This window comes from Acidovorax sp. Root568 (genome assembly GCF_001427445.1).
Taxonomy (GTDB): Bacteria; Pseudomonadota; Gammaproteobacteria; order Burkholderiales; family Burkholderiaceae_C; genus Acidovorax; species Acidovorax delafieldii.
The window spans coordinates 1-57201 of record NZ_LMGP01000014.1 but is presented as its reverse complement, the minus strand read 5'-3'; the positions used below and the strand labels follow the sequence as shown (position 1 = coordinate 57201).

48 protein-coding genes, 1 pseudogene and 1 riboswitch (1 of these 50 only partly in view) are annotated in these 57201 nt (G+C 65.7%); of the genes and pseudogenes, 33 read left to right on the top strand and 16 right to left on the bottom strand.

The window, feature by feature from the left end:
- The 8 genes from murD to ftsZ all read left to right on the top strand — a co-directional run.
- A protein-coding gene (gene murD, locus ASD75_RS09845; protein WP_369817477.1) for a UDP-N-acetylmuramoyl-L-alanine--D-glutamate ligase crosses the window boundary here: on the top strand, positions 1-1898 show its 3' portion. The gene continues 79 nt to the left of window position 1, outside the view; 1898 of the gene's 1977 nt are visible here — the last part of the coding sequence; the start codon falls outside the window, past its left edge; the stop codon is at positions 1896-1898.
- A complete protein-coding gene (gene ftsW, locus ASD75_RS09840; RefSeq protein WP_056059212.1) occupies positions 1895-3163 on the top strand; it encodes a putative lipid II flippase FtsW in 1269 nt (422 codons plus the stop codon). The genes murD and ftsW overlap by 4 nt, the downstream gene beginning before the upstream one ends.
- 79 nt (positions 3164-3242) lie before the next feature.
- Positions 3243-4313: an undecaprenyldiphospho-muramoylpentapeptide beta-N-acetylglucosaminyltransferase gene (murG, locus tag ASD75_RS09835; RefSeq protein ID WP_056745266.1), complete on the top strand. Its 1071-nt coding sequence runs from the start codon at positions 3243-3245 to the stop codon at positions 4311-4313.
- Positions 4310-5743, top strand: a complete 1434-nt coding sequence (murC, locus tag ASD75_RS09830) for a UDP-N-acetylmuramate--L-alanine ligase (RefSeq protein WP_056745264.1) — start codon at positions 4310-4312, stop codon at positions 5741-5743. The genes murG and murC overlap by 4 nt, the downstream gene beginning before the upstream one ends.
- Complete coding sequence (locus ASD75_RS09825; RefSeq protein ID WP_056745262.1) at positions 5740-6729, top strand: D-alanine--D-alanine ligase; 990 nt, start codon at positions 5740-5742, stop codon at positions 6727-6729. The genes murC and ASD75_RS09825 overlap by 4 nt, the downstream gene beginning before the upstream one ends.
- Entirely contained in the window at positions 6729-7532 is an 804-nt protein-coding gene (locus ASD75_RS09820) for a cell division protein FtsQ/DivIB (RefSeq protein ID WP_056745260.1), read from the top strand. Before ASD75_RS09825 ends, ASD75_RS09820 begins: the two co-directional genes overlap by 1 nt.
- 125 nt (positions 7533-7657) lie before the next feature.
- Positions 7658-8887 carry a cell division protein FtsA gene (ftsA, locus tag ASD75_RS09815; protein ID WP_015012559.1) on the top strand — a complete coding sequence of 410 codons (1230 nt, stop codon included), beginning with the start codon at positions 7658-7660 and terminating at the stop codon, positions 8885-8887.
- A gap of 151 nt (positions 8888-9038) precedes the next feature.
- Positions 9039-10280, top strand: coding sequence for a cell division protein FtsZ (gene ftsZ, locus ASD75_RS09810; protein WP_056059196.1), 1242 nt, complete (start codon positions 9039-9041; stop codon positions 10278-10280).
- Between the two features lie 140 nt (positions 10281-10420).
- Here the strand turns inward: ftsZ and ASD75_RS09805 are convergent, their stop codons facing one another.
- Positions 10421-12202, bottom strand: coding sequence for a methyl-accepting chemotaxis protein (locus tag ASD75_RS09805; RefSeq protein ID WP_056745258.1), 1782 nt, complete (start codon positions 12200-12202; stop codon positions 10421-10423).
- 193 nt (positions 12203-12395) lie between these two features.
- Here ASD75_RS09805 and lpxC point away from each other — a divergent pair, with 193 nt between their 5' ends.
- The 4 genes from lpxC to ASD75_RS09790 all read left to right on the top strand — a co-directional run bounded on the left by lpxC (position 12396) and on the right by ASD75_RS09790 (position 17564).
- The gene (gene lpxC, locus ASD75_RS09800; protein WP_015012562.1) at positions 12396-13319 is read left to right on the top strand and encodes a UDP-3-O-acyl-N-acetylglucosamine deacetylase; all 924 of its coding nucleotides are present in this window, start codon (positions 12396-12398) and stop codon (positions 13317-13319) included.
- Positions 13320-13331: 12 nt separating this feature from the next.
- Positions 13332-13508 carry a hypothetical protein gene (locus tag ASD75_RS23910; protein WP_015012563.1) on the top strand — a complete coding sequence of 59 codons (177 nt, stop codon included), beginning with the start codon at positions 13332-13334 and terminating at the stop codon, positions 13506-13508.
- Between the two features lie 54 nt (positions 13509-13562).
- A riboswitch (TPP riboswitch) is annotated at positions 13563-13686 on the top strand.
- Between the two features lie 148 nt (positions 13687-13834).
- On the top strand, positions 13835-15712 hold the full coding sequence (thiC, locus tag ASD75_RS09795) for a phosphomethylpyrimidine synthase ThiC (RefSeq protein ID WP_056745852.1): 1878 nt from the start codon (positions 13835-13837) through the stop codon (positions 15710-15712).
- A gap of 193 nt (positions 15713-15905) precedes the next feature.
- Positions 15906-17564, top strand: coding sequence for a methyl-accepting chemotaxis protein (locus ASD75_RS09790; RefSeq protein WP_056059188.1), 1659 nt, complete (start codon positions 15906-15908; stop codon positions 17562-17564).
- 66 nt (positions 17565-17630) lie between these two features.
- Here the strand turns inward: ASD75_RS09790 and ASD75_RS09785 are convergent, their stop codons facing one another.
- The 10 genes from ASD75_RS09785 to gspG all read right to left on the bottom strand — a co-directional run bounded on the left by ASD75_RS09785 (position 17631) and on the right by gspG (position 27332).
- Positions 17631-19019: a GspE/PulE family protein gene (locus ASD75_RS09785; RefSeq protein WP_056059185.1), complete on the bottom strand. Its 1389-nt coding sequence runs from the start codon at positions 19017-19019 to the stop codon at positions 17631-17633.
- Positions 19020-19032: 13 nt separating this feature from the next.
- Complete coding sequence (gene gspD / locus ASD75_RS09780; RefSeq protein WP_056745257.1) at positions 19033-21315, bottom strand: type II secretion system secretin GspD; 2283 nt, start codon at positions 21313-21315, stop codon at positions 19033-19035.
- A gap of 4 nt (positions 21316-21319) precedes the next feature.
- Entirely contained in the window at positions 21320-22132 is an 813-nt protein-coding gene (gene gspN, locus ASD75_RS09775; RefSeq protein WP_056745256.1) for a type II secretion system protein N, read from the bottom strand.
- Positions 22133-22165: 33 nt separating this feature from the next.
- On the bottom strand, positions 22166-22711 hold the full coding sequence (gene gspM, locus ASD75_RS09770) for a type II secretion system protein GspM (protein ID WP_056745254.1): 546 nt from the start codon (positions 22709-22711) through the stop codon (positions 22166-22168).
- On the bottom strand, positions 22708-23994 hold the full coding sequence (gene gspL, locus ASD75_RS09765) for a type II secretion system protein GspL (protein WP_056745252.1): 1287 nt from the start codon (positions 23992-23994) through the stop codon (positions 22708-22710). The genes gspM and gspL overlap by 4 nt, the downstream gene beginning before the upstream one ends.
- A gap of 83 nt (positions 23995-24077) precedes the next feature.
- Positions 24078-25055, bottom strand: coding sequence for a type II secretion system minor pseudopilin GspK (gene gspK, locus ASD75_RS09760; RefSeq protein WP_200947588.1), 978 nt, complete (start codon positions 25053-25055; stop codon positions 24078-24080).
- Between the two features lie 98 nt (positions 25056-25153).
- Positions 25154-25810 (bottom strand): type II secretion system protein J, encoded by a 657-nt coding sequence (locus tag ASD75_RS09755; RefSeq protein ID WP_056745248.1) that lies wholly within the window; start codon positions 25808-25810, stop codon positions 25154-25156.
- Positions 25811-25914: 104 nt separating this feature from the next.
- Complete coding sequence (gspI, locus tag ASD75_RS09750; RefSeq protein ID WP_056059169.1) at positions 25915-26283, bottom strand: type II secretion system minor pseudopilin GspI; 369 nt, start codon at positions 26281-26283, stop codon at positions 25915-25917.
- A 2-nt stretch (positions 26284-26285) separates the two neighbouring features.
- Positions 26286-26717 carry a prepilin-type N-terminal cleavage/methylation domain-containing protein gene (locus tag ASD75_RS09745; protein WP_056745247.1) on the bottom strand — a complete coding sequence of 144 codons (432 nt, stop codon included), beginning with the start codon at positions 26715-26717 and terminating at the stop codon, positions 26286-26288.
- A 174-nt stretch (positions 26718-26891) separates the two neighbouring features.
- Entirely contained in the window at positions 26892-27332 is a 441-nt protein-coding gene (gene gspG, locus ASD75_RS09740) for a type II secretion system major pseudopilin GspG (protein WP_099731210.1), read from the bottom strand.
- Positions 27333-27404: 72 nt separating this feature from the next.
- Here gspG and ASD75_RS09735 point away from each other — a divergent pair, with 72 nt between their 5' ends.
- Positions 27405-27854 (top strand): type II secretion system protein N, encoded by a 450-nt coding sequence (locus ASD75_RS09735; protein WP_056745245.1) that lies wholly within the window; start codon positions 27405-27407, stop codon positions 27852-27854.
- Positions 27855-27874: 20 nt separating this feature from the next.
- Here the strand turns inward: ASD75_RS09735 and ASD75_RS09730 are convergent, their stop codons facing one another.
- The 3 genes from ASD75_RS09730 to ilvA form a co-directional block, all read right to left on the bottom strand.
- A complete protein-coding gene (locus tag ASD75_RS09730) occupies positions 27875-28477 on the bottom strand; it encodes a histidine phosphatase family protein (protein ID WP_056745244.1) in 603 nt (200 codons plus the stop codon).
- Positions 28474-29280, bottom strand: a complete 807-nt coding sequence (locus ASD75_RS09725; RefSeq protein WP_056745243.1) for an adenosylcobinamide-GDP ribazoletransferase — start codon at positions 29278-29280, stop codon at positions 28474-28476. The genes ASD75_RS09730 and ASD75_RS09725 overlap by 4 nt, the downstream gene beginning before the upstream one ends.
- A gap of 80 nt (positions 29281-29360) precedes the next feature.
- Positions 29361-30920 carry a threonine ammonia-lyase, biosynthetic gene (ilvA, locus tag ASD75_RS09720; RefSeq protein WP_015012579.1) on the bottom strand — a complete coding sequence of 520 codons (1560 nt, stop codon included), beginning with the start codon at positions 30918-30920 and terminating at the stop codon, positions 29361-29363.
- A 377-nt stretch (positions 30921-31297) separates the two neighbouring features.
- Between ilvA and ASD75_RS09715 the strand changes: the two genes are divergently transcribed.
- Positions 31298-31747: an OsmC family protein gene (locus tag ASD75_RS09715; RefSeq protein WP_056745242.1), complete on the top strand. Its 450-nt coding sequence runs from the start codon at positions 31298-31300 to the stop codon at positions 31745-31747.
- Positions 31748-31841: 94 nt separating this feature from the next.
- Here ASD75_RS09715 and coq7 read toward each other — a convergent pair whose 3' ends face one another.
- Entirely contained in the window at positions 31842-32459 is a 618-nt protein-coding gene (gene coq7 / locus ASD75_RS09710; RefSeq protein ID WP_056646690.1) for a 2-polyprenyl-3-methyl-6-methoxy-1,4-benzoquinone monooxygenase, read from the bottom strand.
- Positions 32460-32775: 316 nt separating this feature from the next.
- Here coq7 and ASD75_RS09705 point away from each other — a divergent pair, with 316 nt between their 5' ends.
- From ASD75_RS09705 to ASD75_RS09670, 8 genes are all read left to right on the top strand, one after another.
- Positions 32776-33822 carry a porin gene (locus ASD75_RS09705; protein ID WP_056745241.1) on the top strand — a complete coding sequence of 349 codons (1047 nt, stop codon included), beginning with the start codon at positions 32776-32778 and terminating at the stop codon, positions 33820-33822.
- 516 nt (positions 33823-34338) lie between these two features.
- A complete protein-coding gene (locus ASD75_RS09700; protein WP_056745240.1) occupies positions 34339-35919 on the top strand; it encodes an ABC transporter substrate-binding protein in 1581 nt (526 codons plus the stop codon).
- A 137-nt stretch (positions 35920-36056) separates the two neighbouring features.
- Positions 36057-37037, top strand: a complete 981-nt coding sequence (locus tag ASD75_RS09695) for an ABC transporter permease (RefSeq protein ID WP_015012584.1) — start codon at positions 36057-36059, stop codon at positions 37035-37037.
- Positions 37037-38254 carry a M20 aminoacylase family protein gene (locus ASD75_RS09690; RefSeq protein ID WP_015012585.1) on the top strand — a complete coding sequence of 406 codons (1218 nt, stop codon included), beginning with the start codon at positions 37037-37039 and terminating at the stop codon, positions 38252-38254. Before ASD75_RS09695 ends, ASD75_RS09690 begins: the two co-directional genes overlap by 1 nt.
- A 97-nt stretch (positions 38255-38351) precedes the next feature.
- A complete protein-coding gene (locus tag ASD75_RS09685) occupies positions 38352-39935 on the top strand; it encodes an ABC transporter substrate-binding protein (RefSeq protein WP_056059145.1) in 1584 nt (527 codons plus the stop codon).
- 128 nt (positions 39936-40063) lie between these two features.
- The gene (locus ASD75_RS09680; RefSeq protein WP_056059141.1) at positions 40064-40975 is read left to right on the top strand and encodes an ABC transporter permease; all 912 of its coding nucleotides are present in this window, start codon (positions 40064-40066) and stop codon (positions 40973-40975) included.
- Between the two features lie 32 nt (positions 40976-41007).
- Positions 41008-41994, top strand: coding sequence for an ABC transporter ATP-binding protein (locus tag ASD75_RS09675; RefSeq protein ID WP_056059952.1), 987 nt, complete (start codon positions 41008-41010; stop codon positions 41992-41994).
- Positions 41991-43004 carry an ABC transporter ATP-binding protein gene (locus ASD75_RS09670; RefSeq protein ID WP_056745239.1) on the top strand — a complete coding sequence of 338 codons (1014 nt, stop codon included), beginning with the start codon at positions 41991-41993 and terminating at the stop codon, positions 43002-43004. The genes ASD75_RS09675 and ASD75_RS09670 overlap by 4 nt, the downstream gene beginning before the upstream one ends.
- 153 nt (positions 43005-43157) lie before the next feature.
- On the opposite strand, the gene ASD75_RS09665 is transcribed toward ASD75_RS09670, so the two are convergent.
- Entirely contained in the window at positions 43158-44078 is a 921-nt protein-coding gene (locus tag ASD75_RS09665; RefSeq protein WP_056745237.1) for a LysR family transcriptional regulator, read from the bottom strand.
- A gap of 161 nt (positions 44079-44239) precedes the next feature.
- Here ASD75_RS09665 and ASD75_RS09660 point away from each other — a divergent pair, with 161 nt between their 5' ends.
- From ASD75_RS09660 to ASD75_RS09610, 11 genes and pseudogenes are all read left to right on the top strand, one after another.
- The gene (locus ASD75_RS09660) at positions 44240-46360 is read left to right on the top strand and encodes a 3-hydroxyacyl-CoA dehydrogenase NAD-binding domain-containing protein (RefSeq protein ID WP_056745228.1); all 2121 of its coding nucleotides are present in this window, start codon (positions 44240-44242) and stop codon (positions 46358-46360) included.
- Positions 46361-46484: 124 nt separating this feature from the next.
- A complete protein-coding gene (locus tag ASD75_RS09655) occupies positions 46485-47660 on the top strand; it encodes an acetyl-CoA C-acyltransferase (protein ID WP_056745227.1) in 1176 nt (391 codons plus the stop codon).
- Between the two features lie 43 nt (positions 47661-47703).
- Positions 47704-48900: an acyl-CoA dehydrogenase family protein gene (locus ASD75_RS09650; protein ID WP_056745226.1), complete on the top strand. Its 1197-nt coding sequence runs from the start codon at positions 47704-47706 to the stop codon at positions 48898-48900.
- A gap of 10 nt (positions 48901-48910) precedes the next feature.
- Positions 48911-50035 carry an acyl-CoA dehydrogenase family protein gene (locus ASD75_RS09645; protein ID WP_056745224.1) on the top strand — a complete coding sequence of 375 codons (1125 nt, stop codon included), beginning with the start codon at positions 48911-48913 and terminating at the stop codon, positions 50033-50035.
- A gap of 4 nt (positions 50036-50039) precedes the next feature.
- Positions 50040-50876, top strand: a complete 837-nt coding sequence (locus tag ASD75_RS09640) for an oxepin-CoA hydrolase, alternative type (protein ID WP_056745849.1) — start codon at positions 50040-50042, stop codon at positions 50874-50876.
- Entirely contained in the window at positions 50873-52123 is a 1251-nt protein-coding gene (locus ASD75_RS09635) for a CaiB/BaiF CoA-transferase family protein (RefSeq protein ID WP_056745222.1), read from the top strand. Before ASD75_RS09640 ends, ASD75_RS09635 begins: the two co-directional genes overlap by 4 nt.
- A gap of 75 nt (positions 52124-52198) precedes the next feature.
- A complete protein-coding gene (locus ASD75_RS09630) occupies positions 52199-53206 on the top strand; it encodes a tripartite tricarboxylate transporter substrate binding protein (protein WP_056745220.1) in 1008 nt (335 codons plus the stop codon).
- 174 nt (positions 53207-53380) lie between these two features.
- Positions 53381-54394, top strand: coding sequence for a tripartite tricarboxylate transporter substrate binding protein (locus tag ASD75_RS09625; protein WP_056745218.1), 1014 nt, complete (start codon positions 53381-53383; stop codon positions 54392-54394).
- 8 nt (positions 54395-54402) lie between these two features.
- Positions 54403-55968: a class I adenylate-forming enzyme family protein gene (locus ASD75_RS09620; RefSeq protein WP_056745216.1), complete on the top strand. Its 1566-nt coding sequence runs from the start codon at positions 54403-54405 to the stop codon at positions 55966-55968.
- A 185-nt stretch (positions 55969-56153) separates the two neighbouring features.
- Positions 56154-56849: electron transfer flavoprotein subunit beta/FixA family protein (locus ASD75_RS09615; RefSeq protein ID WP_235511593.1), on the top strand; the 696-nt coding region annotated here is incomplete at its 5' end.
- Positions 56850-57201: pseudogene (locus ASD75_RS09610) on the top strand (electron transfer flavoprotein subunit alpha/FixB family protein); the annotation flags it as partial.

Below are 57201 nucleotides of genomic sequence, written 5' to 3'. Positions count from 1 at the left end.
ATGCTACCGGTGCTCCAGAGGTCGACCCTGGCAGGCAGGATGCTGCGCCCGCGGTACCCGATGTGAATCCAGGGCAGGACACTGCGGCATCGGGCAGCGAAGTGTCAGACGGCATGCCTCCCGCAGAGGTCACTGAGGCGGCCCCAGGTGCGCCGGCAGGAAAGAGCACCAGCACTGCCTGGAACCCCGAGGCCGTGCCTGCTGTCTCCGCCGCGAAAGCCGCAGCGGATTTTGTGGCGCAGATCTTTGCCGAGGTGGCGGCTCCTGAGTCGGTAGCCGCTGACAGTGCGGGCGCCGCAGACACCGCAGAGGTCGACGAGCCTGCGACGCCGGACGTGCCTGCAGGCCCGGCGCGCGAGGGCGTTGCGAACCTGCTGCAAGGCCAGCACATCCTGATCCTGGGCCTGGGCGCCTCGGGCATGGCGATGGCACGCTGGTGCGTGCGTTGCGGCGCGCAAGTCACTGTGGCCGACACGCGCGCCGCCCCGCCGCAACTGCCCGCACTGCAGCGAGAGCTGCCCCTGGTCCGCTTTGTGTCGGGCGCATTCGATGCCAGCTTGGTACAAGGGCAGAATCTGCACGCGGTCTATCGTTCGCCAGGGTTGAGCCCCGAGGCAGTTGCTCCTGTTTTCGAAGCGGCTCGTGCAAACAACATCAGCGCTGGCGGTGAGCTGAGTCTTTATGCCATGGCCCTGGCAGCGCTGCGCGAATCGCACGCGTATGCCCCGGCCGTGCTGGCTATCACCGGGACCAACGGCAAGACCACCGTGACCTCGCTCACCGGACAGTTGGTGGAGCGCTCTGGCAAACGCGTGGCCGTGGCCGGCAACATCGGTCCGACCCTGCTCGACACACTGGCAGAACACCTGGATGCAGACACCTTGCCCGACGTGTGGGTGCTGGAACTGTCGAGCTTTCAGCTGGATGGCGTGAATGGGGGTGAAGGGAGCTTCGAGCCCACGGCCGCCACGGTGCTCAACATCACGCAGGACCACCTGGACTGGCACGGCAGCATCGAGGCTTACGCTGCGGCCAAGGCGCGCATCTTTGGCCAGACGGGCTTGATGATCCTGAACCGCGAAGACGCTGTGGTGATGGCCATGCTGCCGCCACCCGTCAAGGCCAAGCTGCAAAAGCCGCAGGTGCGCGCGCACCTCACTTTTGGTGGCGACATGCCCCGGCGTCCGGGTGACTTTGGCATTGAGGTGGTGAGCGGCATGCCCTGGCTGGTGCGCGCCATGGACGCGGACGAAACCCGCAAGCGTGGCCGCAACGAGGTCGAAGAGGACCTGCACATCCAGCGGCTCATGCCGGCGGATGCACTGCGCATCCGGGGCCGCCACAACGCCACCAACGCATTGGCCGCGCTGGCGCTGGCCACGGCGGCGGGTTGCCCGCTGGCGCCCATGCTCTACGGCCTGCGCGAGTACCGGGGCGAGCCGCATCGTGTGGAACCCGTGGCCATCATCCACGGCGTGGAATATTTTGACGACAGCAAGGGCACCAACGTGGGCGCCACGGCGGCTGCGCTGGTGGGGCTGGGCACGGAGCGGCGTTTGGTGGTCATTCTGGGCGGAGAAGGCAAGGGGCAGGACTTTGCGCCCCTGGCAGCCCCCGTCGCACGTTATGCACGTGCGGTGGTGCTGATTGGCCGCGACGCACCGCTGATCCGCGCTGCGCTCCAGGACGCTGGCGTGCCGTTGCTCGATGCGGACACCTTGCCTGAGGCCGTTGCACTGGCCGCGCAGCGCGCCCATTCTGGCGATGCGGTGCTGATGTCGCCCGCCTGCGCCAGTTTCGACATGTTCAAGGACTACGAGCACCGCGCCCAGGTCTTTTGCGAGACCGTGCGGGCGATGGCCGACGATGCGGGCCAGTCGGCGGGGGGCATGCAATGACGGCACCCGCCAGCACCCTGTTGCAACGCGTGACCGGCTGGTTCGGTGGCCTGCCCGGCAAGGCGGCCGATGTGTTGCCCGTGCGCGTGGGCGGCACCGAGTACCGCCAGTCGTCCAGCACGCCCGCGAGCGTGCTGGGCTTTGACCAGGCCTTGCTCTGGGTGGTGGTGGCACTGCTGGCGTGGGGGTTGGTGATGGTGTATTCGGCGTCGATTGCCATGCCGGACAACCCGCGCTTTGCCAACTATGCGTCCACCCATTTCCTGACACGCCACATGATGTACCTGGTGGTGGGGTTTGTGGCGGCGCTGCTGGCGTTCCAGGTGCCCATGGCGCTGTGGGAGCGGGTGGCGCCCTGGTTGTTCATCGTGGCCTTGCTCATGCTGGTGGCGGTCCTGATTCCCGGCGTGGGCAAGGTGGTCAATGGCGCGCGCCGCTGGTTGTCCATCGGCCCCGTGGGCTTCCAGCCCTCCGAGGTGGCCAAGTTTGCGGTGCTGATCTACGCCGCCGACTACATGGTGCGCAAGATGGAGGTGAAGGAGCGCTTCTTCCGCGCCGTGCTGCCCATGGGCGCTGCGGTGGCCATCGTCGGCGTGCTGCTGCTGGCCGAGCCCGACATGGGGGCCTTCATGGTGGTGGCCGTGATTGCCATGGGCATCCTGTTCCTCGGCGGTGTGAATGCCCGCATGTTCTTCCTGATCGCAGGAGTGCTGGTGGGTGCCTTTGCACTGATGATTGCCAGCTCGCCCTGGCGCCGCGAGCGCGTGTTTGCGTACCTGGATCCCTTCAGCGAACAGCATGCACTCGGCAAGGGCTACCAGCTGTCGCACTCGCTGATCGCCATCGGGCGCGGCGAGGTGTTTGGCGTGGGGCTGGGGGGCAGCGTGGAGAAGCTGCACTGGCTGCCCGAGGCGCACACCGACTTCCTGATGGCCGTGATCGGCGAAGAGTTTGGTCTGGTGGGCGTGGTTGCGCTCATCGTGCTGTTCCTGTGGATGACCCGCCGCATCATGCACATCGGCCGCCAGGCCATTGCGCTGGACCGCGTGTTCGCGGGGCTGGTGGCGCAGGGCGTGGCGATCTGGATCGGTTTTCAAGCCTTCATCAACATGGGCGTGAATTTGGGCGCGTTGCCGACCAAGGGGCTCACGCTGCCACTGATGAGTTTTGGTGGGTCGGCGATTTTGATGAATCTGGTGGCGCTAGCGGTGGTGCTGCGGGTGGATTATGAAAACAAACTGCTCATGCGCGGAGGTCGCGTATGAGAAGTCTGTTTCACCAAAACAAGCGGTGCATTGCGCAAGCAATGCCAGGCACGCCGTGCCTCATGCGGGGAGGTCGCGTATGAGCACGCAGAAGACCGCCCTCATCATGGCTGGTGGAACCGGCGGCCACATCTTCCCCGGCTTGGCTGTGGCCGAGGAACTGCGCGCACGCGGCTGGCGTGTGCACTGGCTGGGCGCGCCCGGCAGCATGGAGTCGCGCATCGTGCCGCAGCACGGCTTTGCGCTGGAACTCATCGATTTTTCGGGCGTGCGCGGCAAGGGGCTCGTCACGCTGGCCCTGTTGCCGCTGCGCCTGCTGCGTGCGTTCTGGCAGGCGCTGCAGGTCGTGCGCCGTGTGAAGCCCGACGTGGTGGTGGGCCTGGGTGGCTACATCACCTTTCCGGGCGGGATGATGGGCGTACTCGCGGGCAAGCCCCTGGTGCTGCATGAGCAGAACTCGGTGGCGGGCATGGCGAACAAGGTCCTGGCAGGTGTGGCCGACCGGGTGTTCACCGCCTTCCCCCAGGTGTTCAAGCAGGGCCAGTGGGTGGGCAACCCCCTGCGCACCGCCTTCACGCAGCAGCCGGGCCCGGCCGAGCGGTTTGCCGGCCGCAGCGGCCCGCTGCGCCTGCTGGTGGTGGGCGGTAGCCTGGGAGCGCGTGCGCTCAACGAGATCGTGCCCCAGGCCATCGCATTGATGCCGGCCGGCCAACGACCCACCGTGGTCCACCAAAGCGGTGCGGCACAGATCGATGCCCTGCGCGCCCACTACGCCGCCGCAGGGGTCGAGGCAGAGCTGACGCCTTTTATCGACGACACCGCCGGCGCGTTTGCAGCGGCCGACATCATCGTCTGCCGGGCGGGGGCGAGCACCGTCACCGAGATCGCGGCCGTGGGCGCCGCGTCTATCTTTGTCCCCTTCCCGTCGGCCGTGGACGACCACCAGACCACCAACGCGCAGTTCCTCGTGAACGCAGGAGGCGGCTGGCTGGTGCAGCAGCGCGACCTGACGCCGCAAGGGCTGTCTGAAATGCTATTGAAATTAGAGCGGCCCACACTTGTGGATGTAGCGCTCAAGGCCAAAAACATGCAAAAAATCAACGCCACCCGCGAGGTGGTGACTGCCTGCGAGGAGTTGGCCCAACCATGAAACATGCCATTCGCCACATCCATTTCGTAGGCCTCGGCGGCGCCGGCATGAGTGGCATTGCCGAAGTGCTGTTCAACCTGGGTTACCGCATCTCGGGCTCGGACCTGGCCGACAGTGCCACGCTGCGCCGCCTGGCAGACCTCGGCATCAAGACCTGCCTCGGCCACGCGGCAGCGCACATCGATGGCGCCGACGCCGTGGTCACGTCCACAGCCGTCACTTCGGACAACCCTGAAGTGCTGGCCGCACGCGAAAAGAAGATCCCCGTGGTGCCGCGCGCACTGATGCTGGCCGAGCTGATGCGCCTGAAGCAGGGCATTGCCATCGCGGGCACGCACGGCAAGACCACCACTACCAGCCTCGTGACCAGCGTGCTGGCCGAGGCGGGGCTGGATCCGACCTTCGTCATCGGCGGCAGGCTCAACAGCGCGGGCGCCAATGCCAAGCTGGGCAGCGGCGACTACATCGTGGTCGAGGCCGATGAGTCCGACGCGTCGTTCTTGAACCTGCTGCCCGTGATGGCCGTGGTGACCAACATCGACGCCGACCACATGGAGACCTATGGCCACGACTTCGGTCGGCTCAAGGGCGCGTTTGTCGATTTCCTGCACCGCATGCCGTTCTACGGCACGGCCATCCTGTGTGTGGACAGCCCCGCCGTGCGCGACATCCTGCAGAGCGTGACCTGCCCCATCACCAGCTACGGCTTCTCGGAAGACGCGCAGGTGCGCGCCATCAACGTGCGCGCCGAGGCGGGCCAGATGCGCTTCACCGTGCAGCGACGCAACGGCGTCACGCTGCCCGATATGGAGATCGTGCTCAACCTCGCGGGCGAGCACAACGTGCTCAACGCGCTGTCGGCCATTGCCGTGGCGGTAGAGCTGAACATCCCCGACGACGCCGTGCAGCGCGCGCTGGTGGGCTTCAAGGGCGTGGGCCGGCGCTTCCAGCGCTATGGCGATCTGCCCGCGAAGGACGGCGGCACCTTCACCGTCATCGACGACTACGGCCACCACCCTGTGGAGATGGCTGCCACGCTGGCGGCCGCACGCGGCGCGTTCCCCGGGCGGCGCCTGGTGCTGGCCTTCCAGCCGCACCGCTACACCCGCACGCGCGATTGCTTTGAAGATTTCGTCAAGGTGATCGGCCATGCCGACGCGGTGCTGCTCACCGAGGTGTATGCCGCGGGCGAGGCGCCAGTCGTGGCCGCCGATGGACGCTCGCTGGCCCGTGCCCTGCGTGTGGCAGGGCGCGTGGAGCCGGTGTTTGTGGACAACGTGGCCGATCTGCCCCAGGCCATTGCCGACAACGCACGCGCGGGCGACGTGGTGATGTGCATGGGAGCCGGCTCCATTGGCGCAGTGCCCGGCAAGGTGGTTGAGATGCTACAAAATAATGAGCTGAAAGCGCATGAAGGGAGCGCACTATGACCCTTCCTGAATCGAATATCGATGTGAAGTCGCTGGGCAAGGTTGCCGTCCTGATGGGCGGGGACTCGGCCGAGCGCGAGGTGTCGCTGATGTCGGGCAGCGGCGTGCTGCAGGCGCTGCGCTCGCGTGGCGTGGATGCCCATGCGTTTGACCCCGCACAGAACGCGCTGGGCGACTTGAAGCGCGACGGCTACGCCCGCTGCTTCATCGCGCTGCACGGCCGCCATGGCGAAGACGGCACGGTGCAGGGCGCGCTGGAGCTGCTGCGCATTCCGTACACCGGCCCCGGCGTGATGGCCTCGGCCATCGCCATGGACAAGGTCATGACCAAGCGGGTGTGGCTGGCCGAGGGCCTGCCCACGCCCCGCTATGTGTGGCTGGCTCCGGACCGGCAGCAGCGCGAGGTGGTGCGCACCGTGCCCGACGAGCTGGGCCTGCCGCTCATCGTCAAGCCGCCGCGCGAAGGATCGTCCATCGGCGTGACCAAGGTGCGCGGCTATTCGGACATGCAAGAGGCCGTGCAGCTCTCTGCCCAGTACGACCCCGACGTGCTGTGCGAAGAGTTCATCGAGGGCGAAGAGGTGACCTGCCCCGTGCTGGGCCAGGGCGCCAGCGCGCGTTCGCTGCCGGTGATCCGCATCGTGGCGCCCGATGGCGCCTACGACTACCAGAACAAGTACTTCACCGACGACGTGAAGTACCAGTGCCCAAGCGGCCTGCCCGAGGCCGAAGAGCGCGAGATCCAGCGCATCGTGCTGGAGGCTTACCGCACCCTGGGCTGCCGGGGCTGGGGCCGCGCCGACCTGATGATCCGCGCGAGCGACCGCAAGCCCTTCCTGCTGGAGATGAACACATCCCCCGGCATGACGGGGCATTCGCTGGTGCCCATGTCGGCCCGGGCCTCGGGCATCAGCTACGAAGAGCTGTGCCTGCGCATCCTCGCCGATGCGGCCCTCGACACGCCCGCAAAACCAAAGGCCGCCTGATGACCCAGACGCTGCCCGCACCCCTGGACGTCAAGCTCATGAACCTGACCGCGTCGGTCCTGTTCGTGGGCTGCGCCCTGGCCGTGCTGGCGGCGGGGGTGGGGTGGGTGCTGCGCTACCCCGGCTTTGCCATCGCACGCATCGTGGTGCAGGGCGAGCTGGTGCACAACAACGCGGTGACCCTGCGGGCCAATGTGGCGCCACATCTGGTGGGCAACTTCTTCACCGTGGATCTGCGTGCCGCCCGCGAGGCCTTCGAGCAGGTGCCCTGGGTACGCCGCGCGCAAGTGCGTCGGGTGTACCCCGGCAGCTTGCGTGTGGAGTTGCAGGAGCATGACGCGGTGGCGTACTGGGGGCCGGACACCGGCTCAGCGCTGGTCAACAGCCAGGGCGAAGTCTTCGAGGCCAATGTGGGCGATGTGGAGCAGGAGGGCCTGCCGCGCCTGCAGGGGCCTACAGGCAGCTCGGCCGAGGTACTGCAGATGTATGGGCTGCTGGAGCCCGTGTTCAAACCCCTGGGCCTGGACGTGGAAGAGCTGCAGCTGACCGGGCGAGGCGGCTGGCGCGCCACTCTCGACAGCGAGGCCGTGGTGGAGCTGGGAGGCGGTACGCCGCAGGAAGTGGTGCAGCGCACGCAGCGTTTTGTACGCACCCTGACCCAGGTGGCCGCGCAGTATGGCCGCCGCGTGGACGCGCTGGAGTCTGCGGACCTGCGCCACGCCGGGGGCTACGCCCTGCGCCTGCGGGGTGTGACCACAGTGACTGCAGACGCAACCGGCACGACGGCCGTGCGCAAGAGGTAATGGCATGAGGCAAGACAGAGCAAGACGCAGCAAGCAGACTGGATGCAGCGTGCTGTGGGCCCCGAGAGGGCGGTGTGAGGGCTTGGTGGGACAGCGGGACAGAACCGAGAAGGGCAGAGACTGATATGGCAAGAGAATACAAAGACGTCGTCGTGGGGCTGGACATTGGCACCGCCAAGGTCATGGCTGTGGTGGCCGAGGTTCTGCCCAATGGCGAGCTCAAGCTCGCAGGCTTGGGCGTGGCCCCAAGCAACGGTCTCAAGCGTGGGGTGGTGGTCAACATCGATGCCACCGTGCAGAGCATCCAGCAGGCGCTGAAAGAGGCCGAGCTGATGGCGGACTGCAAGATCCAGCGCGTCTACACCGGCATCACGGGCAGCCACATTCGCGGTCTCAACTCCAGCGGCATGGTGGCGGTGAAGGACAAGGAAGTCACGTCGGCCGACGTGGCCCGCGTGGTGGAGACGGCCAAGGCCATCAACATCAGCAGCGACCAGCGCCTGTTGCTGGTGGAGCCGCAGGAATTCGTGATCGACGGGCAGGATGTGAAGGAGCCCATCGGCATGAGCGGCATCCGCCTGGAGGCCAAGATCCACATCGTGACCGGCGCGCAGAGCGCGGCCGAGAACATCATCAAGTGTGTGCGCCGCTGCGGCCTGGAAGTGGAGCAGCTCATGCTCAATCCGCTGGCCAGCAGCCAGGCGGTGCTGACCGACGACGAGCGCGAGCTGGGCGTGGTGGTGGTGGACATCGGCGCGGGCACGACCGATGTCGCCATCTTCACTGGCGGCGCGATCCGCCACACCGCGGTGATTCCGATTGCGGGCGACCTCATCACCAGCGACATCGCCATGGCACTGCGCACGCCGACCAAGGACGCCGAGGACATCAAGGTGGAAAGCGGCTACGCCAAGCAACTGTTGGCCGACCCCGAGGCGCAGGTGGAAGTGCCCGGCCTGGGCGACCGCAGCCCGCGCATGCTGAGCAAGCAGGCGCTGGCCGGTGTGATCGAGCCGCGTGTCGAAGAAATCTTCTCGCTCGTGCAGCAGGTGGTGCGCGAGTCGGGCTACGAAGAAGTGCTGTCGTCGGGCATCGTGCTCACGGGCGGCAGCTCGGTCATGCCGGGAATGATCGAACTGGGCGAGGACATCTTCCTCAAGCCCGTGCGGCGCGGCATACCGAAGTATTCCAGCGCCCTGGCTGACATGGTGGCCCAGCCCCGTGCAGCCACCGTGATGGGGCTGCTTGAAGAAGCGCGCCTGGCACGTCTGCGCGGCTTCAAGGTGGCTCAGAAGAGTGGGTCCATGAAGACCGCATTCGGGCGCTTCAAAGATTTCATCGTGGGGAATTTCTGACCATGAAATACCCCCTGTGGCTAGCGCGTGGAAGCCCTCACCAGATACCGCGCGAGCGATGGCGATGTACAGGACCGCCACGCACTACAAGAAAAATGATCCCATCTCTCAATTGGCAATTGCATACGAATTTAGAACCAGGAGCTCCAAGATGACCATCGAAATGATCGAAGCCGAAGAATTCAACCAGGGCACCCAGATCAAGGTGATCGGTGTGGGCGGTGGCGGCAGCAATGCCGTCGAGCACATGATTGCCCGCAGCGTGCAGGGCGTGGAGTTTGTCAGCGCCAACACCGATGCACAGGCGCTCACGCGCAGCTCGGCGCACCGCGTCATCCAGCTGGGCAACAGCGGCCTGGGTGCTGGGGGCAAGCCCGAGAAGGCCCGCGATGCGGCTGAGGCGGCGGTTGCCGATATCCGTGAAGCCATCTCTGGCGCCCACATGCTGTTCATTACGGCGGGCATGGGCGGCGGCACGGGCACGGGCGCTGCGCCCGTGATCGCGCGCGTGGCCAAGGAGATGGGCATCCTGACGGTGGGCGTGGTCACCAAGCCTTTCGACTGGGAGGGCGGTCGCCGCATGAAGAATGCGGACGATGGCCTGGCCGAACTGGAAGCCAACGTGGACTCGCTGATCGTGGTGCTCAACGAGAAGCTGCTGGACGTGCTGGGCGACGACATCACCCAGGACGAGGCCTTTGCGCACGCCAATGACGTGCTCAAGAACGCTGTGGGCGGTATCGCTGAAATCATCAACGAATACGGCCAGGTGAACGTGGACTTTGAAGACGTGCGCACCGTGATGGGCGAGCCCGGCAAGGCCATGATGGGCACGGCCACGGCCAGCGGCCCAGACCGCGCACGCATCGCAGCCGAGCAGGCCATCGCCTGCCCGCTGCTCGAAGGCATCGACCTGTCGGGCGCCAAGGGTGTGCTGGTGCTGGTCACGGCCAGCAAGGGCAGCCTCAAGCTGTCCGAGTCACGCCAGGCCATGAACACCATCAACGCCTACGCATCGACCGACGCGCACGTGATCTTCGGCGCTGCCTATGACGAAAGCCTGGGTGACGAGATCCGCGTGACCGTGGTGGCCACGGGTCTGTCGCGTGCCAATGCGCGCCGTCAGCCCATCTCGGTGGTGCAGGGTGGCCTGCGCACTGGTACGGACAACATGGCCTACCAGATGCCTGTCGCCGGTGTGGGTACGCTGGGTGGTGCCGTGGGCGTGCAAGGCGGCCACACGGGCAGCGCGCAGGCCGACTATGGCAGCATGTCGGTACCCAGCGTGTGGCGTACCAACCGCACGCAGGCCGCAGCCCGCGTGGATGCCCTGTCGTCCGGCGGTATGGATGACCTGGAAATCCCCGCCTTCCTGCGCAAGCAAGCGGACTGACAACCGCGCTGATCGCACCCTGCGGCCCTCTCCCGGGGGCTGCAAGACAAAAAGCCCTGCCGGCGCAAGCTGGCAGGGCTTTTTGACTGGGCGAACGTCAGCAGCCTCTCAGGCCCGGGTCGCCCCAGGCCTCTCAGTGATCAGAAAGATTCCCAGTCATCGTTATTGTCAGCCGCAGGCTTGGGGCTGCTTGCCTTGGGGGGCAATGCCTCCGCTCGCGCGGGTGAAGGCGCAGCAGCACGAGGGGCTGCCGGCACCTTGGCCAGGGCCGGGCGGGGCGCTGCCGCACGCACGGCAGGGGCCACGGCGGGGCGGGGCGCGGCTGCGGGGCGGCTGGCCGGAACGGGAGCGGAGGTGCTGCCGTTCACGCGGAACAGCGCCACCACCTGGGTGAGCTTCATGGCTTGCTCGCGCAGGCTGTCTGCTGCTGCAGCCGACTGCTCCACCAGCGCTGAGTTCTGTTGGGTCATCTGGTCCAGCTGGTTCACGGCGGTGTTGACCTGGGCAATGCCCTGGCTCTGCTCCGAGGTGGCCGAGCGGATTTCTCCAATGATGTCTGTCACGCGTTGAACGCTGTCCACGATCTCGGTCATGGTGGCGCCTGCATTGCCCACCAGTTGCGTGCCCGATGCCACCTTCTCCACGGAAGCGTCGATCAATGTCTTGATTTCCTTGGCGGCTGCAGCGCTGCGCTGTGCCAGGCTGCGTACTTCGCTGGCGACCACCGCGAAACCGCGACCCTGTTCACCTGCGCGCGCTGCCTCGACGGCGGCGTTGAGCGCCAGGATGTTGGTCTGGAACGCGATCCCGTCGATGACGCCGATGATGTCGCTGATCTTGTTGCTGCTGGCGTTGATGTCCTGCATGGTGGATACCACTCGGGACACCACTTCCCCTCCGCGCGCCGCCACGGCAGCCGCTGAAGTTGCCATCTGGTTAGCGGTTTGCGCGGAGTCGGACGTCTGCTTCACGGTGCTGGTCAGCTCCTCCATGCTGCTGGCGGTGGTTTGCAGGTTGCTGGCCGTGTCTTCGGTGCGGTGGGCCAGGTCGTTGTTGCCCTGGGCAATTTCCCCCGACGCCGTAGCAATGCTGTCCGTGGCCGACCGTACCTCGGTCACCAGCTTGCGCAGCGAGGCCACCATGTGTGCCAAGCCATCGAGCATGGAGCCCGGTGGGGCGGCAGGGATCTGGGTATCCAGGTTGCCTTCGGCCACCTCGGACATGATGGCAATGGCGTGGGTGGGTTCGCCACCAATCTGGCGCAACACCGAGCGCGACACCAGCAGGCCGATCACCCCCACCGCCACAAACACCGCCACCACCAGTGCAAGGCTCGACCACAGGGCCTGGCGCAGCATGGCATCGACGTCGTCCGTATACAGCCCGGAGCCCACCATCCAGTTCCAGCCGTCCACTTTGACGATGTACTGCAGCTTGGGCACGGGTGTCTGCTGGCCGGGGCGCGCGAACATGGTGGGCACAAAGGCCTTGCCGTCCTTGCTGCTGCGCATGCCGTTGACCAGCAGGCCGATGATGTCCACGCCCGAACCATCCTTGACCTTGCCGAGCATGTCCTGCCCGTCCCACTCGGTCTTGAAGGGGTGCATCACGCCCACGCCCTCGGTGGTCCAGATGTAGAAATATTCGGTCTTGCCCTCGGGTCCGCCGTAGCGTGCAATGCGCAGGGCGTCCTTGGCAGCCTTCTGCGCGTCTTCCACCGACATGGCGCCACTCGCGGCCTTGGCCTGGTAACCGACCACGATGCTGTGTGCGGACTGGACGGCGGTGGTCAGCAGGTCCTTGCGGGACTCGGTGATCAGTCGCCGCTCCTGGAGGAGTGACAGGATGGCCATGATCAGCAGCGCCGTGAGCGCGGTGCCGATCATGAGCATGACTTTCATCTTGAAACTGAGTTTGCTCATGGGAGTCTCCTGTGGGGCGGGTGTCGTGTGTTCATGTTGTGGTTGTTAAGGCCCTGTGTACCAAATTGTGCGGCGAACCATGGGGCCTGCACAGTAGGTGAAAACGCGGCGGTAGCTCTACGTACGCGTCGCTTTGAGGTGCGACAAGACCTCGGCACGTGCGGGGCGGTGCCGCAGAAACTAAAATGCGCAGATGCTCCAGCAACGCACCCTCAAGACCCTGACCCGCGCCGTAGGCGTGGGTCTGCACAGCGGCCAACGGGTCGAGTTGACCCTGCGGCCCGCGCAGCCGGACACAGGCATCGTGTTCCGGCGGGTGGATCTGCCGCAGCCGGTGGACATTCCCATCCGTGCCGAGGCGGTGACGGATACGAGGCTGGCGTCCACCATCGCAGTGGGCAATGCCAAGGTGCACACGGTGGAGCACCTGATGTCGGCCTGTGCGGGGCTGGGCATCGACAACCTGTACGTGGACATCACGGCCGAAGAGGTCCCCATCCTCGATGGGTCTTCGGCCTCGTTTGTGTTCCTGTTGCAAAGCGCCGGGGTGGAACTGCAGAACGCACCCAAGCGCTTTATCCGCGTCACCCGGCCCGTGGAGGTGCGCGAGGGTGAGGGTGCCAACGCCAAGTGGGCGCGCCTCACGCCGTACCACGGCTACAAGCTCAGCTTCGAAATCGACTTTGACCACCCGGCGGTGGACTCCACTGGCCAGCGCGTCGAGTTTGACCTGGGGCAAGGCAACTACAGCCGCGACATTGCCCGGGCGCGCACCTTCGGCTTCACCCGTGATGTGGAGATGATGCGCTCCAACGGCCTGGCGCTGGGCGGCGGGCTCGACAACGCCATCGTGATGGACGACTACAAGGTGCTCAACAGCGACGGCCTGCGCTACGACGACGAGTTCGTGAAGCACAAGATCCTGGATGCCATGGGTGACCTGTACCTTATCGGCAAGCCGCTACTGGCCGCCTACAGTGCGTTCCGCTCTGGCCACGCCATGAACAACCTCTTGCTGCGTGAGCTGCTGGCCCAGCGTGATGCCTGGGAGGTGGTCACGTTCGAGGACGAGCGCCAGGCTCCCACCGGCTTTGCGCAGCCTGCGCGCGCCTGGTAAGGCCCACTGGCCATGTTGATCTTTCGCTGGCTAGCCATGCTGCTGCTGCTGGCGGCGGCCGTGTCTTTCGCGTTTTACGCGGGCACCGGGCAGCCGCGCTACAAGCGCCTGGGGCTCGTCATCCTCAAGTGGACAGTGATTGCCGCCGTCTTTTTCTTCGCGGTGATCCTCATCGGCCGCCTGGCCTGATGTATCTGTTGATTGGGGGGCTCTGCTGCCCCGTTTTTCCTCTGCCCTATACTCGCGCCTGCTCCGGGGTGTGCTGATGCGCTGAGATGCGAGAGGCCTGAAGAAATTCAGGCCAGCTTGCGAACCCGACGAACTTGATCCGGTTCATACCGGCGGAAGAAGAGCCGACCTCCTTGTCCCCGTGCCCGCACTCCCTGTGGGCACGCCTTGCCTCAGGTGCTGCCATGCGCAGCCACCCGAGGGGCGCACAGGTCCATTCCGGAGCAGACCCACCGCCACCGGAACCAGGAGACCTGCCCATGAACGCCCCCGACCCCCACGCCACACTGGCTGCCCCTGAAAAGTTCGCCGAGCTGCTCGCACGCACCCGCGAACCCTTCCCCGCATCCCGCAAGGCCTATATCCCCGGCCATCTGCACACCGACCTGCGCGTGCCCGTGCGCGACATCGCGCTAACCAACGGCGAGCTGGTCAGCGTGTACGACACCTCCGGTCCTTACACCGACCCTGAAGCCGTGATCGACGTGCGCAAGGGCCTGGCCAGCGTGCGCGGTAGCTGGATCGCCGGCCGTGGCGATGTGGAGCACTACGAAGGCCGCGCCCCCGTAGCGCTGGACGACGGCCAAAAGAGCGAAGATGCCACCCGCCTCGCCCAGCTGCGCGCCGAGGCCGCCGCCTTGCAGCGCAAGCCCCTGCGCGCCAAGGCGGGTGCCAATGTCACGCAGATGCACTACGCCAAGAAGGGCATCGTCACGCCCGAGATGGAATACGTCGCCATCCGCGAAAACGGCAAGCGTGAGTGGATGGAACAGTACATGGCCGACGCAGGCCGTGAAAAGCGCCTGATGGGCAACCCGATGGGCGCCAGCATCCCGCGCATCATCACCCCCGAATTTGTGCGCGACGAAGTGGCCCGGGGGCGCGCCATCATCCCCGCCAACATCAACCACCCCGAGGTGGAGCCGATGGCGATTGGCCGCAACTTCCTGGTCAAGATCAACGCCAACATCGGCAACTCGGCCGTCACCTCCAGCATCGAGGAAGAAGTGGAAAAGCTCGTCTGGGCCATCCGCTGGGGCGCCGACAACGTGATGGACCTGTCCACTGGCAAGAACATCCACACCACACGCGACTGGATCGTGCGCAACAGCCCTGTTCCCATCGGCACGGTGCCGATCTACCAGGCGCTCGAAAAAGTGGGTGGCGTGGCCGAGGACCTGACCTGGGCGATCTTCCGCGACACGCTGATCGAGCAGGCCGAGCAGGGCGTGGACTACTTCACCATCCACGCCGGTGTGCGTCTGGCCTACATCCACCTCACGGCCAACCGCCGTACGGGCATCGTCTCGCGCGGGGGCTCCATCATGGCCAAGTGGTGCATGGCGCACCACCGCGAAAGCTTTTTGTACGAGCACTTCGAGGACATCTGCGACATCATGAAGGCCTACGACGTGTCGTTCAGCCTGGGCGATGGCCTGCGCCCAGGCTGCGCATCGGATGCCAACGATGAAGCGCAATTTGCCGAGCTGCACACGCTGGGCGAGCTGACCCAGGTGGCCTGGAAGCACGACGTGCAGACCATGATCGAAGGCCCCGGCCATGTGCCCATGCACATGATCCAGGCCAACATGACCGAGCAGCTCAAGACCTGCCACGAAGCGCCGTTCTACACCCTGGGCCCGCTGACCATCGACATCGCCCCCGGCTACGACCACATCGCCAGCGCGATTGGTGCGGCCATGATCGGCTGGATGGGCACAGCCATGCTGTGCTACGTGACGCCCAAGGAGCACCTGGGACTGCCCGACCGCGACGACGTGAAGCAGGGGATCATTGCGTACAAGATCGCCGCCCACGCGGCCGATGTGGCCAAGGGCCACCCCGGCGCGCGCGCGCGCGACGACGCGCTGAGCCAGGCGCGCTTCGACTTCCGCTGGCAGGACCAGTTCAACCTGGGCCTGGACCCCGAAACGGCCAAGGAGTACCACGACGAGACCCTGCCCAAGGACTCGGCCAAGGTGGCGCATTTCTGCTCGATGTGTGGCCCCAAGTTCTGCTCGATGAAGATCACCCAGGAGGTGCGTGACTTCGCCGCCCAGAAGGGTGTGGCCGAGGCTGAAGCCCTGGCCCAGGGCATGCAGACCAAGGCGGCCGAGTTCCAGAAAGGCGGGGGCGAGCTGTACATCCCGCTCAAGCCCGTGTGACAGCAGCGCAATAAGCGCAGCTACTGGCCCCGAGGATTCCCTGAAACAGGGTCCCGGGGCCGTGCTTACCCTGTGCGATGGACCGCCTTGCCCGGCATATAGTCCCGCCCACCCCCGGCCCAGAAGGCGGGGGGTGTGTGTGGCACCAAATTTGCTATGCTGGACTGTCTGTTAAAAAATGTAAGGAAGAGCCATGAATGCTCTCGGCCGCTTCTCCATCCGCACGCGTCTCTACTTCGGAACCGTCTTTTCCCTGATCCTTCTGGTCGTCATTGGTGCCATGGGCTACGTGGCCCTGGACCGAACGCGCGGCACGCTGCAGGTGCTGTTTTCAGAACGCGTGCAGACGCTGACCGACATGTCCGAGCTGCGCACCACCCTGGGTGACCTGCGCCGGACCGAAAAAGACATCATCATCAACTTCAACAACTCGGTCGAGGTCTCGGCCCTGCGCGAGTCCTGGGCCAAAACCCTGACTTCCCTGCGCAAGCGTCTGGCCGATGTGCGGCAGGTGCAGTCGGGCGATGCCGAGTTTGTGGCCTCGATCGACAAATCGCTCGACGAGATCAAGCAGTACGAAACCGGCATCTCACCCATCTTCGAGAAGATCGAGGGCGCGCAGCTCGACGGCGCAGGGGGCGGCGCCTACGCCGACCGCCTGAAGGTCCACATGGAAGCCACCGACAAGCTGTTCTCCAGCCTGGCGGGTTCGGCTCGTGCGCAGATGGACGAGGCGCGCGCGGGTGTCGAATCGCGCACCTCCACCATGGCCGCACTGATTGGTGTGGGCCTGGTGCTGGCGCTGGCGGTGCTGATTCCGCTCACGTTCTTCAGCGTGCGCTCCATCACCAAGTCCCTCGGACAGGCCCAGGAGCTGGCCGAACGCATTGCCAGTGGCGATTTGTCGCGCGATGTGGCAGCCATGAACCAGGACGAAGTGGGCCAGCTGGTAGGCGCCATGGGCCGCATGCAGGACTCATTGCGTGACCTGGTGCGCCAGGTGCAGGACGCGGCGGGCAACATCTCCACCGCCAGCTCCGAGATCGCCAGCGGCAACCATGACCTGAGCCACCGCACCGAGCAGACAGCGGCCAACCTGGAAGAGACCGCCTCGTCGATGGAGGTGCTGACCAGCACGGTGCAGCAAAGCGCCCAGGCCTCGCGCCAGGCCAGCGACTTTGCCTCGTCCGCCGCCGAGGTGGCCGCACGCGGCGGCGCCGTGGTGTCGCAGGTGGTGACCACCATGGACCAGATCACCACCAGCTCGCGCAAGATCGCCGACATCACGGGTGTGATCGATTCGATTGCGTTCCAAACCAACATCCTGGCGCTCAACGCGGCGGTGGAAGCCGCCCGTGCCGGTGAGCAGGGCCGTGGCTTTGCGGTGGTGGCCAGCGAGGTGCGCAACCTGGCGCAGCGCAGCGCCGAAGCGGCCAAGGAGATCAAGGGCCTGATCGGTTCGTCGGTGGAGCGGGTGGAAGACGGCTCGCGCCTGGTGAGCCAGGCCGGCCAGACCATGACCGAGATTGTGAGCAGCGTGCGGCGCGTGTCCGACATCATTGCGGAGATCACCGCTTCGTCGGCCGAGCAGAGCGACAACATCGGCCAGATCAGCCAGTCTGTCACGCAGCTCGACCAGATGACCCAGCAGAACGCGGCTCTGGTGGAGGAGTCCACCGCAGCGTCCGAGTCGCTGCGCGAGCAGGCGCACCACCTCAACAGCGCGGTCAGCCAGTTCAAGCTGCAGGATGGCGCGACGGCATCCCCGGCGTTTAGCACCTCGGCACCTGCAACGCCCGCCGCACCTGCTATGGCCCAGGTGGGGCGCCGGCCCGCGCTGCAGATCCGGTAGTTTGAAGTATTTTGGGCTGGTAGCGCTAGTGCTTCATGCGTTAGAAGCTATCAAAAACGTAGCAAATCAGTCCCGCGTCACCCGCAGCACTTCTTCGCGGCTGGTGATGCCGGCGGCAATCAGGCGTTCGCCATCGTCCCGCATCAGCGCCATGCCACCCGCCAGCGCTGCGGTGCGGATGTCGGCCTCTGAGGCCTGGTTGTGGATCTGTGCCCGGATCGCGTCCGTGGTCACCAGCAACTCGAACACGCCCGTGCGGCCGGTGTAACCCGTCTGGCCGCAGTGCTCGCAGCCCGCGCCGTGGCAGTGGCTGCAGAACTTGCGCACCAGGCGCTGGGCCAGCACGCCCAGCAGCGACGACGACAGCAGGAAGGGCTCCACACCCATGTCGGTCAGGCGAGTGACCGCGCTGGCCGCGTCGTTGGTGTGCAGGGTGGCCAGCACCAGGTGGCCCGTCAGCGAGGCCTGGATGGCGATCTGCGCGGTCTCGAAGTCGCGGATTTCGCCAATCATGATGATGTCCGGGTCCTGCCGCAGTATGGCGCGCAGGGCCTTGGCAAAGGTCAGCTCGATTTTGCTGTTGACCTGGGTCTGGCCCACGCCCGGCAGCTCGTATTCGATGGGGTCTTCCACCGTCATGATGTTGTTGCGCGTGGCGTCCAGTCGGCCCAGCGCAGCATACAGCGTGGTCGTCTTGCCCGAGCCCGTGGGGCCGGTGACCAGGATGATGCCGTGCGGCTGGCCGATCAGACCCTCAAAGCGGCGCAGGGTGTCGCCCTGCATGCCCACGGCCTCCAGGCTGAGCTTGCTTTCACTCTTGTCCAGCAGGCGCAGCACGGCGCGTTCGCCGTGCGCGCTGGGCAGGGTGGAGACGCGCACGTCGATGGCGCGCGTGCCCAGGCGCAGGCTGATGCGGCCGTCCTGGGGCAGGCGTTTTTCGCTGATGTCCAGGTCGGCCATGATCTTCAGGCGCGAGATCAATGCGGCGTGCAGCGCGCGGTTGGGCTGCACCACTTCGCGCAGCGTGCCGTCCACACGAAAGCGCACGCTGCTGTGGCGCTCGTAGGGCTCGATGTGGATATCGCTCGCGCCGTCGCGCGCGGCCTGCGTGAGCAGGGCGTTGAGCATGCGGATGATGGGTGCGTCGCCGGCAGATTCCAGCAAGTCCTCGACGGCCGGCAGCTCCTGCATCATGCGCGAGAGGTCGGCGTCGCTCTCGACCTCGCTCACCACGGTGGCGGCGCTCGATTCGCTGTGCGAATAGGCCGCGCTGATGCGCTGGGCCAGGGCAGGCGCATCGAGCGCAAGCAGTTGCTGCACCGGGTGCTTGCGCAGCACTTCGGACAGCGCGCCCGCATCGGGGCTGGGGCCGTGCCACAGCACCAGCTGGTGGCCATCGTCCTCCAGCAGCAGCTGGGCGGTGCGGGCAAAGGCGTAGGGCAGGGGGTGGCGCATGCGTGGCGGCCCTTCAGCGTGGCGAGGTCTCTGCGGGCAGCGGCGCCAGCGGCTGTGCAGGCACGGTGGCTGCGCCGGGCTCTGTGCGTTGTGGCAGTGCGGGCAGGATGGGCGCGCCCGACACCGACTTCATCACCACGCTGGGCGCGGGCTGGGTGGTCTGCTGCAGCGCGCGGATGGCCTCGTAGCGGTCCATCATCAATGCGTCGCTGGTGGCGTTGTCACGCACCACAATGGGGCGCAAGAACACCATCAGGTTGGTCTTGTTGCGGGTGCGGTTCTCGCTGCGGAACAGGTTGCCCAGCACCGGGATGTCGCCCATCACCGGCACCTTGTCCTGGCCTTGCGAGTAGCTGTCTTCCAGCAGGCCGCCAATCACGATGATGCTGCCATCGTCCACCACCACGTTCGACTCGATGGAGCGCTTGCTGGTGGTGGGGCCGTTGGCGTTGCTCAGCGTGGCGGTGTCGATCTTGGAGACCTCCTGGTAGATCGCCATCTTCACCGTGCCGTTCTCGCTGATCTGCGGACGCACCTTGAGCATCAGGCCCACATCCTTGCGCTCCACCGTGGTGAACGGGTTCACCGTGCTGCTGCCGGTGCTGTTGGCGTACGAGCCGGTCACGAAGGGCACGTTGTTGCCGATGATGATGCGCGCCTCTTCGTTGTCCAGCGTCATCAGGTTGGGGGTGGAGAGCACGTTGGCATCGCCGCTGTTCTGCAGGAAGTTCGCCAGCGCGCCCAGGTAGTACTGGCCGTTAATGCGCGGTGCGAGCGCCAGGTTCAGGCCCTTGCCCAGCGAACTGGCCGCCGTCGCGATGGAGGTGGTGGAGCCCGAGGCCAGGGCGGCTGTCACGTTCAGGATGTTGGCACCGGCCGCGCCGGAGTTGGTGCCGATCACGCCCACGGTGCCATCGCCGTTTTTGCCCAGAATGCCCTGCCACTGGATGCCGAACTCGGCCACCTTGTTGGCAGAGACCTCGACGATCAGGCTCTCGACCAGCACCTGCGCGCGGCGGCCGTCGAGCTTGTCGATCACGTCGCGCAGCTGGCGGTACAGCGGCTCGGGCGCCGTGATGATGAGCGAGTTGGTGGTGGGGTCGGCCTGGATCTGACCGCCGGTGGAGGGCTGGTTGTTGTTGGTGCTGCTGGTGCCCATGGCGCTGGTGCTGGAGCCCAGGCCGCCGCCGGTGCTGCTGCTGCCGGACGAGCTGCCGTTGGTGGACAGCATGCCCCCGGTACTCAGCCCCGTGCTGGGTGCGGGCGCGCTGGCACCGCCACCGCTGCTGGCCGCACCGCCATTGTTGCCGCCCATGGCTGCCATGGCGGCGCGCAGGGTGGTGGCCAGCTTGGTGGCGTCGGCGTTCTTGAGGTAGACCACATGGATGTTGCCGCTGGCCGCGCTGCTGCCGGGCGCAGGCGCCTGGTCCAGCTGGGCCACCAGGGCGCGCACCTGGGCCACGCGGGCCGGGTTGGCGGCGCGCAGGATCAGCGAGTTGCTGCGCGGCTCGGCAATCAGGGTGGTCTTGAACGCGGTGTCGGCCTGGCCGGGCGCGGCCGCGGCTGCGGCGCCCCCGTTGGCGCTGCCGCCGTCGATCAGGCGCGACACCAGCGGTGCCAGGTCGCTGGCAATCGCGTTCTTGAGCGGAATCACCTCCACATCGCTGGCGTTGGACACATCCATGGCCGCCACGATGCGCGCCAGGCGCTGCAGGTTGTCGGCGTAGTCGGTGATCACCAGCGAGTTGTTGCCGGGGTTCACGTTGATGGTGTTGTTGGGGCTGATGAGCGGGCGCAACACCGGCACCAGATTGGCCGCGTTCTCGAAGTTGAGCTTGAAGATCTGCGTGACGATTTGTCCGCCGCCGGGCGCGCTGCCCGCGTTGCCCTGCACCACGCTCACGCTGCCGCCCTGCAGCTTGGCGTCTGCCTCGGGCACCACCTTGTACAGACCGGCCGCCTCCACCACCGTGAAGCCTTGCAGGCGCAGCGCGGCCAGGAACTGCTGGAACGCGGCGGCAGGCGTCACTGCGCGCTCGGTCACGAGGTTGAGCTGGCCTTTGACCCGTGGGTCCACCACCACGTTGCGGCCGGTGATGGTGGCCATGGTGCGGGCCACGGCCTCGATCTCGGCGTTGGCAAAGTTGAGCGTGACGGGTTCGCTGGGGCGCACGCTGCCGGTGCGGGTGTCCACCGCCGTCTGGGCGCCAATCTGGCCACTGGCGCAGGTAAGTATTGCGCTGGCTGCTATGGTTTTGAGAGTGAAGCGCAGGCGTGGAGCAAACAGGAAAGTCATAGATTCAACCCACGGTGATGATGGAGCGCGCGCCATTGCGCCGTCCGATGATGTTCAGAAGATTGGACAGTGCGGCCTCCCGCTCGGGGGTGGCGCTGGCCTCGCCCGCAAAGCGCAGGCGGTTGCCCACCCACTGGCCGCTGCCGCTCAGTTGCAGGGCCCCGTCGAGGGTGCTGAGGGCGAGCGTGGGCACCTCGCCGCCCTGCAGCACCAGCCGGTAGCTGCCCATGGGGCGCAGGGTGGACAGGCGCGAGGACATGGCCCGCGCATCCATCTGGGCCTCGCCCGACAGCACCATGCGGCCTGCAGCCCATTGCGCCGTCAGCGCGCGTGTTTGCAGTGCCAGCTGTCCCTGCGGCTGCAGGGTGTTCCAGGGGGTGCCCAGGCCCGCCAGCAAGGCCGCGGGCCACTGGCTCTGGCCGTCGGCCACAGTGATTTGCGGGCCGGCCCAGCGCAGGTGCACCTGGGCCCGCAGGGGCTCGGGCGTGCAGCAGCCTGCGTGCAGTTGGGCGCTTAGCCCGCCCCAGGTGGGGCGCAGCTGCCAGTCCACCCGGCCGGGCAGGGCGGCGCTGTCCTTGCTGGCATTGCCACCGGTCAACACCAATTGGGCCGAGCCGGTCCATACCGTGCCCCTTGGCTGCAGCAACAGCACCTGTCCCTGAGTGGCGCGGGCCACGCCGCCGGCCAGCCAGTGCGCGGGCGCAAAGGCCACCACGGCGGGCAGCACGCCGGCCAGCGCACCGGCACATGCCCAGCCCCACGCCGTGCGCGGGGCGGAGCGGGGGGCAGGGCGTGTCGGACGGAGGTTGCGGGCCACGGGGGGAATGTATTGTTCAGGTCAGTCCGCGGGTCAGCGGGCCGGGGCGGTGGGCAGGGCCAGCACCACGGTGCCATCCCAGCGGGGCATGGCCACGGGCGCGCTGCCCAGGGTGACGGGCGCATTGCCGGCGGGCGCAGCGGCAGCGCTGCGGGTCAGCCGCGCTTCCAGCGGCGTGGCGCGGGCATTGCTGCGGGCCTGGGCCAGCCACTGGGCCAGCGCGTCGGCCGATGCGCCTTTGAGCGTGACCGTGGCGCGGTCGCCCGCCACGTTGAGCTGTGCCGTGTTGCCCAGGCGCTGCGTGAGGGCGGTGCGCAGCGCACCCACGGCATCGCCGGGGCTGGTGGCGGGTGTGGCCTGCAGCTGCTGGGCCTCGGCCTGCAGGCTTTGCATGCGCTGCAGCTGGGCGTCGAGTGCGGCGTGCCGCGCGGGCGCGGCGCGCAAGGTGCCGAGTGCGGGGGCGACGGCCACCCACCACAGCAGGGCCAGCGCCACCACCGTGGCGGCGGCCAGCACCAGGTTCTGCTCGCGGGGCGCCAGGGCTTTCCAGCGGTCCTGGAGGGCGGAGGATCGGGTCATGGGCTCACCTCGGTGCGCAGCAACAGGCTGCCATCGTCCACGCGGGCACGGTACCCGGCGGCTTGCAGGCGGCCAGACACCACAGATTCTTCATCGGGCGCCAGGGTCACGCCACGCAGGCGCAGCTCTCCGGGGGTGTATTCGATGCTGCTGGGCAGGCGGCCATCGGGCAAGGCCGCACCGGCCGCTGCCAGCAGGGGCTCCAAGTCGCGCGCCGAGACACTGCCGGCGGCCTGCCGCAGCTGGGCGAGTTCGCGCTCCATCTGCACCGGCGCATCGACCACCACCTGCACTTTGGGAAAGGTCTGGGTCAGGGTGTTGCGTACGCTGGCCTGCTTGGCAGTCAGCGCCTGCCGTTCTTGCCAGGCCCAGGCATTGAGCCCCACCAGGTGCGCCACCACCAGCATGCCCGCGCCCCAGCGGGCTGCACGCCACTGCGGGGCATACAGCGCCGCGCTCAGCGCGCTGCCCACTTTGCGCAGCGCGCGGGTGCTGCTGGTGCTGGACAGGTCGAACTGCGCCAGGTCCCAGTCGCCGCGGGCGGCATCGAGCGCGCGCTGGCTGGTGGTGTGCAGGGCGATGCGTTGGCCTTGCTGGCCCAGGGTGCGTTCGGCCAGTGCAGCCACGGCGGGCTCGGCGCGGACCATGAGAGCCTGGTCTTCACCGGTGTCGGCGGCTGGCAAGCCTACGCGTGCGAGTGTCAGGGCCATGGGGGTCAGCGGCAGCACCGCCACGCCTTGGTCGGCGCCATGGCCGGTCAGCACTACGTAGGCCTCTTCGGGCGTGCCCAGGGCACACAGCTCGGGCTGGCCGCTGCCCGTGGGGCCGGGCGCAAATTCGGGCACCACGCGGGCCACGCGGCGGCCTGCGGCCTCCAGCGCCTGCAGGTGTTCGCGCAGCCAGGCGCGGTCGCACACGGCCACCCACACCGGCTCGCCAGCCTGCGCACGACTTTGTGCGCCGGGTTGCAGCGCAAAGTGCAGCTGGCTGGCATCGTCCAGCACACGGTCTTCGAGCAGGCCTTCGAGCACGGATCGCAGCCGGGGCGTCTGCTGGCCGGCACCCAGCGGCACACCGGCCGGAATGGTCACGCGCTGCCACGACAGCGCCCGTGCGGGCACCACGGCCACGACCTCGCCGCCGGGGCGGGTGGGCTCGGGCAGCAGGGCAGCGGGTGCGGTGGCGTGCTGAAGGGCGGAATGGCCGTCTGCCGTGAGCGTGTAGGCGTACTCGGAGGCGGGTCCCGGGCGGGCCGGCGGCAGGAAAAGGATCAGGGTGCTCATGGGCGGGTTTTGCGGGCCATTTTAGGGGGCGGGCGTGACGCAGCGGCGGTGTCGGTGGGTGCAGTGTGAGGGTTGTTACACCCTCAGCGCTGTGCCCCGGGCAGCAGTTGCGTGGTTTCCCGGTCGAAGGCGCCGCGTTCGCGCCACAGTGTGGTCACGTCGATGCCCTGTTTGCGCACCAAAGAGCGCTCGTCCACCATCGCATCGCCCAGGCGCAGGCGGCCCCGCACTTCAAAGTACGAAGAGGCCACGGCGTGGGCACTTTCGTTGATGTCGATGCTGGCGCCCACCAGGTCGCGCACGTCGCTGAGGGTGCGGAAGTGCCGTGCCTCGCGGGTCTGCACGATCTTCTGGGCCGTGGCGCTGTCCAGCCCGTCGATGGCGGCCATCAGCACGTTGATGTCGGCGGTGTTCAGATTGACCGGGGTGCGCACAGGCAGCAGCGTCACATGCGGGGCGAGCGCCCCCACCGTGGCCGGGGTCAGGCCCAGCCACCCCAGCTGGGTCACGCTGGGTGGCAGAAGGGGGGCGGAGCCGCTGTCGGAGCCTGCACCCGCCTGCGCGCGGCGCAGACCGTCGATCAGCACGCTCAGCTGCTGTCCGGGCAGGCCCAGGCGCTCGAACAATCGGGTGAACTGCCGCAGCGCCACGGCCTGCACCTGCCCGCCCTCCGCGAGGTTGGTGATGTTCAGGCGGCCCTGCAGGTCGGTGATCTGGCCCGACAGGAAGGCCTCGGTGGTGTCGGTGCTGGCGTCGTCCACCTGGGTCACGTTCTTGTCGGCCGCGAGAAAGGTGGACAGCCGGGCCTCCTGCAGAGGGATGGCCCAGGGCTCGGCCAAGTGGTCGGCCCCGCCGGAGCGCCCATCCTCGCGCAGGATGAGCCGCGACCAGTCGAGCGCACCGACCAAAATCCAGGTGGACTGCACGTGGCCGCGCTCGGCCGTCTCGACCTCCACCGCGCGCCACTGCTGCCACATCGCAGCGGCTGCAAAGGTGGCGACCAGCGTGACGGTGAGCATGGCGGCGAGCAGCGCCGCACCGCGCGCCCTGTGCCTGTGCAATGGGCGCTGCCACAGCGAGTGCCACCGTGGAGCTGGCTTTGCCAGGCCACGGGTGGCGTCCCCCTGGGGGGATGCGGCGCAGCCGCTCAGGGGGGTACTCACGATCTGCCTCCGCCCAGCACGGGGTTGACCCAGTCGCGCGTCAGCTGGCCTGCCAGCGCCTGGCCCGGGGGCAGGGTGATCTGCAGGCGAATGCCGTCCGGGATGGCCGAGGTGCTGTCGCCCGACGGGGTGCCTGTACTCGACTGCGGGTTGGACCACGCGCCGCCCCGGTAGTAGAAGATCTGCCAGCTGTCGAGCTGCAGCAGCGTCACCTCGTAGCGCCGCTCGGCGTCGCCCGGCGTGCGCGCCCACTGGGCGGCCTGCTCCCAGGCCTGCCGCCAGTCGGCGCGGGTGCGCACCGGCGGCGACTGCCAGCGCAGCCACTGGCCCACGCCCTGGTTGTTGTTGCGGCGGGTCCAGGCCACCACCAGCGCACCCTCGTCGGGCACGGCGCTGCTGCGGCGGGTGAGGCGCAGCACCTGGCCGTCCCAGTCCAGCGGCGTGGTGTTGGCAACGGGCATCAGGGCGTCCAGGTCCGTACCCCACTGCCCCAGCGCAGCCTGCAGCACCAGCATCTCGTCTGCCCGCTGGCGCGTGGACTCCTGCGCCCGCACCATGCCATCGAGCCCGCGCCAGCTCAGGATGGCGATCAACGCCATGACGCTGATCGCGACCAGCAACTCGATGAGTGTGAAGCCGCGCGGGACCTTCAAAAATGGCGCGACGCGAGGCCAGCGCACCCGTGGAACTGGCTCAGCCAGGCCACCGGGTGCGTCCCCCTCCCGGGGGGAAGGCGCGAAGCGACTCAGGGGGGGCATTAATACCTTCCAATGATGGTGGAGAGGCGCAGGATGGAGTTGTCCCCGTCCAGCACCTGCGCATCGATGCGCCGAAAACTCGGGTTGGGCGTAGGCCGCACGATGGTCACCACCTGCAGCTGGCGCCCGGCCTGCTCGCAGGTCAGGTTGCTGTCACCCACACTGGGCATCTGGCGCGAGAGCCGGGCCTTGACCAGCTCGTTCTCCGCGCACAGCTGCGCGAGCACGATGTCGGACTGCCGCAGGGCGTTGCGCGTGAGCGCCGTCGTGGCCTGCAGCCCCGCCATGAGGGCAATGGCCACGATGGCCAGCGCCACCAGCACTTCCACCAGCGTGAAACCCCGGTGGCCGATGAGAGGGCGGCGCATCCTCACTGCACCGCATCCACGGAAAACGGGCGCACGCCGTCGGTGGCAATGCGCAGGGTGCGGTCGGGGGAGGACTGGTGGGTGATCAGCACTTGCTGCGGGCCGATCAGCGGCTCGGGGCCCAGTTGCAGCACCGCTGGTCCGCGCACCACGGTGCCGGGGTCCAGCCACTGGTTGGGCAGAGCGGCCCGCGCGCTGCGCGGCAGCCCTTCAAAACGGAAGCCGCCCGGCAGCGCACGCCAGCGCACCGGGATGCCCCCAGCGCGCGACTGGGCGCGTGCGGATTCGAGCAGCGCCGCAAGCCGCGCGGCCTCCCGCTCCAGCTGCGTCTGCCCGCCATCGCGCATCGCCAGTCCCACGCCCGCCGTGGCCAGCGCCATGATGCTGATGACCACCAGGAGTTCCAGGAGGGTGAATCCGCGCGAGCGGTTCATGAAGCTGCGCGATGGGAGGTCGCAACGGTGACGGCGCATCCACCAGGCGCACGGCCGCAGCGCCGGGCCGCCCCAAGCAAGGCCCGGCCCCATGCACCAGCGAAGCGCAGGGCGAGCCTGCTGTGGGGGGCAGGGAGTGACACGCCAGTGCACGACCGTGGGGACCACATCTCTTTACTGCCAGCTGCCAATATCGGCGTCCTTGCCTTCGCCGCCCGACTGGCCATCGGCGCCGAACGACATCACGTCGATCTCGCCCTTGATGCCGGGGTTGAGGTATTGGTAAGGGCGGCCCCAGGGGTCGTTGGGCAGCTTTTCCAGGTACAGCTTCCAGTTGCCCGGTACGGGGCCCGCAGTGGGCTTGATGACCAGCGACTGCAGGCCTTGCTCGGCCGTGGGGTAGCGCTGGTTGTCCAGGCGGTAGAGCTTGAGCGCCTGCATGATGTTGGTGATGTCGGTGCGGGCGGCCGTCACGCGGGCATCGTCGGCACGTTCGAGCACGTTGGGCACGATCAGCGCGGCCAGCACGCCGATGATCACCAGAACCACCATCAGCTCGATGAGGGTGAAACCACGGGCCACGGACTTGGCAACGCGGCGGGGGGCGGAACGCACGAGGAGGGAGAAAGAAGTGTTCACTGCTGGCGGTCTCTCGGATGGTCGAATCGCGTGAATCATAATCCCCGCATGGTGACCAATACGTACAGCAAATGGGGCGTCCGCCTGGGGACTCTGGTGCTCTGGGCAGCAGCCGGCGCCAGCGTGGTCTATTGGGGGCTGCGCCTGTCGGCGCCTTCGTCCGCTTCCTCCGCCCCGGCAGTGGCGCCCGCCCCGGTGGCCATGGACGCGCAGGCGCTGGCGCGTTTGCTGGGTGCTGCGCCTGCAGCCCCTGGCGTGGCAGCGCCGGTGGCACCCACCGCGAGCCGGTTCACGCTGATCGGGGTGCTGTCGGGGCGCAGCAGCGGCGGCGGTGCGGCACTGATTGCCGTGGACGGCAAGCCCGCCAAGCCCTTCCGCGTGGGCGCTGCGGTGGACGAAGGCCTGGTGTTGCAGGCCCTGGGCCCCCGCCAGGCGCAACTGGGGACCAGCATGGGTGGGCCCGCTACGGTGACGCTGGACATGCCGCTCAAGAACTAGGCACCTGCTGGCCTACAGCTTCAGGCCAGTTCCCTGATTTCCCATTCCCCCCAGCCCGGCGCCGCCACCGGCCAGTCCTCTGAGCGGGGCAGAGCGCTCTCACCCCGCTCCTGCAACCAGGCCACGCAGCGGGCCACTCCGGCGTGGGTGATCCACACCACCTCATTCACGCCCTGTTCAGTGCGCCACGCCTGGGCGGTCTGCAGGGCTGCCGCCACGCGGCGCAGCATGTGGGCCAGGCTTTCGCCCCCGCCGGGTGTGTGGGTGGCGAACCCGGCCACCCACGTGTCGATGGCACTTTTGCCGATGGCGTCCCAGTTTTGCCCTTCCCAGCGGCCGAAGTCCATCTCGCGCAGCCGGGCGTCGGGAGTGAAGGTCAAATCCGGTCTGAGCGCTTGTAATTCATGCGCCAGAAGCTCACATCTTTGTAGCGTGGAATACGCCACGCACGCAGCGCACCCCCCCGGGGGCAGGGCCGTTGCCAAGCGCTCTGCCGCAGCGCGGGTGGCCTGCGCGTCGGCCGGCACGTCCCACGCGCCGTAGCAAGTACCCGGGGGAACCAGCGGGGCTGCATGGCGCACCAGCCACAGGCGGCTGCTGGTGGTGGCAGGGGGGGGCGTCATAGCCATCGCAGTGCGATGGCCGCGCCCAGGTAGAACCCGATCTCGCTCACCTGCTGCGTGGCGCCCAGGCAGTCGCCGGTGAAGCCTTGCAGCCGTCGGGCGAACCAGCGCGCCATCCAGCCCGCGCAGAGCGCGCTGAGAGCAATGGGTGCTACTAAAAAGAGAGCTGTCTGGGTATATCCGACTAGCGCAAGGGGCGGAAAACACCATAAAAGTGCCGCGGCCAGTGCCTGGCCGGAGATCTGGTCGGCCAGCGGCTTGCTTTTGGAGCGCGCCGTGTCACCCACATGCGGCAGGCTGCGCACGATGAGCAGGGGCCAAAAGCGCGACAACACATGCGCGCCGACCAGGGCCGCCAGTGCCGCCGGCAGGCTGTGCGCCCCCAGCAGCATCAACAGGCTGAGCTTGGCCAGCAACGCCAGCACCAGCGCCATGGCCCCGAAGGCGCCAATGCGCGAGTCTTTCATGATGTCCAGCGCGCGTTCGCGGTCATGGCTGCCGCCCAGGCCGTCGGCCACGTCGGCCAGGCCGTCTTCATGAAAGCCGCCGGTCATCAGCACCGTGGCGATGGTGCAGAACACGGCGGCCACGGCCGGGGCCAGCGGGTTGGGCGCCAGCGCCCAGTGCAGCGCGGCATACACGGCCGTGGACAGAAGCGCCGCCAGCCAGCCGATGCCCGGAAAGTGCGCCGCGCTGGCCCGCAGCATGGCCGGGCTGTAGCCCACCCACTGCGCCAGCCGACCGGTGACGGGAATGCGGGTGAAGAACTGCACGGCCAGCAGGTAGTGGCGCAGGGCTTGCATGGTGTGCAGTGGGTGCTCGATGCTTCTGATTTGATAGCTGTCAAGGCATGTTCAACTAACGCTTGCAGCCATTTTGGGCATTATTTGGAGCGCAGGAACAGGCGGTAGGCCGGGTTCAGCGTTTCTTCCACATAGGGGTAGCCCAGCGTGGCCAGGAAGGCGTCGAAGGCCGCCTTGTCTTCGGGCGGCACCTGCATGCCCACCAGGATGCGGCCATAGTCCGCGCCCTGGTTGCGGTAGTGGAACAGGCTGATGTTCCAGGTCGGCTGCATCAGGCTCAAAAATTTGAGCAGCGCACCGGGCCGCTCGGGGAAGGTGAAGCGCATCAGGCGCTCGTCCTGCGCCAGCGCCGAGTGCCCGCCCACCAGGTGGCGCAGGTGTTCCTTGGCCAGCTCGTCGTGCGTCAGGTCCAGCGCCTCGAAACCGTGGCGGTTGAAGTTCTTGGCGATCTTTTCCGATTCGCCTTTGCCATTGGTGGTCAGGCCCACGAACACATGGGCGCGGGCGGCGTCGCTGATGCGGTAGTTGAACTCGGTCACGTTGCGCGGGCCGCCGGGCAGGCCGCCCACCACCTCGCAGAAGCGGCGGAAGCTGCCGCGCTCTTCCGGAATGGTGACAGCGAGCAGCGCCTCGCGCTCCTCGCCCACCTCGGCGCGCTCGGCCACGAAGCGCAGTCGGTCGAAGTTCATGTTGGCGCCGCACAGGATGGCCGCGTAGGTCTCGCCCTTGGTCTTGCGCTGGGCCACGTACTGCTTGATGGCGGCCACGGCCAACGCCCCGGCGGGCTCGACGATGCTGCGCGTGTCCACAAAGATGTCCTTGATGGCCGCGCAGACGGCGTCGGTGTCGACGGTGATGTAGTCATCCACCAGGCCCTGTGCCACGCGGAAGGTTTCCTCGCCCACCAGCTTCACGGCCGTGCCGTCGGAGAACAGGCCCACATCGGCCAGCGTCACGCGCTCATGGGCCTGCACTGATTGGATCATGGCGTCCGAGTCGTTCATCTGCACGCCGATCACCTTGATCTCGGGACGCACGGCCTTGATGTAGTTGGCCACACCCGAGATGAGTCCGCCGCCGCCAATGGCCACGAACACGGCATCGAGCTGGTTGCTGCCCAGGCTTTGCAGCTGGCGCAGGATCTCCATGGCGATGGTGCCCTGGCCGGCAATCACGTCCGGGTCGTCGAACGGGTGCACGAAGGTCAGGCCCTGTTCCTTTTCCAGCTGGACGGAATGGCCGTAGGCGTCGGAATAGCTCTCGCCAAACAGCACGACCTCGCCACCGAGCGTCTTCACGGCATCAATCTTGAGCTGCGGCGTGGTGGTGGGCATCACGATCACGGCGCGCGTGCCCAGTCGGTGGGCGCTCATGGCCACGCCCTGGGCGTGGTTGCCGGCCGAGGCGCAGATCACGCCGCGCTGCAGCTGCTCGGGCGTGAGGTGCGCCATCTTGTTGTAAGCGCCCCGCAGCTTGAAGCTGAACACGGGCTGCTGGTCTTCGCGCTTCAGGAGTACCTTGTTGTGCAGGCGGCGGCTGAGGTTCTTGGCGGGCTCCAGCGCCGACTCCACCGCCACGTCGTACACGCGGGCAGTCAGGATTTTCTTGAGGTAGTCGGCGGGGGTGAGGTGCTGGGTCATGGCAGGTGCAGGAGGAGAGCCCCACCGGCGCAGGGCAGCGGGCGGGGGCCCACATCATAGGGCGTCGCCCTGGCGAGGGGCCGAGGCATCCGGGACGGCAGTCTGCCGTGGGTCGGTGCGAGCGGGCAAAAAAAAGCCCCGGGCCGTGAGGCCTGGGGCTAATCCATCCTTTGAGGAGATGGAGGAGACAATCGGTGCGAGGCAAGTGCCGGGTTTCGGGCTTCTTGCCGCCTGCCGGTTCCTTTCTGTTCGAAAGCGGCAGCGCATGGGCGAAGTTTAGCGCGAGTCTTGTTGCGATGCAGCAAAATTCGCATCAAATTCTTTTCGTTTCGGTTTTCCGTGCGAAAAAAACCACGTGTCACACAGGAGAAACACAAATGGAATGCACAGTCAGTTGGACCGGCGGGGCGGGAACCCGTTCTGGCATGGGTTTTGTGGCCGAGACCGGCAGCGGCCATGTTTTGACCATGGATGGCGCTCCCGATGCCGCCAACCCGGCCAACGGAGGCCAGAACCTGGCGCCCCGGCCCATGGAGACCGTGCTGGCGGGCACGGGCGGGTGCACCGCCTATGACGTGGTGCTGATCCTCAAGCGCGGCCGCCATGACGTGCGCGGCTGCAGCGTCAAGTTGACGACGGAACGTGCGCAGACCGACCCGAAGGTGTTCACCAAGATCCACATGCACTTCACCGTCACGGGCAAGGGCATTCCCCCGGCCGCCGTGGAGCGCGCGATTGCCATGAGCCACGACAAGTACTGCTCGGCCAGCATCATGCTGGGCAAGACAGCCGAAATCACCACCGGCTTCGAGGTGCTGGAGGTCTGAGGGGGCGGCGTGTAGTTGTCTGGACTGCCAAGCTGAGCGGGTTGCGGCGCGTATGTTTTGGTGCGCCTGCTGCCTGCGTGAGCCAGCTGGGGGTTCAAAGATAGTGCGCTGTGGTGGTCATCACCTTCGCGGCGCCTTTCATGGCAAGGCGCACCGGGGCGGGCAATTCCAGCGCACCGGCGGCGCGGGCCTGGTCTGCGTGCCGCTCCTCGTCCTGCTTCATCCGCGCGACCACGGCCCTTGACGCCTGGTCTTGCTCGGGAAGCCTGTCGAGGTGGCTTTGCAGATGCGCGGCCACCTGGGTCTCCGTCTCCACCACAAAACCCAGGTTGGCCCGGTCGCTGACCTTGGCAGCCACCAGCCCGAGCGCAAAAGCCCCTGCGAACCACAGAGGGTTGAGCAGGCTGGGGCGTGCGCCCAGTGCGTCCAGGCGCTGTTGTGTCCATGCCAAATGGTCGGTCTCTTCGCGCGCCGCTGCCTGCAGGTGGTCCCGCAGGGCGGGGTCACGGGTGACGGCCGCCTGCGCACTGTAAAGTGCCTGAGCGCACACTTCCCCCACATGGTTCACGCGCATCAGGGCTCCCGCCAGCTTTTTCTGCGCAGGATCCAGCGACGCCTCGGGCACACCGTGTGCCGGTGTCTGTTCGGAAGCGCGGGGTTGGGCAAACAGTGTGCGCAGCGCGTTGTCTGCGGCAGTCAAAAAAGCGTCCATGGAAAGCTCTCGGATGGCAATGGCGTCGAAACACAAATTGCACTTGGATACAAAAAAGCCGCAAAGCAAGGCACAGGAGTTGCATGCAGCAATCGTGATTTTGCCCGTGCGCACTGAAATGTTGCAACACTGCAACGAATTTCCCCTTTCGGGGCGATTGTGGGTGAATTCCTTTGCGAAACCCGGCCGGGTCTGGTGCAATAAGAGCAACTTCCCCACCAGGAGGTTGGCCCGGGAAACCGGCGGGACTGTGCAGGTGCTTTCACCATAGACCCCCCGTACCGGAGCCCGATGTTTAACCTTGGAGTAACTCGCAATGAAAAAATCCCTGATTGCCCTGGCTGTGCTGGCTGCTTCCGGCGCTGCAATGGCTCAATCTTCCGTGACCCTGTTCGGCGTGGTTGACGCAACCTACGCTTACGGTTCCGGCAGCGTCTCTAACAAGTCGCAACTGACGAACTCCGGCTACAACAGCAGCCGTCTGGGTTTCCGCGGCGTTGAAGACCTGGGTGGCGGCATGTCCGCTTCGTTCTGGCTCGAAGCTGGTCTGAACAACGACAACGGCACCGGCGGCGTTACCAACACCAACAACCAAGCAGCTACCAGCACTGGCGGCGGCCTGACTTTCAACCGTCGCTCGACGGTTAGCCTGAACGGCGGCTTCGGTGAAGTGCGTCTGGGCCGTGACTACACCCCCCAATTCTGGAACCTGACCGTGTTCGATCCGTTCGGCACGAACGGCGTGGGCACCACCCAAACCCTGAACTCCAGCCTGGGCGGCCCTACCACCATCCGCGCGTCGAACTCCATCGGCTACTTCCTGCCTGGCAACCTGGGTGGTTTCTACGGCCAAGCCCAGTACTACATGGGTGAGAACAACAGCAACGCTGCCAACAAGAAGGACGGCAACGGCCTGGCACTGCGCGCTGGTTACGCTAACGGCCCCATCAACGCCGCTATCGCTTTCTCCGAAACCAAGTTCCTGGCTGGCAACATCAAGGCTGTGAACCTGGGCGGTCAATATGATCTGGGCGTGGCCAAGATCATGGCTCACTACAACCAAGACAAGATCAGCGGCGGCAACGACGGCAAGGGCTTCCTGATCGGTGGTCTGGTTCCCGTGGGCGCTGGCGAAGTTCGTCTGTCCTACTCCACCTACAAGATCGACACCGTTGGTGCTGATCCCCGTTCCAACAAGCTGGCTCTGGGCTACGTGCACAACCTGTCGAAGCGCACGGCTCTGTACGCAACGTACGCTCACGTGAACAACAAGAACGGCGCTGCTCAAGCTCTGAACGGTGCTGTGACTGGCGTGAACGACAACTCCAACGGCTACGATTTCGGTATCCGCCACAGCTTCTAATATCGTCAGCTGGCTTTGGCCAGTTGTTGATATACAAGCTCAAAAGCCGCCCTCGGGCGGCTTTTTTCATTTCTCGGGTTGTTTGCTTGTTTGTTTTGTCCCTGAGAGAGCCTTTGTCGGTGTGTTTGGGTTGATTCCAATTGACTCCCTGGTTGGAGTTTCAGGGAGGAACGCTCATGAGGAGCTTTGGTTGTGTTTTGCGGACGGTTGTCTCCATGCGCCGGGTGTTCCCGTAGCGACTAGGAGCTCAAGAACCGCGGTTAGGAGGCCCAACGCCGGTACATCGGCCCAAGGTTTATTGAAAAGGTGCCGAGGCGATATCACCCTCGTGAGTAACCGCATGACTGCCAATAGGTACTCGCGAAAGCAAAGTTTCAGCTGCTGGCACCAACCTTGCATGACGAAAACGTTGCCAGCGCAGTTATAGGCCCTTCATGGCATCGGGGATTCAGGGATTTCCCGTTGGCTATAGAGCAACCTTTACTGCATAGTAAAACTTTTAATCAAGAGGGTTCCATGAAACTCAACCACAGTCTTTTGTCGGTGGCTGCTGCTGCCGCGCTGCTGTTTGCGCCTTCATTGCAGGCCAAGCCCTTCAAATGGGCCAGTCAGGGGGAAATCGCGACCTGGGACATTCACTCCCAAAATAATGCGCTGCAAAACGGCCTTCATGCCAATGTGTATGAAAGCCTGGTGTACTACAACAGCAAGACGTTCGATGTGGAACCCGTGCTGGCGACGGCCTGGAAGGAGATCAGCCCCACGCAGGTGCGCTTCACGCTGCGTCAGGGCGTGAAGTTCCATGATGGTTCGCCGCTGACCACCGACGATGCGGTGTACTCCATCCAGCGGGCCATGGCCAAAACGTCCAACTTCACCCCCTACGTACAGGGCATCAGCAAAGTGGTGAAGGTGGATGCGCAAAACTTTGACGTCATTCTGTCCTCGCCCAATCCGGTACTACTGCGTCAGATGACCGAGTTGCGCATCATGAGCAAGGCTTGGGCGGAAAAGAACAAGTCGGTAGAGCCTAAAGACATCAAGGGCACCGACGAAAACTTTGCCCACCGCAACGCCATGGGCACAGGCCCTTACACCCTGGAGTCGTGGCAGCCTGATGTGAAGATGGTGTTCAAGCGCAACCCCAGCTGGTGGGGCAAGATGGACGGCAATGTGACCGAGATCGTCTACACGCCCATCAAGTCTGCGGCCACACGCATTGCTGCACTGTTGTCGGGTGAAGTGGATCTGGTGCTCGATCCGTCACCCCAGGATCTGGGTCGCTTGCGCGCCAGCCCTGACTTGAAGGTGATTGATGGTGTGGAGAACCGCACAATTTTCCTCGGCATGGACCAGTTCCGGGAAGAGCTGCCGGGCTCGAACATCAAGGGCAAGAACCCGCTCAAGGATGTGCGGGTGCGCAAGGCGCTCTACCAGGCGATTGATGCAGAAACCATCTCGCGCAACATCATGCGCGGTCTGGGCAAGCCCACCGGCACCATCGTTGCGCCGCAAGTGGCTGGCTACACAGAGGCTGTTGGCAAGCGTTTCCCATACAGCGTTGATGCATCCAAGAAGCTGCTGGCCGAGGCGGGTTACCCCGATGGCTTTGAAGTGGATTTCGCCTGCCCTAACAACCGCTACATCAACGACGAAGCCATCTGCCAGGCCGTGACGGCCATGTGGGCGCGCGTGGGGGTGAAAGCCAAGCTGCGCACGCTGCCGCTGGTCAACTACTTCCCGATGATCCAGCGCTACGAAGCCAGCATCTACATGCTGGGCTGGGGCGTGCCGACATTCGACGCGCTGTACAGCCTGCAATCGCTGGTGCGCACCGTGGGCCAAGGCGGTGACGGCAACTACAACGTGGGTCGCTACAGCAACCAGCGCATGGACTACTTGGTGGACCGCATCAAGGCCGAAACCGATGCACCGGTGCGCGCCCGCATGCTGACCGAGGCGCTGCAACTGTCCAACGACACCGTGTCCCACATTCCTCTGCATGACCAGGTGATCCCATGGGCCATGAAGAAGAACATCGAACTGGTGCACCGTGCCGATAACCGCGTGGACATGCGCACGGTCAAGGTGAACTGATTTATTCTTGACAGACTGAAAGCAAGGGCCGTGCGGCCCTTGCTTTCTTTGGTATATCTGACGATGTATTGACCCGCAGTGCCTCAGCCACCAAAAGTGGCGGCGGCACTTCCATCGAACACTCACTCGACTCTCTGATGCTTGCCTTTATTTTGCGCCGCCTGATACAGGCTGTGATTGTCATGGTCACGGTGGCCTTCATCTCCTTCATGCTGTTCCAGTACGTGGGAGACCCCGTGGTGTTCCTGCTGGGCCAGGACGCCACCCCCGAGCAGATCCGCGAGTTGCGCAGCGCCCTCGGCTTGGACAAATCCTTCTTTGTGCAGTTCTGGCACTTTCTGGTGAATGCAGCGCAGGGTGAGTTTGGACTGAGCCTGCGCCAGGGGGCCAAGGTGTCGCGCCTGATTGCCGAGCGCTTCCCGGCCACTCTCGAGTTGGCGCTGGTAGCGGCCCTCCTCGCGCTGGTCATTGGTGTGCCGATGGGCGTGTATGCCGCCCTCAAGCGCGGCACCTTCACCAGCCAGCTGTTCATGACACTGTCCCTGCTGGGAGTGTCCCTGCCCACCTTCCTGATCGGCATCTTGTTGATTTTGGTGTTTGCCGTACACCTGGGCTGGTTCCCCAGCTTTGGTCGGGGTGAGGTCGTGCAGCTGGGCTGGTGGAGCACCGGCTTGCTCAAGGCCAAAGGCTGGCACCACATCACCCTGCCTGCGATCACGCTGGCCATCTTCCAGCTCACGCTGATCATGCGGCTGGTGCGGGCCGAAATGTTGGAGGTGCTGCGCACCGACTACATCAAGTTCGCCCGGGCTCGTGGCCTGTCCAATCGGGCCATCCATTTTGGCCACGCCCTCAAGAACACTCTCGTGCCCGTGCTGACCATCACAGGTCTGCAACTGGGTGGCCTGATCGCCTTTGCCATCATTACCGAGACGGTGTTCCAGTGGCCAGGCATGGGCCTGCTGTTCATCCAGGCTGTGACCTTCGCTGACATTCCCGTGATGGCCGCTTACCTGTGCCTGATTGCGTTGATCTTTGTGGTGATCAACCTGGTGGTGGACTTGCTGTACTTTGCGGTCGATCCTCGACTGCGCGTTGGCAAGGCAGGAGGCCACTGATGCAAGGCCCCCGTTTGAAAGCTGGTGGCCGCGCCTTCGCTCACATCGCGCAGTACCACCCTGAGTTGACGGCACTGCGGCGTGACCTGCATGCCCATCCGGAGCTGGGTTTCGAAGAGATCTACACCAGCAAACGCGTCAAAGAAGCGCTGAAGCTCTGCGGTGTGGATGAGATCCACGAGGGCATCGGGCGCACGGGTGTGGTGGGCGTCATTCGTGGGCGCAGCAGCGCCAGCGGTAGCATGGTGGGCTTGCGCGCCGACATGGATGCCCTGCCGCTGACCGAGCACAACGACTTCGCCTGGAAGTCCTGCAAGCAGGGCCTCATGCACGGCTGCGGCCATGACGGCCACACCGCCATGCTGATTGGCGCTGCGCGCTACCTGGCCGAAACCCGCAACTTCGATGGCACCGCCGTGCTGGTGTTCCAGCCGGGCGAAGAAGGCTTTGCCGGTGCCCGCGTGATGATGGAAGACGGGTTGTTTGACCGCTTCCCCGTGCAGTCCATCTTTGCCATGCACAACTGGCCCGCAATGAAACCCGGCACCGTGGGGATCAATGCCGGTCCGATGATGGCAGCCGCCGACCGCTTCACGGTCGAGATCACTGGGCGTGGCGGCCACGGCGCGCACGCCTACCAGACGGTGGACGTTGTGCTGGTCGCGGCCCACATCATCACCGCTGCGCAGAGCATCGTTTCGCGCAATGTGCGGCCCATCGACAGTGCGGTGGTCAGCCTGTGCGCGATGCAGGCAGGCGACCTGGGTGCCTTCAGCGTGCTGCCCGGCACGGCCACGCTAGTGGGCACCGTGCGCACCTTCGACCCGCTGGTGCAGGAGATGGTGGAAAAGCGCCTCAAGGAGTTGTGCAGCGCCATTGCGCTCGGCTTCGGTGCCACGGCCACGGTGCACTACGAACGCATCTACCCCGCCACCATCAACAGCGAAAGCGAAGCCATCTTTGCGGGCGATGTGGCCGAGTCGCTGCTGGGGGCCGACCACGTGGTGCGCGACCTGGAGCCCAGCATGGGCGCTGAAGACTTCTCTTTCATGCTGCAGAACAAGCCGGGGGCCTATCTGCGCATTGGCCAGGGCACAGGATCGAGCGGCAGCGCCTTGCACAACAGTCGGTATGACTTTAACGATGACATCCTGCCGCTGGGCGCTGCGCTGCACGCCAGCCTGATCGAGCAGGCCATGCCGCTGCCCGCGCTCTGATCAGGCGCGGGCGTCTGACTTCTACACGCACACACCGCTCACCCACCGGAAGTCTTCGTACCCTTCCATCCCACCCTTTCACTACCAGGAGATTTCCATGAAATTCCAGAAAAAAGTCGCTGTGACCGCTCTCTTCGCTGCGCTGGCTGCGACGAGTTTGGTAGCTCAGGCACAGACCGTTCGCATCGCCAACCAGGGCGATGCCCTGTCGATGGACCCGCACTCACTCAACGAGTCGCTGCAGCTGAGCGTGACCAGCAACGTTTACGAACCGCTGGTGGGCCGCAACAAGGACCTGAGCCTTGCGCCCGCATTGGCTACCAGCTGGAAGCAGATTGCCCCCACCGTGTGGCGCTTCGAACTGCGCAAGGGTGTGCAATTCCACGACGGCACGCCGTTCACGGCTGACGATGTGGTGTTCAGCTTCGCCCGCATGAAGGGCGATGGCTCTGACATGAAGGCCACCAACAGCGACATCAAGCAGGTGCGCAAGATCGACGACCACACGGTCGAGATCGACACCATGGCTCCCCAGCCCATCCTCCCGGACGTGATCACCACGTCCTACATCATGAGCAAGAAGTGGTGCGAGACCAATCAGGCCACAACCCCGGTAGACCGCCGCAAGGGCATCGAGAACGCGGCGTCGTTCCGCGCCAATGGCACCGGCCCCTTCCGCCTGCGTGAGCGCCAGCCCAACGTGCGCACGGTGTTCGTGCGCAATGGCGCCTACTGGGACAAGATCGAAGGCAACGCCACCGAAGTTGTGTTCACGCCCATCGGCAACGATGCCACGCGCGTGGCGGCCCTGCTGTCGGGCGAAGTGGACGTGATGGAGCCTGTGCCCGTGCAGGACATCGAGCGTATCAACGGCAGCGCCAATGCCCGCGCCATCACTGGCCCTGAGCTGCGCACCATCTTCCTGGGCATGGACCAGAAACGCGACGAGCTGCTGTACTCCAACGTCAAGGGCAAGAACCCCTTCAAGGACAAGCGCGTGCGCCAGGCCTTCTACCAGGCCATCGACATCGAAGGCATCAAGAAGACCGTGATGCGCGGCGCCTCCAACCCCTCCGCGCTGATGGTGGGCCCCGGCATCAACGGCTTCCAGCCGGATGTCAAGCGCCTGCCCTATGACGTCGAAGCCGCCAAGAAGCTGATGGTTGAAGCCGGTTACCCCAACGGCTTTGAAGTCACCATGAACTGTCCCAACGATCGCTACGTGAACGACGGCCGCATCTGCCAGACGGTGGCTGCCAACCTGTCGCGCATCAACGTCAAGATCAACCTCGCGGCCGAGACCAAGGGTACGTACTTCCCCAAGGTGCTGCGCCGTGACACGAGCTTCTACATGCTGGGTTGGACCCCCACCACCTACGACTCGCACAACGCCCTGAATGCGCTGATGATCTGCCCCGACGACAAGACCGGAGCGGGCCAGTTCAACCTGGGTGCGTATTGCAACCCCAAGCTGGACGAACTGACCAAGAAGATCCTGGTCGAGACCGACAAGCCCAAGCGCGATGCCATGATCAAGGAAGCCTTCGATGTGCACACCGCCGACGTGGGGCACCTGCCACTGCACCAGCAGGCGCTGGCCTGGGGTGTGAGCAAGAAGGTCAAGCTGGTGCAGATGGCCGACAACTACATGCCTTTCAAGTGGATCACCGTGAGCAAGTAATCCGGCTTGTTCCCGCCTGATCGATACGACGACTACAACAACGACAACGCCACCGGCTGATTCAAGCCCGCAACAACACCCGCAGCTACCCGTTGCGCGTGTTGTTGCCTGTTGATTGGTTTCCCACAATGAAAACTACCCTTGCCCGCTGGTTCGACAGCGACGTTGGCTACAGCTTCCGCACATCGCCGGTCGCCATGCTGGCCGCCGCCATTGCGCTGATTTGCCTGTTCTGTTCGGTGTTCGCCGGATGGGTGGCGCCCCACAACCCGTTCGACCTCACCACGCTGGAGCTGAGCGACGCGCGGCTGCCCCCGGCGTGGAGCGAAATGGGCTCCATGAAATACCCCCTGGGCACCGATGACCAGGGCCGTGACATCCTGTCCGCGCTGATCTACGGTGCGCGCATCTCCCTCGTGGTCGGCATTGCCTCGGTGCTGCTCTCCGTGGTGGTGGGTGTGGCCTTCGGCCTGCTGGCCGGTTTCCGGGGCGGCTGGGTGGATGCTGTGCTCATGCGCCTGTGCGATGTGATGCTCTCCTTTCCTGCCATCCTGGTCGCGCTGCTGATTGCTGGCGTGGGCCGTGCGCTGTTTCCCAATGCGCACGAGTCGCTGGCGTTCGGGGTGCTGATCCTCTCCATCTCCCTCACCGGCTGGGTGCAATATGCCCGCACGGTGCGCGGCTCCACGCTGGTGGAGCGCAACAAGGAATACGTGCAAGCGGCCCGAGTGACGGGGGTCCCACCGCTGCGCATCATGCGCAAGCATGTGCTGCCCAACGTGATGGGGCCCGTGCTGGTGCTGGCCACCATCCAGGTGGCCACGGCCATCATCACCGAGGCCACGCTGTCTTTCCTGGGGGTGGGCGCTCCGCCCACTTCGCCCTCGCTGGGCACGCTGATCCGCATCGGCAACGACTACCTGTTCTCGGGCGAATGGTGGATCACCGTGTTTCCTGGCGCCATGCTGGTGCTGATTGCGCTGTCGGTCAACCTGCTGGGTGACTGGCTGCGCGATGCCCTGAACCCGCGCCTGCGTTGAGCCACAACAAGAACAAGAAAAGCGATATCTCCATGAGCCTTCTCGAAGTCAAAAACCTCGTTGTCGAATTCCCGGGCCGCCGCGGTACCCTGCGCGCCCTGGACGACATTTCCTTCTCCATTGCGCCCGGCGAGATCCTGGGCGTGGTGGGGGAGTCCGGCGCCGGCAAGTCACTCACCGGCGCGGCCATCATCGGCCTGCTGGAGCCGCCGGGCCGTGTGGCCTCGGGCCAGATCCTGCTGGAGGGCCAGCGCATCGACAACCTCAGCAACGAGGAAATGCGCCACATCCGTGGTCGCCGCATTGGCGCCATCTTTCAGGACCCTCTGACCTCGCTGAACCCGCTGTACACGGTGGGCCGACAGCTCACCGAAACCATCCTGGCGCACCTGCCGGTCAACGCCGCTGAAGCGCGCCAGCGTGCCATCCAGTTGCTCAAGGACACCGGCATTCCGGCGGCTGAAGAGCGCATTGACCACTATCCGCACCAGTTTTCCGGCGGAATGCGCCAGCGTGTGGTGATCGCCCTGGCCCTGGCGGCCGAGCCCAAACTCATCGTGGCCGACGAGCCGACCACGGCGCTGGATGTGTCCATCCAGGCGCAGATCATCACGCTGCTCAAGAACATCTGCAAATCGCGCGGTGCAGCCGTGATGCTGATCACCCACGACATGGGCGTGATTGCCGAAACCTGTGATCGCGTGGCTGTGCTGTACGCCGGTCGCGTGGCCGAGATCGGCCCGGTGCACGATGTGATCAACAAGCCGTCGCACCCCTACACGAGCGGGTTGATGGCCTCCATCCCCGACATGACGATGGACCGTGAACGTTTGAACCAGATCGATGGCGCCATGCCGCGCCTGAACGCCATTCCCCGTGGCTGCGCCTACAACCCCCGCTGCCCCAAGACCTTTGACCGCTGCATGACCGACCGCCCCGACCTGATGGATGCAGGCGCTACACGCGCTGCTTGCTGGCTGCACGCTGGTGCCGCGACCCAAGCCGAGGTGACCGCATGAGTGCCACCGCAACGAAAAGCAAGGCCCTGGTCCAGGCGCATGACCTGGCCAAGACCTTTGACGTCTCCGCTCCCTGGCTCAACCGTGTGATCGAACGCAAGCCCCGCACCCTGTTGCATGCGGTGGATGGCGTGAGCTTCGAGATCGAGAAGGGCAAGACGCTGGCTCTGGTGGGCGAGTCCGGCTGCGGCAAGAGCACCGTGGCCCGCCTGCTGGTGGGGTTGTACGAGCCCACCCGCGGCGGCCTCACCTTCGACAACCAGGACGCGCACGCCGCCTTCAAGGGCAACAATGCCAAGGCCATGCGCCGCCGCATCCAGATGATCTTCCAGGACCCGTACGCCAGCCTGAATCCGCGCTGGCTGGTGGAGGACATCATCGGAGAGCCGCTGAAAGAACACGGCCTCATCACCGACAAGGAACAGCTCAAAACCCGCGTGGGCGAGTTGCTCAAGTCCGTGGGGCTGTCGCCGCTGGACATGGTCAAGTACCCGCACCAGTTCTCGGGCGGGCAGCGCCAACGCATCTCGATTGCACGCGCCCTTGCCACCGAACCCGAGTTCCTGGTGTGCGACGAGCCCACCAGCGCACTCGATGTGTCGGTGCAGGCCCAGGTCCTCAACATCATGAAGGACCTGCAGCGCGAACGGCAGCTCACCTACCTGTTCATCAGCCACAACCTGGCCGTGGTGCGCCACGTGAGCGATCAGGTCGGCGTGATGTACCTGGGCCGACTGGTGGAGCTGGCCGACAAACACACGCTGTTTGATACGCCGCGTCACCCCTACACGCGCATGTTGCTCGATGCCATCCCCAAGATGCACGACACCGGCAAGGCGCGCACACCGGTACAGGGCGAGGTACCCAACCCGTTGAACCCGCCGCCCGGCTGTGCGTTCAACCCGCGCTGCCCCCATGTGAATGACCGCTGCCGCACCGAGCGCCCCCAGCTCCTGAGCATTGGCGGCATCCGCATTGCGTGCCATGCGGTGGAGGAAGGGCGGATTTGATGCCAGCCGCCACGCGGGTGTGCTGACGCGCGGCGGAGGGACTCATCCCGCATTGCTAATGTCGCAGTAGCGATTGCTATCAATAAACTAGCTGCTAGTGCAATGAATACCTGCGCTTGCGGCTATTTTTGCTTGTAAACGCGCAGAAGATGCTCATCCTGGCTCCGCAGTCACTCCTTGGCCGGCTGCTGGCAGGGCACGCCCCAGCAGGTAGTCAATGCAGGTGCGCACTGCCCGGGTCTGGTGGCGGTTGGGCATGTAGAGCATGAACATCTGGGTGCCAAAAATGCTCAGCCGCCAGTCGTCGAGTGTGGTAAGCACTTCCCCGCTGGACACGGCGTCCTGCACCACGTAATCCGGTACCAGCCCTACGCCCAGCCCCGCCAGGATGCCCTGGCGCAGAAACGGAAAGTGCTCCGAAATGAGGGTGGGCTCCAGCAGGGCTTCCTGGCGCTGGTCACCCCGGTACCCGCGCAGGCGCAGCTGCTTGCCCACCACCCCTGCGGTGATCACCGGCGCGGCCTGCAGCGCTTCAAAGCTTTGGGGCAGCCCATGCGCCTCGGCGTACCCCCGCGATGCGCAGGCGATGTAGCGCACGCTGCCCAGGTCGCGCGCCACCAGCGTGGGTGGGGGCTCGGGCATCACGCGGATGGCGATGTCCACCTCATCGCGGATGAGGTCGTCCACCCGATTTTCAAAGCGCACATCCAGCACGATGCCAGGGTACAGCCGCTTGAAGTCGATCAGCCAGTCTGACATCACCATCTGCCCGTAGCCACTGGGCACGCTCAGGCCCACGCGGCCCTGCAGGCCCTGGCCCAGCGTGGCAATGGTCTCGCGCGCAGCCAGCATCTCGTTCTGAATGGCGCGGCCATGGGCATACAGGCGCAGGCCCACCTCGGTGGGCTCCACCCGGCGCGTGGTGCGGCGCACCAACTGCACACCCACTGACTTTTCGAGCTGGTGCAGGTGGTAGCTGACGTTGGCACGGGACATCTTCAGGTTGCGGGCGGCCTGGCTGAGGTTGCCGGCATCGAGGATGTCGACCAGCACGGTGAGGGAGGTGAGTTCCATTGAACAGGGAGGCGGCACGTGATGCCGTTGCGGGGGTGTTTGTCAAAAGGCGTTTGACAGTCTGTCAACAGGCTATGTAATTGTCAAGATAACTTCACGCATCAACAATCACCGAGTCATTCACAGGCAGTCAATAGCCATCGACCAGGAGACTTTCCAGCATGGGCGCCGCCATTCCCGCATCTTCCGTTGTCACAACCGCGCTGCAGGGCGATGTGCTTGTCGTCACCATCGACAACCCACCCGTCAACGCCCTGGGCGCCGCCGTGCGCCAGGGCCTGTTGGCCGCCATGCTGCAGGCGCAGGCCGATGCCGCCGTGGCGGCTGTGCTGCTGGTGGGCGCCGGCAAGGCCTTCATTGCCGGGGCGGATATCCGCGAATTCGGCAAGCCACCGGTTGCTCCCATCCTGCCCGAGCTCTGCCGCGCCATCGAAAACCTGAACAAGCCCGTGGTCGCCGTGCTGCACGGCGCAGCGCTGGGCGGTGGGCTGGAGGTGGCTTTGTCGGCCCACTACCGGCTGGCCTTGCCCGCCGCCACGCTGGGCCTGCCCGAGGTGAACCTGGGCCTGCTGCCCGGCTCGGGCGGCACGCAGCGTGCCCCGCGCCTGATGGGCGTGCAGGCTGCGACCACCCTCATGCTCAGCGGCCAGCCTCTCAAGGCCCAGGCCGCGCTGCAAGCCGGCCTGGTTGACAAGCTGGTGGAAGGCACCCACCCGCTGGCCGCAGGCCTGGCCTACGTGCGCGAACTGCTGGCTGCCAACGCCCCCGTGCGCCGCACGCGTGACCTGGCCATTGCCGAGCCGCAGGCTGCGCTGGCCTGGCTGGACGCACAGAAGGCCGAGACCGCCAAAAAGTCGCGCGGCCTGTTCTCTCCCCTCAAGATCATCGAATGCGTGCAGGCCGCGTTGCAACTGCCGTTTGACGAAGGCATGGCCCGCGAGCGTGCGCTGTTCATGGAGTGCCTGGACAGCCCGCAGCGCGCCGGTCTCATCCACGCTTTTTTTGCCGAACGCGAGGTCGTCAAGGTGCCCGAAGCACAGGCCGCACAGCCGCGCCCAGTGGCCAGCATTGCCGTCATCGGCGGCGGCACCATGGGCGCGGGCATTGCAGTGGCAGCCCTCGATGCCGGCTTGCCGGTGACCATGATCGAGCGCGATGCCGAGTCCATTGCCCGGGGCCGCGCCAATGTCGAAAAGGTCTACAACGCCCTGGTGGCCAAGGGCCGCATGACCGATGCCGCCCAGGCCGCCGTGATGGCGCGCTACACCGGTAGCACCAGCTATGCCGACATCGCCAATGTGGATCTGGTGATCGAAGCCGTGTTTGAAGACATCGAGGTCAAGAAGGCCGTGTTCCGCGAGCTGGACCGCGTGTGCAAGCCCGGTGCCGTGCTGGCCACCAACACGTCCTACCTCGACATCGACGCCATTGCCGCCGCCACCGGCCGCCCGCAGGATGTGATCGGCCTGCACTTCTTCAGCCCCGCCAACATCATGAAGCTGCTGGAGATCGTGGTGCCCGCCAAGGTGGCGCCCGACGTGGTGGCCACGGCGTTCGAGCTGGCCCGCAAGCTGAAAAAGGTGCCTGTGCGCGCGGGCGTGTGCGACGGCTTTATCGGCAACCGCATCCTGGCTGTCTATAAGCAGGCCGCTGACTACCTGCTGGAAGACGGCGCCAGCCCGTATGAAATCGATGCTGCCGTGCGCGGCTTTGGCTTTGCCATGGGCCCGTTTCAGGTGACAGACCTGGCCGGTGGCGACATTGGCTGGGCCACGCGCAAGCGCCGCGCCGCCACGCGCGACCCACGGGCCCGCTACGTGGAGATTGCCGACCGCATCTGCGAACGCGGCTGGTTTGGTCAGAAGACCGGGCGCGGGTTCTACCTGTACCCCGACGGTGCCCGCACCGGCCAGCCCGACCCTGAGGTGCTCGCCATTGTCGATGCCGAGCGCGCCAAGAAAGGCGTCACGCCCCGCCGCTTCAGCGCCGACGAGATCATGCGCCGCTACATGGCCGCCATGGTCAACGAAGGCGCCAAAGTGGTGGCCGAAGGCATTGCCCTGCGCCCGCTGGATGTGGACGTGACCTTTGTCGCGGGCTACGGCTTTCCGCGCCACCGGGGCGGCCCGATGAAGTGGGCCGACATGACGGGGCTGGACAAGGTGCTGGCCGATATCCGCGAGTTCGCCCAGGAAGACCCGCTGTTCTGGCAGCCCGCGCCGCTGCTGGAAAAGCTGGTAGCCGAGGGGTGCAATTTCGACAGCCTGAACAAGGCTGCATAGCGCAGAGTCTGCCTGACCTGCATTGCACGCGAAGCGTTTTCCATCAGTCCCACCGTATTCGAGTCATATTGGCCTCTAGCGCTTTATGAATAAGCGCAAACAGCTATAAAATCAGGAGCAAATTATGCGTGAAGCCGTCATCGTTTCCACCGCCCGCACCCCATTGACCAAGTCTCACCGGGGCGAATTCAATGCCACACCCGGCCCGCAGCTGGCGGCCTTTTCCGTCAAGGCAGCGGTGGAGCGCTCGGGCATCGATCCCGAGTTGATCGAAGACCTGGTGATGGGCTGCGGCTACCCCGAGGGCATCACCGGCAAGAACATTGGCCGCCAGACCGCGCTGCGCGCGGGCCTGCCCCTTTCGGTGGCCGGCATGGTGGCCAGCCGGTTTTGCGCATCGGGTCTGCAGTCGGTGGCGATTGCCGCGGGCCGCATCGTGGCCGAAGGCGTGCCCGCCATGGTGGCGGGCGGGGTGGAAAGCATCTCGGCCATCCGGCCCGGCAACCCGGCAGACATCGACCCCTGGCTGCAAGAGCACAAGCCCGACCTCTACATGGCCATGATCGACACGGCCGACATCGTGGCCCACCGCTATGGCATCAGCCGTGAAGACCAGGACCTGTTCTCGCTGCAAACCCAGCAACGCACCGCCGCCGCACAGCAGGCGGGCGTGTTTGCTGACGAGATCGTGCCCTGCGCCGCACGCATGATGGAAAAGAACAAGGAAACCGGCGAGGTCACCTACCGTGAAGTGACCGCCACGCACGACAACTGCAATCGCGCCAGCACCACGCTGGAAGGTCTTGCCAAGCTGGAGCCGGTGAAAGGTCCGGGCCAGTTCATCACCGCAGGCAACGCCTCGCAGTTGTCCGATGGCTCCAGCGCATGCGTGCTCATGGAAGCGAAAGAAGCCGAGCGCCGTGGCCTGCAGCCCCTGGGCGCGTTCCGTGGCTTTGCGGTGGCCGGTTGCGAGCCCGACGAAATGGGCATTGGCCCCGTGTTTGCCGTGCCCAAGCTCCTGGCGCGCCACGGCCTCACGGTGCAGGACATTGACCTGTGGGAGATGAACGAAGCCTTTGCCTCGCAGGCCCTGTACTGCCAGCGCCGCCTGGGCATTCCGTCCGAGCGGCTGAACGTGAACGGCGGGGCCATCGCCATTGGCCACCCCTTCGGCATGACCGGCGCGCGCTTGGTGGGCCACCTGCTGCTCGAAGGCCGCCGCCGCAAGGCCAAGTACGGCGTGGTGACGATGTGCATTGCAGGCGGCATGGGCGCTGCAGGCCTTTTTGAAATCTTCTGACCCTGCGCCACACCACCGAACTCTGAACTGCAAGCGACCCGATATGGATCTGAATTTCACCCCCGAAGAAGAAGCCTTCCGCGCCGAGGTGCAGGCTTTTCTGAAAGCCAAGCTGCCCGAACGCATCGCCACCAAAGTCAAGGCCGGCCAGCGCCTGTCCAAGGCGGACCAGGATGAGTGGCACGCCATCCTCAACGAGCGCGGCTGGCTGGCCAACCACTGGCCCCAGGAATACGGTGGCCCCGGCTGGGGGGCCGTCGAGAAGTTCATTTTCGACACCGAGTGCGCCCTGGCCGGTGGCCCGCGCATCGTGCCGTTCGGTGTGAACATGCTGGGTCCGGTGCTCATCAAGTTCGGCAACGAGGCGCAGAAAAAATACTGGCTGCCGCGCATCCTGAGCGGCGAGGACTGGTGGTGCCAGGGCTACTCCGAACCCGGCGCGGGCTCGGACCTGGCCTCCGTCAAGACCACGGCGGTACGCCAGGGTGACCACTACATCGTCAACGGCCAGAAGACCTGGACCACCCAGGGCCAGCACGCCAACATGATCTTCTGCCTGGTACGCACCGACCGCGAAGCCAAGGCGCAGTCGGGCATCAGCTTCTTGCTGGTGGACATGAACTCGCCCGGCGTGGAGCTGCGCCCCATCCGCACGCTCGATGGCGACAAGGAAGTCAACGAGGTGTTCTTCACCGATGTGAAGGTGCCCGTGGAAAACCTGGTGGGCGAGGAGAACAAGGGCTGGACCTACGCCAAGTACCTGCTGACCTATGAGCGCACGGGCATTGCAGGCGTGGGCTTTTGCATTGCCGCGCTGGCCAAGCTCCAGGTGATTGCCGCCAAGGTCATCAAAAACGGCAAGCCGCTGGATCAGGACCCACTGTTTGCCGCCCGCATGGCCCAGGTCGAGATTGACCTGGAGAACATGAAGACCACCAACCTGCGCGTGATTGCCGCCGTGGCCGGTGGCGGCGTGCCAGGGGCTGAAAGCTCCATGCTCAAGATTCGCGGCACCGAGATCCGGCAGGAGATCCTCTCGCTCATCCGCCGTGCGGTGGGCCCGTACGCGCTGCCTTTCATCGAAGAAGCGCAGTACGAAGGCTATGCCGATGAACCCGTGGGGCCGAAGGAGGCAGCGACGGCAGCTGCGAATTACTTCAACTACCGCAAGCTGTCGATCTTTGGCGGCTCCAATGAAATCCAGAAGAACATCATTTCAAAAATGATCTTGGGCCTGTGAGGTTGCCGCGATGAACTTTGAACATACCGAAGACCGCCGCATGCTGGCGGACACCCTGAACCGTTTTGTGGCCGAGCAGTACGGGATCGAGACGCGCAACCACATCGCCTATGGCGATACCGGCACGGACCCGGCGCTGTGGGCCCGCTTTGCCGAGCTGGGCGCGATTGGCGCGCTGTTCCCTGAAGCAGACGGTGGCTTTGGCGGCGCAGGCTTTGACGTGGCCGTGGTGTTTGAAGCCCTGGGTGGCGGCCTGGTGGTGGAGCCGTTTGTGGGCGCGCTGGTGGTGGGCCGTGCGCTGGGCCTGGCGGGCAGCGCTGCGCAAAAGGAACACATCGCCAGCCTCATCGACGGCAGCACAGTGGCCACACTGGCGCATGAGGAACCCGGCGCGCACTATGCCCTGAACCGCGTGACTACCCGCGCCGTGCGCAGTGGCGATGGCTGGTTGCTGACGGGCCATAAGGCCGTGGTGCTGCATGGCGACCAGGCGCAGCTACTGCTGGTCAGCGCCCGCACCTCGGGAGCGCAAGAGGACGAAGAAGGCATCTCCCTCTTCCTGGTGCCAGCCGATGCCGCAGGCCTGAAGCGCCGTGGCATGGGGCGCATCGACGGAGGGCGTGTGGCCGATGTCACCTTGCAGAACGTGCAGGTGGGCGCGGGTGCCTTGCTGGGCGCCGAAGGGCAGGGCTTTGCCACCCTGGAGCAGGCCGTGGGCTGGGGCATTCTGGCCGTGTGTGCCGAGGCGCTGGGCGCCATGGATGTGGCCAAGAAGCACACGCTGGAATACCTGCAAACGCGCAAGCAGTTTGGTGTGCCCATTGGCAGCTTCCAGGCCCTGCAGCACCGCATGGCCGACCTGCTGCTGGAGGTGGAGCAGGCACGCTCTGCCGTCATCAATGCGGCAGCAGCCATGGACAGCACCGACCGCGAGCGTGCGCTGTCGGCCGCCAAGGTCACGATGGGCCGCATTGGAGCGCTGGTGGCTGAGGAAAGCATCCAGCTGCACGGCGGCATTGGCATGACGTGGGAGCTGCCCCTGTCGCACTATGCCAAGCGCCTGGTCATGGTGGATCACCAGTTTGGCGATGAAGACCACCACCTGGCGCGCTTCATTGCGCTGGGCCGGAGCTGAAGCCATGGAGCAGCCACAGCCTCTGCTGCAACGCCGCGAGGGCGCGGTGCTCGTGCTCTCCAACAACAACCCCGCTGCGCGCAATGCGCTGTCGCCCGCGTTTTACGCGGCGCTGACCGAGGCCTTGGCGCAGGCCGAGGCTGACCCCACCGTGGGTGCCATCGTGCTCACGGGCGAAGGCGGGCACTTTTGTGCGGGCGGTGACTTGCGCCAATTGGCCAAACGACGTGAGCTGCCCATTGAAGAGCGCCGCGCCAAGCTCGAAGGCCTGCACGACCTGATCCGCACCGTGCGCGATTGCCGCAAGCCGGTGATTGCAGCGGTGGAGGGCGCAGCGGCCGGTGCGGGCCTGTCGCTGGCGCTGGCCTGTGACATGCTGGTGGCTGCGCGCAATGCCGTGTTCTCGGTGGCTTACGTGAAGGTCGGTCTCACGCCCGACGGTGGCGCCACGGCCTTCCTGGCCGAGTTCGTGTCGCGCCAGGTGCTGACCGAGCTGTGCCTCACCGGCGAACGCATCTCTGGCGAGCGACTGCATGCACTCGGCCCGGTCAACCGACTGGCCGAACCGGGTGCGGCGCTGACCCAGGCATTGGCATTGGCCGCGCAGGTGGCCACCGGCCCGGACCTGGCCATGGGCCGCATCAAGGCGCTGTGCCGCAGTGCCTACGTCCAGCCACTGGACGACCAACTGGAGCTGGAAGCTCAGCTCATGGTGCAGTCGCAAGCCACCGAAGAATCCCGCGAAGGCATTGGTGCGTTTCTGGAAAAGCGCCCCGCCGATTTCGCCCGCCTGCGCCAGGTCAATACCGCTGGCGCGGGTACACAAGACACTACGCAATGACCTCCACCACCCCCACACCCGCATTGCCCGAGGGCATGGACTTCCCGCTCGAAGGCGTGCGCGTGCTCGACCTCTCGCGTGTGTTTGCGGGCCCGCTGTGCGGCCAGGTGCTGGCCGACTTTGGTGCGGACGTCATCAAGGTGGAACACCCCGGCCGGGGTGACGACACCCGCGACTGGGGCATGCGCATCGGCAAGACCGAGACCACCTACTACAACAGCATGAACCGCAACAAGCGGTCCATCACGGTGGATTTGCAGACGCCCGAAGGCGTGAAGATCATCCGCGACCTGCTGCCGCAGTGCGACGTGGTGGTCCAGAACTTCAAGACCGGCGGCGCCGAGAAGCTGGGCCTGGGCTACGAGCAGCTCAAGGCCATCAAGCCCGACCTCATCTACTGCTCGGTGGCGGGCTACGACAGCTCCGGCCCCGAGGCCAAGCGCCCCGGTTATGACCTGGTGATCCAGGGCGAGGCGGGTCTGATGGCCATCAACGGTGAGGCCAGCCAGCCCCCGCTGAAGTTCGGCGTGGCCGCGGTGGACATGATGACCGGCATGTATGCGGCGCAGGCCGTGCTGGCCGCGCTGTTCCGGCGGGAGCGCACGGGCAAGGGTCGCCACATCGAGATGGCGCTGTACGACTGCGGTCTGATGATCACCGGCTACTACGGCCTGGACGCCATGCTGCTGGGCCATGACCCGCAGCGCTACGGCAACGCCCACCCGTCCATCGTGCCCTATGGCATGTTCGAGGCGCAGGATGGTCCGCTCATCATCGCCGTGGGCAACAACAGCCAGTTCGACAAGTTCTGCCGTCAGGTGGTGATGCGCCCGGATATCGTGGAAGACCCTCGTTTTGCCACCAATGTCGAGCGTGCCCGCAATCGACTTGCCCTGCTGCCCGAGATGAAGGCGTTGATTGCCAGCTTCCCGCGTGATGTGCTGCTCGAACGCCTGACCGCTGCAGGCATCCCTTGCGGCCGCGTGGCCGGCCTGCATGAGGCGCTGACCAGCGAGCGTACGCGGCGTGGCGGCCTGCTGCAGGAAATGCCCCACCCCGTGGCGGGCACCACGCATGTGTTTGCGCCACCTTACCGGCTGGACGGCCAGCGCCTGCCCATCCGCAACGCACCGCCCACCCTGGGCGACGCCACGCGCGATGTGCTGCAGCAGCTGCTGCAACTGCCAGAGGCCGAGCTTCAGGCCCTGCGCGACAAGGGTGTCCTCACACTGCCCCCGCTTTTATAGCTATAAAAACGATAGCGAAATGCGCTCGCAGAACAAGCGCTATCGACCTTTTCCTATTGCCATCCGGAGACAAACATGAACTTCTTCCGTATTCCCCGCCGCAGGGTCCTGCAGGGCCTGGTCGCCCTCATCAGCACCGGCCTGCTGGGCTCGGCCCTGGCCCAGGCGGGCAAGGACGCCTGGCCTGCCAAGCCTATCAAGCTGATCGTGCCGTACCCGGCCGGTGGCGCCACCGACATCACCGCCCGCGCGCTGGGCGAGAAGCTCTCGGCCCGTCTGGGCCAGCCTGTTCTGGTGGACAACCGCGGCGGAGCCGGCGGGGTGACCGGCACCGACCAGGCGCTCAAGTCGCCAGCCGACGGCTACACCCTGCTGGTGTCCCTGGGCACCACCATGCTCATCAACCAGTTCCTGTACGACCGCCTGCCTTACCAGCCGCAAAAGGACCAGGCCCTCATCACGCAGATCGCGCTGGCGCCGGTGGTGCTGTTGGTCAACCCGCAGCTGCCGGTCAACAACGCAGCGGAGCTGATGGCCTACATCGACCGCAACAAGGGCAAGATCGCCTATGGCTCGTGGGGCATGGGTTCGTACGCCCACTTGGCGGGTGCATGGCTGTCCGACAAGCACAAGGCCGACATGAACCATGTGGCCTACAAGGGCGAGGCCCCCATGCTGCAGGACCTCGTTGGCGGGCAGTTCCAGATGGCGTTTGCCAGCCTGCAGTCGGCCCGGCCGTACATCGAATCGGGCCGCCTCAAGCCACTGGCCGTGACCGGCGCGCAGCGCATGGACGCGCTGCCCAAAGTGGCCACGATGGCTGAGCAGGGTATCAAGGACGAGGTCTTCCAGGTGACGGGCTGGGTGGGCATGAGCGCACCCGCGAAGACGCCGCCCGAAGTCGTAGCGCGGCTTGGCGTTGAGCTGCAGGCCGTGATCGCGATGCCCGAAGTGCGCGACCGCATCCAGCAGATGGGTTTCATCCCCGTGGGCAGCAGTCCCGAGCAGTTCAGCGCCCAGTTCAAGAAGGACGCACCGGTGTGGGAGCGCGTGGTGAAAGTGTCTGGCGCAAAGCTCGATTAACACCCCCCTGAGCCGCAGCGCGGCTTCCCCCCGCTCTCGCATGGCTGCGCCATGCGGGCAGGGGGACGCAGCCAGCGCGGCGGGGCGGCCCTTGCGCGGCTGCCCGCGCCTGGGCCGCGCCGGTTACGTCGGGCGTGGGTCAGCACAAAAGCTGAAAGTAAAAACGGATATCTGATGACGAAACAATCTCTTTTCCCCGCCGCCTTTTCGCGTCGCGCGGTGCTGTCCGCAGCTGCCGCTGTGTCGGCCATCGGCCTGCTGGGCACGGCCCCAGCGCACGCCCAGGCCTGGCCCAACAAGATGATCAAGCTCGTGGTGCCCTTCCCGGCTGGTGGCCCCACCGACACGGCCTCGCGTATCGTCGGCCAGAAGCTGGCCGAGCGGCTGAAGCAGCCCGTGGTGGTGGAGAACCGCGCGGGCGCTTCGGGCTCGATTGCCGCGCAGCAGATCGCCAAGACCCCTGGCGACGGCTACACGCTCATGATGCTGGCCACGCCCACGCTGTTGGCTCCGCACCTGTACAAAAAGGCGGGCTACGACACCACCAAGGATTTCGTGTCCGTGGCTACCGTGTACGACCTGCCCATCGTAGTGGTGGTCAACCCGGCGCAGATGCCTACCGTGACCGATCTGCAAAAGCTCATCACCCACGCCAAGGCGCGGCCAGGTCAGCTCAACTACACCTCCTCGGGCGTGGGCAGCTTTGGCCACCTGAGCATGGAGCTGCTCAAGCAGCTGGGTCAATTCGAGATGGAGCATGTGCCCTACAAGGGCGGTGTGCCCGCCATCACCGACACGCTGGGCGGCCAGGTGCCCATGATGTATGCCGACCTCGTGGCAGCGCTGCCCCATATCCAGACGGGCAAGCTGCGCGCCATTGCCGTGGGCTCGCCGCAGCGCGTGGGCGTGATCCCCAACGTGCCCACCATTGCCGAGCAGGGCTTCAAGGGCTTTGATGCCGTGTCGTGGGGCGGCCTGATGGCCCCGCTCGGTACGCCCAAGGAGGTGGTTGATCGCATCAGCACCGAAGTCAAAGCCATCCTGGCCGACAAGGAAGTGCAGGACAAGCTGCTCAGCGCCGGCGCCATCGCCAACTACCAGGGCCCGGACCAGATGGCCAAGCGCGTGAGTGGCGATTACGCCAAGTGGGGCCAGGTGATCCGCGACAAGGGCATCGTCTTCGAGTAAGTTGGGCCATGACCAACGCAACTGCCTCTGCCCCTTTGCCCCCATTCCGCCGGGTCTCCGATCTGCTGCGTGACAACGCGCAGCAGCGCCCGCAGGCCAGTGCCTTGGCCGATGACGACTCCGCGCTGGATTGGGCTGCGCTCGATGCCCTGGTGGACCGCGTGGCCGCATCGTTGCAGCAGGCGGGCCTGCGGTCGGGCGACGTGGTGGCCGTGTGCGCCGCGTCGTCGGTGCGTTATGCCGCCGTGTACCTGGGCGCCCTGCGTGCGGGTGTGGTGGTGGCACCGCTGGCGCCATCCGTCACGCCCGATGCGATGGCATCGATGCTGGGCGACGCCCAGGCGCGCCTGCTGTTTGCCGATGCGCAGGGTAGGGCGGCGGTGCCGCCGGCAGTGATGAAAGGCGCCGGTGTGCTGCCCCTGGTGGCGCTGGACGATACCGGTGCGGGCATGCCGTGGAGCGCATGGCTCGCTCCAGAAGGCGCCGCACCGCAGCCGGTGGACGTGGGGCCCGAGCACCCGTTCAACATCATTTATTCCTCCGGCACCACCGGCAACCCCAAGGGCATCGTGCAATCGCACGGCATGCGCTGGGCGCATCTGGTGCGCGGCCTGGCGCAGGGCTACGGCCCGGACAGTGTCACGCTGCTGGCAACGCCGCTGTATTCCAACACCACGCTGGTGTCGTTCTTCCCCGGCCTGTGCTGGGGCGGCAGCGTGCGGCTGATGCCAAAATTCGATGCGTTGCGCTACTTACAGACCGCGCAGCAGATCCGCGCCACGCATTCCATGCTGGTGCCGGTGCAATACCAGCGCATCCTGGCGCTGCCGCAGTTTGGCGAGTTCGACCTGTCGTCCTTTCGCGCCAAGTTCTGCACCAGCGCGCCGTTTCGTGCTGAGCTCAAAGCCGACATCCTGGCACGCTGGCCGGGCGCGCTGTACGAGTTCTACGGCATGACCGAAGGGGGGGGCACCTGCATCCTGGCGGCGCACGAGCACCCGGACAAGCTGCACACCGTGGGCCAGCCCGCATCTACCAGCGACATCCGCCTGATCGACGAAGAGGGCCATGAGCTGCCGCCCGGCGCCACCGGCGAGGTGGTGGGCCACTCGCCCGGCATGATGACCGGCTACCACCGGCAGCCCGACAAGACGCGGGAGGCCGAGTGGTTTGATGCCACCGGCAAGCGCTTCATCCGCACAGGCGATGTGGGCCGGTTTGACGCGCAGGGCTTTCTGACCCTGTTGGACCGCCGCAAGGACATGGTCATCAGCGGCGGCTTCAATATCTACCCCAGCGACCTCGAAGCCGAGCTGCGCAAGCACCCCGCCGTGGAGGACGTGGCCGTGACCGGCGTACCCTCCGAACAATGGGGCGAGACGCCTGTGGCCTTTGTGTGCCGCCGACCGGGCGCCACCGAAGACGCCACCCAGATCATGGGCTGGTACAACGCCCGGGCGGGCAAAACGCAGCGGCTGGCTGCGCTGCATTTCATCGACGAGCTGCCGCGCAGCGCGATTGGCAAGGTGCTCAAGCGCGAGCTGCGCGACCTGCACCGCGCGCTGTCGCACTGATCGATTTCCTGTTTTTTCAGAAAGACCCAACTATGAAAGTTCTCGTTCCCGTCAAGCGCGTGGTGGACTACAACGTGAAGGTCCGCGTGAAGTCGGACAACACGGGTGTGGACATCGCCAACGTGAAGATGAGCATGAACCCCTTTGACGAAATCGCCGTTGAAGAGGCCGTGCGCCTGAAAGANGTGAAGTCGGACAACACGGGTGTGGACATCGCCAACGTGAAGATGAGCATGAACCCCTTTGACGAAATCGCCGTTGAAGAGGCCGTGCGCCTGAAAGAAAAAGGCCTGGTGACCGAAGTCATCGCAGTCTCCTGCGGCGTGGCCCAGTGCCAGGAAACCCTGCGCACTGCCATGGCGATTGGCGCCGACCGCGCCATCCTGGTCGAGACCGACGTCGAGCTGCAGCCCCTGGCCGTGGCCAAGATCCTCAAGGCCCTGGTGGACAAAGAGCAGCCCGGTCTCATCATCCTGGGCAAACAAGCCATCGACGACGACGCCAACCAGACCGGCCAGATGCTCGCGGCCCTGGCCGACCTGCCCCAGGCCACGTTCGCCAGCAAGGTCGAACTGACGGCCGACAAAGTCAGCGTGACCCGCGAAGTGGACGGCGGCCTGGAAACCCTGGCCCTGACGCTGCCCGCCGTCATCACCACCGACCTGCGCCTGAACGAGCCCCGCTACGTCACCTTGCCCAACATCATGAAGGCCAAGAARAAGCAGCTCGAYACCGTCAAGCCCGAAGACCTCGGYGTGGACGTGGCTCCGCGCCTGAAGACCCTCAAGGTGACCGAGCCCGCCAAGCGCGGYGCTGGCATCAAGGTGGCSGACGTGGCCGCYCTGGTCGAAAAACTCAAGAACGAAGCGAAGGTGATCTAAATGTCGGTACTCGTTATTGCTGAACACGACAACGCGTCCATCAAGGGCGCCACGCTGAACACCGTCACGGCCGCAGTGGCCTGCGGCGGCGACGTGCACGTGCTGGTGGCCGGCCACAACGCCGGCGCTGCTGCACAAGCCGCCTCCAAAATAGCCGGTGTTGCCAAGGTCATCCACGCCGACGCCCCTGGCCTGGAACATGGCCTGGCAGAAAACGTGGCCGCGCAAGTGCTCGCCATCGCATCCAACTACAGCCACATCCTGTTCCCGGCGACTGCCAGCGGCAAGAACGTGGCCCCCCGCGTGGCGGCCAAGCTCGACGTGGCCCAAATCAGCGACATCACCAAAGTGA

What these genes read in the sequence shown, in the direction of transcription:
- ASD75_RS09825 (WP_056745262.1), top strand. Translation starts at nt 5,740, where the DNA reads ATGACCCTTCCTGAATCGAATATCGATGTGAAGTCGCTGGGCAAGGTT.
- gspL (WP_056745252.1), bottom strand. Translation starts at nt 23,994, where the DNA reads ATGAGCACCCTGATCCTTTTCCTGCCGCCGGCCCGCCCGGGACCCGCC.
- ASD75_RS09665 (WP_056745237.1), bottom strand. Translation starts at nt 44,078, where the DNA reads ATGGAACTCACCTCCCTCACCGTGCTGGTCGACATCCTCGATGCCGGC.
- gspM (WP_056745254.1), bottom strand. Translation starts at nt 22,711, where the DNA reads ATGACCCGATCCTCCGCCCTCCAGGACCGCTGGAAAGCCCTGGCGCCC.
- ASD75_RS09655 (WP_056745227.1), top strand. Translation starts at nt 46,485, where the DNA reads ATGCGTGAAGCCGTCATCGTTTCCACCGCCCGCACCCCATTGACCAAG.
- ASD75_RS09645 (WP_056745224.1), top strand. Translation starts at nt 48,911, where the DNA reads ATGAACTTTGAACATACCGAAGACCGCCGCATGCTGGCGGACACCCTG.
- ASD75_RS09650 (WP_056745226.1), top strand. Translation starts at nt 47,704, where the DNA reads ATGGATCTGAATTTCACCCCCGAAGAAGAAGCCTTCCGCGCCGAGGTG.
- ASD75_RS23910 (WP_015012563.1), top strand. Translation starts at nt 13,332, where the DNA reads ATGTTGATCTTTCGCTGGCTAGCCATGCTGCTGCTGCTGGCGGCGGCC.
- ASD75_RS09630 (WP_056745220.1), top strand. Translation starts at nt 52,199, where the DNA reads ATGAACTTCTTCCGTATTCCCCGCCGCAGGGTCCTGCAGGGCCTGGTC.
- ftsZ (WP_056059196.1), top strand. Translation starts at nt 9,039, where the DNA reads ATGACCATCGAAATGATCGAAGCCGAAGAATTCAACCAGGGCACCCAG.
- ASD75_RS09820 (WP_056745260.1), top strand. Translation starts at nt 6,729, where the DNA reads ATGACCCAGACGCTGCCCGCACCCCTGGACGTCAAGCTCATGAACCTG.
- gspI (WP_056059169.1), bottom strand. Translation starts at nt 26,283, where the DNA reads ATGCGCCGCCCTCTCATCGGCCACCGGGGTTTCACGCTGGTGGAAGTG.
- murG (WP_056745266.1), top strand. Translation starts at nt 3,243, where the DNA reads ATGAGCACGCAGAAGACCGCCCTCATCATGGCTGGTGGAACCGGCGGC.
- ASD75_RS09675 (WP_056059952.1), top strand. Translation starts at nt 41,008, where the DNA reads ATGAGCCTTCTCGAAGTCAAAAACCTCGTTGTCGAATTCCCGGGCCGC.
- ftsW (WP_056059212.1), top strand. Translation starts at nt 1,895, where the DNA reads ATGACGGCACCCGCCAGCACCCTGTTGCAACGCGTGACCGGCTGGTTC.
- ASD75_RS09640 (WP_056745849.1), top strand. Translation starts at nt 50,040, where the DNA reads ATGGAGCAGCCACAGCCTCTGCTGCAACGCCGCGAGGGCGCGGTGCTC.
- ASD75_RS09685 (WP_056059145.1), top strand. Translation starts at nt 38,352, where the DNA reads ATGAAATTCCAGAAAAAAGTCGCTGTGACCGCTCTCTTCGCTGCGCTG.
- ASD75_RS09635 (WP_056745222.1), top strand. Translation starts at nt 50,873, where the DNA reads ATGACCTCCACCACCCCCACACCCGCATTGCCCGAGGGCATGGACTTC.
- lpxC (WP_015012562.1), top strand. Translation starts at nt 12,396, where the DNA reads ATGCTCCAGCAACGCACCCTCAAGACCCTGACCCGCGCCGTAGGCGTG.
- ASD75_RS09785 (WP_056059185.1), bottom strand. Translation starts at nt 19,019, where the DNA reads ATGCGCCACCCCCTGCCCTACGCCTTTGCCCGCACCGCCCAGCTGCTG.
- ASD75_RS09730 (WP_056745244.1), bottom strand. Translation starts at nt 28,477, where the DNA reads ATGACGCCCCCCCCTGCCACCACCAGCAGCCGCCTGTGGCTGGTGCGC.
- ftsA (WP_015012559.1), top strand. Translation starts at nt 7,658, where the DNA reads ATGGCAAGAGAATACAAAGACGTCGTCGTGGGGCTGGACATTGGCACC.
- ilvA (WP_015012579.1), bottom strand. Translation starts at nt 30,920, where the DNA reads ATGACCCAGCACCTCACCCCCGCCGACTACCTCAAGAAAATCCTGACT.
- ASD75_RS09700 (WP_056745240.1), top strand. Translation starts at nt 34,339, where the DNA reads ATGAAACTCAACCACAGTCTTTTGTCGGTGGCTGCTGCTGCCGCGCTG.
- ASD75_RS09620 (WP_056745216.1), top strand. Translation starts at nt 54,403, where the DNA reads ATGACCAACGCAACTGCCTCTGCCCCTTTGCCCCCATTCCGCCGGGTC.
- ASD75_RS09670 (WP_056745239.1), top strand. Translation starts at nt 41,991, where the DNA reads ATGAGTGCCACCGCAACGAAAAGCAAGGCCCTGGTCCAGGCGCATGAC.
- ASD75_RS09715 (WP_056745242.1), top strand. Translation starts at nt 31,298, where the DNA reads ATGGAATGCACAGTCAGTTGGACCGGCGGGGCGGGAACCCGTTCTGGC.
- coq7 (WP_056646690.1), bottom strand. Translation starts at nt 32,459, where the DNA reads ATGGACGCTTTTTTGACTGCCGCAGACAACGCGCTGCGCACACTGTTT.
- ASD75_RS09805 (WP_056745258.1), bottom strand. Translation starts at nt 12,202, where the DNA reads ATGAGCAAACTCAGTTTCAAGATGAAAGTCATGCTCATGATCGGCACC.
- ASD75_RS09790 (WP_056059188.1), top strand. Translation starts at nt 15,906, where the DNA reads ATGAATGCTCTCGGCCGCTTCTCCATCCGCACGCGTCTCTACTTCGGA.
- ASD75_RS09735 (WP_056745245.1), top strand. Translation starts at nt 27,405, where the DNA reads ATGGTGACCAATACGTACAGCAAATGGGGCGTCCGCCTGGGGACTCTG.
- ASD75_RS09625 (WP_056745218.1), top strand. Translation starts at nt 53,381, where the DNA reads ATGACGAAACAATCTCTTTTCCCCGCCGCCTTTTCGCGTCGCGCGGTG.
- ASD75_RS09680 (WP_056059141.1), top strand. Translation starts at nt 40,064, where the DNA reads ATGAAAACTACCCTTGCCCGCTGGTTCGACAGCGACGTTGGCTACAGC.
- ASD75_RS09690 (WP_015012585.1), top strand. Translation starts at nt 37,037, where the DNA reads ATGCAAGGCCCCCGTTTGAAAGCTGGTGGCCGCGCCTTCGCTCACATC.
- gspD (WP_056745257.1), bottom strand. Translation starts at nt 21,315, where the DNA reads ATGACTTTCCTGTTTGCTCCACGCCTGCGCTTCACTCTCAAAACCATA.
- ASD75_RS09660 (WP_056745228.1), top strand. Translation starts at nt 44,240, where the DNA reads ATGGGCGCCGCCATTCCCGCATCTTCCGTTGTCACAACCGCGCTGCAG.
- ASD75_RS09695 (WP_015012584.1), top strand. Translation starts at nt 36,057, where the DNA reads ATGCTTGCCTTTATTTTGCGCCGCCTGATACAGGCTGTGATTGTCATG.
- ASD75_RS09725 (WP_056745243.1), bottom strand. Translation starts at nt 29,280, where the DNA reads ATGCAAGCCCTGCGCCACTACCTGCTGGCCGTGCAGTTCTTCACCCGC.
- ASD75_RS09745 (WP_056745247.1), bottom strand. Translation starts at nt 26,717, where the DNA reads ATGAACCGCTCGCGCGGATTCACCCTCCTGGAACTCCTGGTGGTCATC.
- murC (WP_056745264.1), top strand. Translation starts at nt 4,310, where the DNA reads ATGAAACATGCCATTCGCCACATCCATTTCGTAGGCCTCGGCGGCGCC.
- ASD75_RS09705 (WP_056745241.1), top strand. Translation starts at nt 32,776, where the DNA reads ATGAAAAAATCCCTGATTGCCCTGGCTGTGCTGGCTGCTTCCGGCGCT.